This window comes from Paranoxybacillus vitaminiphilus, from assembly GCF_003259935.1.
Lineage (GTDB): Bacteria > Bacillota > Bacilli > Bacillales > Anoxybacillaceae > Paranoxybacillus > Paranoxybacillus vitaminiphilus.
Map to the genome: position 1 here is coordinate 229,610 of NZ_QLMH01000003.1, position 57,671 is coordinate 287,280.

General features: G+C 41.8%; 54 protein-coding genes, 1 tRNA gene, 1 riboswitch and 1 other annotated feature (2 of these 57 running past the window's edge). Of the genes, 53 read left to right on the forward strand and 2 right to left on the reverse strand.

What is annotated here, in order from left to right; genetic code table 11:
* Both B0I26_RS06000 and B0I26_RS06005 read left to right on the forward strand, forming a co-directional pair.
* Positions 1–1,443 carry the final stretch of an MMPL family transporter gene (locus B0I26_RS06000; protein ID WP_111644554.1) on the forward strand. Its footprint begins 1,680 nt before the window's first position, so only the last 1,443 of its 3,123 coding nucleotides appear in the window; its start codon lies beyond the left edge, outside the window; the stop codon is at positions 1,441–1,443.
* Positions 1,444–1,550: 107 nt separating this feature from the next.
* Positions 1,551–2,213 carry a type 1 glutamine amidotransferase domain-containing protein gene (locus B0I26_RS06005; protein ID WP_111644555.1) on the forward strand — a complete coding sequence of 221 codons (663 nt, stop codon included), beginning with the start codon at positions 1,551–1,553 and terminating at the stop codon, positions 2,211–2,213.
* Positions 2,214–2,262: 49 nt separating this feature from the next.
* On the opposite strand, the gene rnhC is transcribed toward B0I26_RS06005, so the two are convergent.
* Positions 2,263–3,168: a ribonuclease HIII gene (gene rnhC, locus B0I26_RS06010; RefSeq protein WP_111644556.1), complete on the reverse strand. Its 906-nt coding sequence runs from the start codon at positions 3,166–3,168 to the stop codon at positions 2,263–2,265.
* A gap of 121 nt (positions 3,169–3,289) precedes the next feature.
* Between rnhC and zapA the strand changes: the two genes are divergently transcribed.
* The 27 genes from zapA to B0I26_RS06145 all read left to right on the forward strand — a co-directional run bounded on the left by zapA (position 3,290) and on the right by B0I26_RS06145 (position 32,070).
* Positions 3,290–3,553: a cell division protein ZapA gene (gene zapA, locus B0I26_RS06015; protein WP_111644557.1), complete on the forward strand. Its 264-nt coding sequence runs from the start codon at positions 3,290–3,292 to the stop codon at positions 3,551–3,553.
* A gap of 4 nt (positions 3,554–3,557) precedes the next feature.
* Entirely contained in the window at positions 3,558–4,097 is a 540-nt protein-coding gene (locus tag B0I26_RS06020) for a CvpA family protein (RefSeq protein ID WP_111644558.1), read from the forward strand.
* A 97-nt stretch (positions 4,098–4,194) separates the two neighbouring features.
* On the forward strand, positions 4,195–5,913 hold the full coding sequence (gene polX / locus B0I26_RS06025; protein WP_111644559.1) for a DNA polymerase/3'-5' exonuclease PolX: 1,719 nt from the start codon (positions 4,195–4,197) through the stop codon (positions 5,911–5,913).
* Between the two features lie 52 nt (positions 5,914–5,965).
* Positions 5,966–8,323: an endonuclease MutS2 gene (locus B0I26_RS06030; RefSeq protein ID WP_111644560.1), complete on the forward strand. Its 2,358-nt coding sequence runs from the start codon at positions 5,966–5,968 to the stop codon at positions 8,321–8,323.
* Between the two features lie 16 nt (positions 8,324–8,339).
* Complete coding sequence (locus B0I26_RS06035; protein ID WP_111644561.1) at positions 8,340–8,747, forward strand: DUF350 domain-containing protein; 408 nt, start codon at positions 8,340–8,342, stop codon at positions 8,745–8,747.
* A 194-nt stretch (positions 8,748–8,941) separates the two neighbouring features.
* Positions 8,942–10,615, forward strand: coding sequence for a long-chain-fatty-acid--CoA ligase (locus B0I26_RS06040; protein WP_111644562.1), 1,674 nt, complete (start codon positions 8,942–8,944; stop codon positions 10,613–10,615).
* Positions 10,616–10,746: 131 nt separating this feature from the next.
* Positions 10,747–11,328, forward strand: a complete 582-nt coding sequence (locus B0I26_RS06045) for a TetR/AcrR family transcriptional regulator (RefSeq protein ID WP_111644563.1) — start codon at positions 10,747–10,749, stop codon at positions 11,326–11,328.
* 66 nt (positions 11,329–11,394) lie between these two features.
* On the forward strand, positions 11,395–12,168 hold the full coding sequence (locus B0I26_RS06050) for an enoyl-CoA hydratase (protein WP_111644564.1): 774 nt from the start codon (positions 11,395–11,397) through the stop codon (positions 12,166–12,168).
* Between the two features lie 78 nt (positions 12,169–12,246).
* Positions 12,247–13,020, forward strand: coding sequence for an electron transfer flavoprotein subunit beta/FixA family protein (locus B0I26_RS06055; RefSeq protein ID WP_111644565.1), 774 nt, complete (start codon positions 12,247–12,249; stop codon positions 13,018–13,020).
* 55 nt (positions 13,021–13,075) lie between these two features.
* A complete protein-coding gene (locus tag B0I26_RS06060; RefSeq protein ID WP_111644566.1) occupies positions 13,076–14,053 on the forward strand; it encodes an electron transfer flavoprotein subunit alpha/FixB family protein in 978 nt (325 codons plus the stop codon).
* 250 nt (positions 14,054–14,303) lie between these two features.
* Positions 14,304–14,618 carry a thioredoxin gene (gene trxA / locus B0I26_RS06065; RefSeq protein ID WP_111644567.1) on the forward strand — a complete coding sequence of 105 codons (315 nt, stop codon included), beginning with the start codon at positions 14,304–14,306 and terminating at the stop codon, positions 14,616–14,618.
* Positions 14,619–14,986: 368 nt separating this feature from the next.
* Positions 14,987–15,754 carry an ABC transporter ATP-binding protein gene (locus B0I26_RS06070; RefSeq protein WP_111644568.1) on the forward strand — a complete coding sequence of 256 codons (768 nt, stop codon included), beginning with the start codon at positions 14,987–14,989 and terminating at the stop codon, positions 15,752–15,754.
* Between the two features lie 19 nt (positions 15,755–15,773).
* Positions 15,774–16,784, forward strand: a complete 1,011-nt coding sequence (locus B0I26_RS06075) for an aliphatic sulfonate ABC transporter substrate-binding protein (protein WP_111644569.1) — start codon at positions 15,774–15,776, stop codon at positions 16,782–16,784.
* On the forward strand, positions 16,777–17,631 hold the full coding sequence (locus B0I26_RS06080) for an ABC transporter permease (protein ID WP_111644570.1): 855 nt from the start codon (positions 16,777–16,779) through the stop codon (positions 17,629–17,631). Before B0I26_RS06075 ends, B0I26_RS06080 begins: the two co-directional genes overlap by 8 nt.
* 60 nt (positions 17,632–17,691) lie before the next feature.
* Positions 17,692–18,240, forward strand: a complete 549-nt coding sequence (gene ssuE, locus B0I26_RS06085; RefSeq protein WP_111644571.1) for an NADPH-dependent FMN reductase — start codon at positions 17,692–17,694, stop codon at positions 18,238–18,240.
* 20 nt (positions 18,241–18,260) lie between these two features.
* Positions 18,261–19,388, forward strand: a complete 1,128-nt coding sequence (gene ssuD, locus B0I26_RS06090; protein ID WP_111644572.1) for an FMNH2-dependent alkanesulfonate monooxygenase — start codon at positions 18,261–18,263, stop codon at positions 19,386–19,388.
* Entirely contained in the window at positions 19,357–19,548 is a 192-nt protein-coding gene (locus B0I26_RS06095; protein WP_111644573.1) for a hypothetical protein, read from the forward strand. Before ssuD ends, B0I26_RS06095 begins: the two co-directional genes overlap by 32 nt.
* A gap of 24 nt (positions 19,549–19,572) precedes the next feature.
* Positions 19,573–20,760, forward strand: a complete 1,188-nt coding sequence (locus tag B0I26_RS06100) for a hypothetical protein (protein WP_111644574.1) — start codon at positions 19,573–19,575, stop codon at positions 20,758–20,760.
* Between the two features lie 173 nt (positions 20,761–20,933).
* Positions 20,934–21,881, forward strand: a complete 948-nt coding sequence (locus tag B0I26_RS06105) for an NAD-dependent epimerase/dehydratase family protein (RefSeq protein ID WP_181502740.1) — start codon at positions 20,934–20,936, stop codon at positions 21,879–21,881.
* Positions 21,871–22,815, forward strand: coding sequence for a lysylphosphatidylglycerol synthase transmembrane domain-containing protein (locus B0I26_RS06110; protein ID WP_111644575.1), 945 nt, complete (start codon positions 21,871–21,873; stop codon positions 22,813–22,815). Before B0I26_RS06105 ends, B0I26_RS06110 begins: the two co-directional genes overlap by 11 nt.
* A complete protein-coding gene (locus B0I26_RS06115) occupies positions 22,812–24,266 on the forward strand; it encodes an alkaline phosphatase family protein (protein WP_111644576.1) in 1,455 nt (484 codons plus the stop codon). Before B0I26_RS06110 ends, B0I26_RS06115 begins: the two co-directional genes overlap by 4 nt.
* Complete coding sequence (locus B0I26_RS06120) at positions 24,259–25,020, forward strand: glycosyltransferase family 2 protein (RefSeq protein ID WP_111644577.1); 762 nt, start codon at positions 24,259–24,261, stop codon at positions 25,018–25,020. The genes B0I26_RS06115 and B0I26_RS06120 overlap by 8 nt, the downstream gene beginning before the upstream one ends.
* 173 nt (positions 25,021–25,193) lie before the next feature.
* Positions 25,194–25,961 (forward strand): hypothetical protein, encoded by a 768-nt coding sequence (locus B0I26_RS06125; RefSeq protein WP_111644578.1) that lies wholly within the window; start codon positions 25,194–25,196, stop codon positions 25,959–25,961.
* A 30-nt stretch (positions 25,962–25,991) separates the two neighbouring features.
* Complete coding sequence (locus B0I26_RS06130) at positions 25,992–26,924, forward strand: FTR1 family iron permease (RefSeq protein WP_111644579.1); 933 nt, start codon at positions 25,992–25,994, stop codon at positions 26,922–26,924.
* A gap of 138 nt (positions 26,925–27,062) precedes the next feature.
* Positions 27,063–28,520 carry a nucleoporin-interacting protein gene (locus tag B0I26_RS06135; protein WP_111644580.1) on the forward strand — a complete coding sequence of 486 codons (1,458 nt, stop codon included), beginning with the start codon at positions 27,063–27,065 and terminating at the stop codon, positions 28,518–28,520.
* Between the two features lie 19 nt (positions 28,521–28,539).
* A complete protein-coding gene (gene uvrC, locus B0I26_RS06140; RefSeq protein ID WP_111644581.1) occupies positions 28,540–30,315 on the forward strand; it encodes an excinuclease ABC subunit UvrC in 1,776 nt (591 codons plus the stop codon).
* Between the two features lie 70 nt (positions 30,316–30,385).
* Positions 30,386–30,568, forward strand: a riboswitch (Lysine riboswitch).
* A 260-nt stretch (positions 30,569–30,828) separates the two neighbouring features.
* Positions 30,829–32,070 carry an aspartate kinase gene (locus B0I26_RS06145; RefSeq protein ID WP_111644582.1) on the forward strand — a complete coding sequence of 414 codons (1,242 nt, stop codon included), beginning with the start codon at positions 30,829–30,831 and terminating at the stop codon, positions 32,068–32,070.
* Positions 32,071–32,198: 128 nt separating this feature from the next.
* Here the strand turns inward: B0I26_RS06145 and B0I26_RS06150 are convergent, their stop codons facing one another.
* Complete coding sequence (locus B0I26_RS06150; RefSeq protein ID WP_181502752.1) at positions 32,199–32,645, reverse strand: YslB family protein; 447 nt, start codon at positions 32,643–32,645, stop codon at positions 32,199–32,201.
* 367 nt (positions 32,646–33,012) lie between these two features.
* On the opposite strand from B0I26_RS06150, the gene B0I26_RS06155 reads away from it, so the two are divergent.
* The 24 genes from B0I26_RS06155 to lonB all read left to right on the forward strand — a co-directional run.
* Positions 33,013–33,621: a succinate dehydrogenase cytochrome b558 subunit gene (locus B0I26_RS06155; protein WP_111644584.1), complete on the forward strand. Its 609-nt coding sequence runs from the start codon at positions 33,013–33,015 to the stop codon at positions 33,619–33,621.
* 35 nt (positions 33,622–33,656) lie between these two features.
* Positions 33,657–35,414: a succinate dehydrogenase flavoprotein subunit gene (sdhA, locus tag B0I26_RS06160; protein WP_111644585.1), complete on the forward strand. Its 1,758-nt coding sequence runs from the start codon at positions 33,657–33,659 to the stop codon at positions 35,412–35,414.
* Positions 35,414–36,175 carry a succinate dehydrogenase iron-sulfur subunit gene (gene sdhB, locus B0I26_RS06165; protein ID WP_111644657.1) on the forward strand — a complete coding sequence of 254 codons (762 nt, stop codon included), beginning with the start codon at positions 35,414–35,416 and terminating at the stop codon, positions 36,173–36,175. Before sdhA ends, sdhB begins: the two co-directional genes overlap by 1 nt.
* A 143-nt stretch (positions 36,176–36,318) precedes the next feature.
* Positions 36,319–36,783: an acyl-CoA thioesterase gene (locus tag B0I26_RS06170; RefSeq protein ID WP_111644586.1), complete on the forward strand. Its 465-nt coding sequence runs from the start codon at positions 36,319–36,321 to the stop codon at positions 36,781–36,783.
* Positions 36,784–36,911: 128 nt separating this feature from the next.
* Positions 36,912–37,136: a spore germination transcription factor GerE gene (gene gerE / locus B0I26_RS06175; protein WP_044894577.1), complete on the forward strand. Its 225-nt coding sequence runs from the start codon at positions 36,912–36,914 to the stop codon at positions 37,134–37,136.
* Between the two features lie 267 nt (positions 37,137–37,403).
* Positions 37,404–37,850, forward strand: a complete 447-nt coding sequence (locus B0I26_RS06180) for a MarR family winged helix-turn-helix transcriptional regulator (RefSeq protein ID WP_111644587.1) — start codon at positions 37,404–37,406, stop codon at positions 37,848–37,850.
* Positions 37,851–37,859: 9 nt separating this feature from the next.
* Entirely contained in the window at positions 37,860–38,669 is an 810-nt protein-coding gene (racE, locus tag B0I26_RS06185; protein ID WP_111644588.1) for a glutamate racemase, read from the forward strand.
* 81 nt (positions 38,670–38,750) lie between these two features.
* The gene (locus tag B0I26_RS06190; protein ID WP_111644589.1) at positions 38,751–39,833 is read left to right on the forward strand and encodes a GerMN domain-containing protein; all 1,083 of its coding nucleotides are present in this window, start codon (positions 38,751–38,753) and stop codon (positions 39,831–39,833) included.
* A 98-nt stretch (positions 39,834–39,931) separates the two neighbouring features.
* A complete protein-coding gene (gene rph / locus B0I26_RS06195; RefSeq protein ID WP_111644590.1) occupies positions 39,932–40,693 on the forward strand; it encodes a ribonuclease PH in 762 nt (253 codons plus the stop codon).
* The gene (locus tag B0I26_RS06200; RefSeq protein ID WP_111644591.1) at positions 40,690–41,304 is read left to right on the forward strand and encodes an XTP/dITP diphosphatase; all 615 of its coding nucleotides are present in this window, start codon (positions 40,690–40,692) and stop codon (positions 41,302–41,304) included. The genes rph and B0I26_RS06200 overlap by 4 nt, the downstream gene beginning before the upstream one ends.
* The gene (locus B0I26_RS06205) at positions 41,301–41,816 is read left to right on the forward strand and encodes a metallophosphoesterase family protein (RefSeq protein ID WP_111644592.1); all 516 of its coding nucleotides are present in this window, start codon (positions 41,301–41,303) and stop codon (positions 41,814–41,816) included. The genes B0I26_RS06200 and B0I26_RS06205 overlap by 4 nt, the downstream gene beginning before the upstream one ends.
* A gap of 647 nt (positions 41,817–42,463) precedes the next feature.
* A tRNA-Arg gene (locus tag B0I26_RS06210) sits at positions 42,464–42,537 on the forward strand.
* Positions 42,538–42,830: 293 nt separating this feature from the next.
* On the forward strand, positions 42,831–43,733 hold the full coding sequence (gene ilvE / locus B0I26_RS06220) for a branched-chain-amino-acid transaminase (RefSeq protein ID WP_111644594.1): 903 nt from the start codon (positions 42,831–42,833) through the stop codon (positions 43,731–43,733).
* Between the two features lie 12 nt (positions 43,734–43,745).
* Positions 43,746–44,067 (forward strand) — a binding site (T-box leader).
* A gap of 72 nt (positions 44,068–44,139) precedes the next feature.
* Positions 44,140–45,858 carry an acetolactate synthase large subunit gene (gene ilvB / locus B0I26_RS06230; RefSeq protein ID WP_111644596.1) on the forward strand — a complete coding sequence of 573 codons (1,719 nt, stop codon included), beginning with the start codon at positions 44,140–44,142 and terminating at the stop codon, positions 45,856–45,858.
* Complete coding sequence (gene ilvN / locus B0I26_RS06235; protein ID WP_111644597.1) at positions 45,855–46,373, forward strand: acetolactate synthase small subunit; 519 nt, start codon at positions 45,855–45,857, stop codon at positions 46,371–46,373. Before ilvB ends, ilvN begins: the two co-directional genes overlap by 4 nt.
* A gap of 28 nt (positions 46,374–46,401) precedes the next feature.
* Positions 46,402–47,427 (forward strand): ketol-acid reductoisomerase, encoded by a 1,026-nt coding sequence (gene ilvC / locus B0I26_RS06240; protein WP_111644598.1) that lies wholly within the window; start codon positions 46,402–46,404, stop codon positions 47,425–47,427.
* Positions 47,414–48,961 carry a 2-isopropylmalate synthase gene (locus B0I26_RS06245; protein ID WP_111644599.1) on the forward strand — a complete coding sequence of 516 codons (1,548 nt, stop codon included), beginning with the start codon at positions 47,414–47,416 and terminating at the stop codon, positions 48,959–48,961. The genes ilvC and B0I26_RS06245 overlap by 14 nt, the downstream gene beginning before the upstream one ends.
* A gap of 15 nt (positions 48,962–48,976) precedes the next feature.
* Positions 48,977–50,092 carry a 3-isopropylmalate dehydrogenase gene (leuB, locus tag B0I26_RS06250; RefSeq protein WP_111644600.1) on the forward strand — a complete coding sequence of 372 codons (1,116 nt, stop codon included), beginning with the start codon at positions 48,977–48,979 and terminating at the stop codon, positions 50,090–50,092.
* Between the two features lie 13 nt (positions 50,093–50,105).
* Positions 50,106–51,521: a 3-isopropylmalate dehydratase large subunit gene (gene leuC / locus B0I26_RS06255; RefSeq protein ID WP_111644601.1), complete on the forward strand. Its 1,416-nt coding sequence runs from the start codon at positions 50,106–50,108 to the stop codon at positions 51,519–51,521.
* Between the two features lie 12 nt (positions 51,522–51,533).
* Positions 51,534–52,130 carry a 3-isopropylmalate dehydratase small subunit gene (gene leuD / locus B0I26_RS06260; protein WP_111644602.1) on the forward strand — a complete coding sequence of 199 codons (597 nt, stop codon included), beginning with the start codon at positions 51,534–51,536 and terminating at the stop codon, positions 52,128–52,130.
* Between the two features lie 241 nt (positions 52,131–52,371).
* Complete coding sequence (locus B0I26_RS06265; protein ID WP_111644603.1) at positions 52,372–53,379, forward strand: tetratricopeptide repeat protein; 1,008 nt, start codon at positions 52,372–52,374, stop codon at positions 53,377–53,379.
* A 180-nt stretch (positions 53,380–53,559) separates the two neighbouring features.
* Complete coding sequence (gene tig / locus B0I26_RS06270; RefSeq protein WP_111644604.1) at positions 53,560–54,846, forward strand: trigger factor; 1,287 nt, start codon at positions 53,560–53,562, stop codon at positions 54,844–54,846.
* Positions 54,847–55,108: 262 nt separating this feature from the next.
* A complete protein-coding gene (gene clpX, locus B0I26_RS06275; protein WP_111644605.1) occupies positions 55,109–56,374 on the forward strand; it encodes an ATP-dependent protease ATP-binding subunit ClpX in 1,266 nt (421 codons plus the stop codon).
* Between the two features lie 181 nt (positions 56,375–56,555).
* A protein-coding gene (gene lonB, locus B0I26_RS06280; protein ID WP_111644606.1) for an ATP-dependent protease LonB crosses the window boundary here: on the forward strand, positions 56,556–57,671 show its 5' portion. The gene runs 546 nt beyond the window's last position; only the first 1,116 of its 1,662 coding nucleotides appear in the window; the start codon lies at positions 56,556–56,558; its stop codon lies off the right edge, out of view.

Here is a 57,671-nt window from a genome sequence, read left to right on the forward strand (position 1 = left end):
ACAATCAAGGATAATGCGAAAAAGTTAAAGCGAGGCGCTGAGCAGTTGCTGCAAGGATATGAAAAGGCGGGTGCCGGGCTCTCTTCGCTTATCAGCCAGTATGAACAACTGCAAGACGGCATGAACACCCTATCGGAGCAATTATCCTCGGTGAGCGCATCGTTGAATCATATAGAGCAAACACATCCAGAGCTGCAACAGGATCCAGAATATCAGCGAACAAAAATGATTGCGGCGGGATTAGCACAACGATCCCAGCAAATGACTGCAGGTTTTACGCAATTAAATACCGCACTCAAACAGGCAAGCGCTGGAGTCCGTCAAGCGAACGGCTCGTTTGCGCAGCTTATCAGCGGCCAAAAAGCGTTGGTTGATGGGATGACCAAACTGATCGCCGGGCTTGATGAACTGCAAAAAGGGATGGATAAAGCAGCAAATGGACAGCGTCAAGTAATCGGGCGTCTTCCGCAGCTGTCGAATGGATTAAGCGAAGTGAACGCTGGGCAAGAACAGCTGCTGCGAGGATTTTCCCAATTAGACGGGCAAATGAGTCAATTAATTACAGGGCTTGATCAAAGTGCCGACGGTCTTCGGAAAGTATCGAAAGGCCTAGGTTCCGCAGAAAGCTATTTATCCGAGCTTGCGTCTTCGCCAAACAAAGAAATGACAGGCTGGTATTTGCCGAAACAAGTGCTTGAAAGCAAAGAATTTGCCAAAGCGCAAGATGCGTATATGTCCAAAGACAAAAAAGTCGTGACGTTTGATGTGATTTTCGATGAAAACCCGTATTCCACATCGGTGTTGAACAAAATCGATGATATTAAACAAGCAGTTGAGCGTGCGGTGAAAGATACGAAACTCGAAAATGCAAAAGTTGCCGTTGGCGGAGTGACGAGCATTTATTCCGATTTGCACACGATTTCGTCGAATGACTACTCCCGCACCGTTGTGTTGATGCTTGCCGGCATTGCGCTTATTTTAATCGTTTTGCTTCGTTCGTTGATTATGCCGATGTATTTAATTTTATCGCTTATTTTGACGTACTACACATCGATGGCAGTAACCGAGCTTATTTTTGTCAATGGGCTTGGCTACGCCGGTTTGAACTGGGCGGTATCGTTTTTCGCGTTTGTCATCTTAATCGCGCTTGGCATCGACTACAGCATTTTCTTGATGGACCGCTTCAACGAATATCGTGACAAACCGGTGCAGGAAGCGATGCTGTTGGCGATGCGCAATATGGGAACGGTTATTATTTCGGCCGCTGTTATTTTAGGCGGGACGTTTGCGGCGATGTATCCGTCCGGCGTCTTGTCGCTCTTGCAAATCGCGACGATTGTGCTGACTGGATTAATTTTATACGCGCTTGTTGTACTGCCGCTGTTTGTGCCGGTGATGGTTAAAACATTTGGCAAGGCAAACTGGTGGCCGTTTATGAAGTAAAGTCGGGATCTGGCAAGGATCCCGATTTTTTTGAGCATATTTATTGGTGCTTTTGTGAAAGGTAATCTATGATAAAAGTACGAATTCGATAAAAGGAGGAATAACCAATGAGCAAGCGTGTGCTGATGGTGGTTACCAACCATACAACGATTACCGACGATCATAAAACGGGGCTTTGGCTTGAGGAATTCGCCGTTCCATATCTTGTCTTTAAAGAAAAAGGATATGACGTGAAAGTGGCAAGCATCCAAGGCGGGGAAGTGCCGCTTGATCCGCGCAGCATTGAAGAAAAAGACCCAGCTTGGGCAGAAGCTGAAAAAGAGTTGAAAAATACGGCTCGCTTGAGCAAAGACGACGCAACTGGTTTTGATGCGATTTTCCTTCCTGGCGGCCACGGGACGATGTTCGATTTTCCGGATAATGAAACATTGCAATACGTCCTGCAGCAATTCGCCGAAGATGGAAGAATCATTGGCGCCGTTTGCCATGGTCCATCTGGGCTTGTCAATGTGACATATAAGGACGGAACGCCGCTTGTCAAAGGAAAAACGGTAACGGCGTTTACGGATGAAGAAGAAAGAGAAGTGCAATTAGATGAATATATGCCGTTTTTGCTTGAGTCGACGTTGCGCTTAAGAGGCGCCAATTTTGTCCGCGGTGAAAAATGGACGGACTTTTCCGTGCGTGACGGCAATTTGATTACGGGACAAAACCCGCAATCAAGCCGAAGCACGGCGGAAAAAGTGGTGGAAGCGCTGGAAGAAAAATAAGGTATGTGGTGCTACCGCACAAAGGAAATTTCGTTTGTGCGGTAGTTTTTTATTGTTTCGCTAGCTGTGCCGCTTTTTTCGTATTGGCGAAATGAAGCTTCGCGCACGTTTCGAGAATCGCAGGCCCATGCATTTGGATAAGCTTTGCGGCGGCCTGGTCGACTTGCGCTCCCGCTCCTTTTGGTAATGTCATGCCGACTTCTTTGCTTAACCGCTCCATTTCCTGCAAAAATACGCAGCGGGCGATCATTGACGCAGCGGCCACCGCAATATGAACCGTTTCCGCCTTCGGGTAGCAATACACACGATCGCGAACGACATTTGTTTCGTTTTCGAGGTAGCGGAAATATAAGTCCCGTTCAATAAATTGGTCGATAATGATCTCTTCCGGCTCTATAGGGGAAAGCTGTTTCATCAGCTTTTCAATCGCTTCATTATGCAATAACGCCTTTATTTTTGTTTGCGGCATTCCACTCCGTTGCCAGTCATTATACATTGGATTGGATAGTATGACCGTTTGGTACGGGATCATGCTCATAAGAGCTGGGGCGAGCCGGCGGATGGCTTCATCTGTTAATAGTTTCGAATCTTTTACTCCCATTGCCGAGATCGCATCCATTTGGTCTTTGGCAATATACGCGGCGGCAACGACGACCGGTCCGAAATAATCTCCGGTTCCGACTTCATCGGAGCCGATTGCCGATGCAGCGGCCAAACGAGGTTGGGAGGCTGGCGCTTCCTTTTGCTCCGATTCTTTCATCCATTTTGCCGCTTCCTGTTCTGCCTCTTTTCCTTGAAACAGCACTTTTCCCGAACGGTAAGCGGTAATCGTGCATCCTGACCGTTTGGCAACGAACAAAGCGCCTGCGGGAAGATGTCCTGTTATATCGGAGGCGTAATGATTCCGCATCTTTTCAAGCATTGTTGCTGTTGCCGTGATGACGTGATTTGCCATGGCCATTCACTCCTAATCACCATCGTTTTTTCTTTTGCATATCATAGTAGTCGTATCTTTTCATTATATCAGCATTCATGGTATGATAAACAATAGGATTTTGAAGAATGGGGGAAATCATTTGGCGGAGCAACAAAAAACGCGGGTGACAGTCGATATATACGGGCAGCAATATACGATTGTTGGCACAGAAAGCTCAAGCCATATTCGTTTAGTGGCATCGATTGTCGACGATAAAATGCGGGAGATTAGCGAGAAAAACCCGACATTGGATATTAGCAAACTAGCGGTACTGACAGCGGTTAACGTTGTTCATGATTATATAAAATTAAAAGAGGAATATGATCGGCTTTTGCAAAAACTACATAAAGAAAAGGATGAGTAATAGAATGGTCGATCTTCTTTTACTTTTTATCCTTTTAATGGGATTTATGATTGGCCTAAAGCGAGGATTTATTTTGCAATTTATTCATATGACAGGTTTTATCATTGCGTTTGTCGTTGCGTACTATCATTATGAAAAATTAGTGCCGACGCTCCGATTATGGATTCCATATCCAACGTTTGGCGACCCGGAAACGGTGAAACTGTTATTTGAAAGCACACATTTAGACGACGCATATTATCGAGCGATCGCGTTTGCGATTTTATTTTTCGCTACGAAAATTGTGATGCAGATTATTGGGTCGATGCTGGATTTTGTGGCGCAATTGCCGCTTCTTCGCAGCATTAACCGCTGGGCTGGCGGAGCGTTAGGATTTGTCGAAGTATACTTAATCGTATTTTTAGTTTTATACGTTGGTTCGCTTATTCCGATCGAAAGCATACAAACGAAACTCCAACATTCTTTTATGGCGACAGTCATTGTGAAACATACTCCGTTTTTATCGGATATGCTGAAACAAATGTGGGTTCATTATATGGCGTAGTAACTTCTCTATATTCATAGGGAAGTTTTTTTGTACTTTTTCACAAAAACTTGTATTATGTTTCGTAGTGGGTTGTACGTATGGGTGGTGGATATAAATGAAAGGAAATAAAAAAGATGTTATTCGCCTGTTGGAGACGATTGCGCTATATATGGAAATAAAAGGGGAAAATCCATTTAAAATTGCGGCGTTTCGCAAAGCGGCAAGCGCGTTGGAAGCAGATGAGCGGAGCATCACGGAAATAGAAGATTTCACCGCGATTCCCGGCATCGGAAAGGGGACGTCAAGCGTCATTCATGAATTTTTAGAAACGGGCGCATCGAGCGTTCTCGAACAATTGAAACAGGAAATTCCGGAAAGCTTGCTTACGTTGCTGCGGCTTCCTGGGCTTGGCGGCAAGAAGATCGCAAAGCTGTATCAAGAGCTGGGCGTTGTTGATATTGCTTCATTGAAAGAAGCTTGCCTCGAACAGAAAGTCCGGCAGCTTCCTGGGTTCGGGAAGAAAACGGAAGAAAAGCTATTAGCTGCAATTGAAGAAATCGGCTCCCGCCCGGAACGGCTTCCGTTGGCCTTTGTGCTGCCGATTGCCGAGGAAATAGAACAACAGCTTGAAAGTATGAAGGGAGTCGTTCGTTTTTCTCGTGCCGGCAGCTTGCGGCGCATGAAAGAAACAGTGAAAGATTTAGATTTCATTATCGCAACGAACGATCCGCAGCTTGTGCGGGAACAGTTATTGAAATTAAGAAATGTTTCAGATGTCATTGCAAACGGTGATACAAAAGTGTCACTGCAGCTTCGCTATGAGTATGAAATCGCCGTTGATTTTCGGTTAGTGACGCCGGAACAGTTTGCTACGACGCTCCATCATTTTACAGGATCGAAAGAACATAATGTTCGCATGCGGCAGCTGGCGAAAGAACGCGGTGAAAAAATTAGTGAATATGGGGTGGAAAACGCAAAAACGGGAGAGGTGAAAACATTTCCTGATGAACAAGCGTTTTTTGCCCATTTTCACTTGCCGTACATTCCGCCAGAATTAAGGGAAGACGGAACCGAAATCGACCGCTATCGCGACGAGTATCCGCTTCTTTGCCTTTCCCACATTCAAGGAGATTTGCATATGCATTCCACTTGGAGCGATGGAGCATGTTCGATTGAGGAAATGGCGGAAGCATGCCGGAGAAAGGGCTATCGTTATATGGCGATTACTGACCATTCTCAATATTTAAAGGTCGCCAACGGGCTGACGGTCGAACGGTTAAAGCGGCAGCGCGAAGAAATTGAACGGCTAAATGCGAAATATGATGATTTTACGATTTTGGCTGGCGTAGAAATGGATATTTTGCCAGATGGGACGCTTGATTATGATGATGACATTCTTGAAGAACTTGACTTTGTCATTGCTGCGATCCATTCAAGTTTTTCCCAGCCGCGTGATGTAATTATGAAGCGGCTTGCTGCTGCGCTTCGCAATCGCCATGTTGATCTGATTGCCCATCCGACAGGGCGGTTAATCGGAAAGCGAGACGGATATGACGTAGATATAGACATGCTTATTGAGCTAGCGCGGGAAACGAATACAGCGCTTGAATTAAATGCGAATCCAAATCGGCTTGATTTATCGTATTCTTATTTAAAGAAAGCGCAAGATGCTGGAGTAAAAATCGCGATTAATACCGACGCCCACCATTTGGACATGCTTGACCATATGAAACTAGGAGTAATAACAGCGCGAAAAGGATGGATTCGTAAGGAAACGGTGATCAACGCATGGTCTCTTGAGGAGCTGCGCAGCTTTTTGCAGCGCAATCGGTAAACTTGTTAGGAATCGAATTTGCTGACAATTTTCAAATGGAGGTTTTTCATCCGTGCATACAAAAGTGCTTCAAGTATTAGAATTTGATAAAGTAAAAGAGCAGTTATTAGAACATGTATCTTCTTCATTAGGAAAAGAAAAGGTGGAAAAACTGTTTCCTTCTTCGAATTTTGCTGAGGTTGTGAATTGGCAAGAAGAAACAGACGAAGCGGCAGCTGCCCTTCGTCTGCGCGGGCATGTTCCGCTTGGCGGAATTTTTGACATTCGCGCAAGCGTCAAAAGAGCGAAAATCGGCGGAACGTTAAGTCCGCATGAATTGCTTGATATTGCAAGCACGATTTATGCAAGCAGGCAAATGAAAAAGTTTATTGAATCATTAAGCGATGAAAACGTGGAACTGCCGCATTTATCAGAGTACGTTGAACAAATGGTTGCTTTGCCGGAAGTGGAGCAGGCGATAAAAAATTGCATTGACGATTATGGAGAAGTATTCGATCATGCCAGTGACCGTCTGCGTTCGATTCGCCAGCAGCTGCGGAGCACAGAAGGAAGAATCCGCGAAAAACTGGAGAGCATGATCCGCTCTTCATCCGCACAAAAGATGTTATCGGATGCGATTATTACGATTCGCAATGAACGCTATGTGATTCCGGTAAAGCAAGAATATCGCAGCGCTTATGGTGGTATTGTGCATGACCAATCTTCATCAGGTGCCACGTTATTTATCGAGCCGCAGGCGGTTGTTGAGTTAAACAACCAGCTGCAGGAAGCGCGTGTGAAAGAAAAGCAAGAAATTGAACGGATTTTAATTGAGCTGACCGGAAAAGTGGCAGAACATGCTGATGCTCTTCTGATCAATGTTGAAGTTCTAGCGGAGCTTGATTTTATCTTTGCAAAAGCGAAATATGCCAAGAAAATCAAAGCAAGCAAACCGATAATGAACGACCGCGGCTATATTCGTCTGCTTAAAGCGCGCCATCCGCTCATTGACCCGGATGTTGTTGTGCCGAATGATATTGAGCTTGGCAAAGATTATACAACGATTGTCATTACCGGTCCGAACACAGGCGGTAAAACGGTTACGTTAAAGACGATTGGATTATTTACGTTAATGGCGCAGGCGGGGCTGCAAATTCCAGCGCTGGACGGTTCACAATTGGCTGTTTTTCATGCGGTTTACGCTGATATTGGCGATGAGCAGTCGATTGAACAAAGTTTAAGTACGTTCTCTTCTCATATGGTCAATATTGTGGATATTTTACGAAACGTCGATAATAACAGCTTAGTTCTCTTTGACGAGCTTGGAGCAGGGACGGATCCGCAAGAAGGGGCAGCTTTAGCGATAGCCATTCTTGACGAAGTGTATCAGCGGGGGGCGCGTGTCGTTGCAACGACACATTATCCGGAGCTGAAGGCATACGGATATAACCGAAAAGGGGTTATTAACGCAAGTGTTGAGTTTGACATCGAAACATTAAGTCCGACATACAAATTACTAATCGGTGTTCCGGGACGAAGCAACGCCTTTGAGATTTCCAAACGGCTCGGTTTGGATGAACGAATCATTGAACGGGCGAAAAACCATATAAGCTCGGAAAGCAATAAAGTCGAAAATATGATTGCTTCACTTGAATACAGTAAAAAGCGCGCTGAAGAAGAGTTGAAGGAAGCGGAAGATTTTCGAAAAGAAGCCGAGAAGCTTCATAAAGAACTGCAGCGGCAAATCATTGAATTCAATGAGAAACGTGACGAACTGATTGAAGAGGCGAAACGAAAAGCAGCGGAGATTGTCAAAGCTTCGCAGCACGAGGCGGAACAAATCATTCGCGAACTTCGCCAAATGCAAAAAGAAAAGCTTGCTGAAATTAAAGAGCACGAATTAATCGAGGCGAAAAAACGGTTGGAAGAAGCTGTTCCGAAGCTGGAGGAGAAGAAAAAAGCGAAGAAAGCAAAAGCCTCTCAACATCGATTCCAGCCCGGTGATGAAGTAAAAGTGGTGAACTTGAATCAAAAAGGTCATTTAATTGAAAAGGTTTCTGATGATGAGTGGCAAGTGCAAATCGGTATTTTAAAAATGAAAGTAAAAGAGGAAAATCTCGAGTATATCGGAACGCCAAAACCGGTAGAAACAAGACCGTTGGCGACGGTCAAAGGAAAAGACTATCACGTTAGTCCTGAGCTTGATTTGCGCGGAGAACGTTATGAAGATGCCATTGTCCGTGTGGAAAAATACATTGATGATGCGCTTTTGGCTGGATATCCACGCGTATCGATTATACACGGAAAGGGAACAGGAGCTCTGCGTAAAGGAGTTCAAGAATTTTTGAAAAAACACCGTTCTGTAAAAAATATTCGCTATGGCGAAGCGACAGAAGGCGGTACAGGTGTTACGATTGTTGAATTAAAATGATGAAGGAGAGAATGGGATGAACTCCTTTTGGGAAAATGAAATCGTGAAAGTAGCAGCCAATTTTAGCGTAGCCGTTTTATGTATCATCGTGTTTTTAGCCGTTTTTGAATTAGTGACGAAGTACAAAAACTGGGAAGAAATTCAAAATGGCAATGTGGCTGTAGCGATGGCGACAGGCGGGAAAATTTTTGGTATTGCTAATATTTTCCGTTACTCCATTGGCCAGCACGATTCGCTGCTTGCGATGATTGGCTGGGGAGTTTACGGTTTTGTCCTTTTATTGGCAGCATATTTTATTTACGAGTTTCTCACTCCAAAATTTAATATTGATCATGAAATTGAAAAAGATAACCGGGCGGTTGGATTTATTTCTATGGTCATTTCTGTCGGTTTATCATTTGTAATTGGCGAAGGAATCCAATAGAGGGTGAAAAGATGGAAACATTAGCAAAAGTGCTGTTTGTATTATGCGGGATATTTTTTGTCATTGGCGTTATCTACTTAATGTTTTTTGCATAAGGGTGTCAAAAAAAGACATCCTTTTTTATTTTAAAAATGAAAAGAATATAATAAAATAATAAATAATCAGAATTATCAAAATTAAAAGGAGGGAATATCATGAACAAACCGTGGCTAGCTCATTATCCGCCGCAAATTCCGCATACGATTGATTATCCAAACAAGACATTGCAGCAATTTTTGCGGGAGGCAGCTTCACAATTTCCAAACAAAATAGCGATTCATTTTTTAGGAAAGGAGTTAACATTTCAGGAAGTATATAAGCAAGCATTAAAACTGGCTAACTACCTTGTGAAGCTTGGATTAAAAAAAGGCGATCGTGTTTCGGTTATGTTGCCGAATTGTCCGCAGGCCGTCATAAGTTATTACGGAGTGTTGTTGGCAGGGGGAGTTGTTGTTCAAACGAATCCATTATATACAGAAAGAGAGCTGGAGCATCAGCTAAACGACAGCGGGGCAGAAATATTGATTACTTTAGATTTGCTTTATCCGAAAGCAGTCAAAATGAAAGCGGTAACAAACCTGAAGCATTTGATTATTACTAGTATTAAAGATTACTTGCCTTTTATAAAAAAGCTTTTTTATCCGCTCGTTCAAAAGAAACAGCAGCAAACCATCGTAAAAGTAAAAGAACAAGAGGACCAGCATTTGTTTTCGAATATCATTGCTTTTACGGAAGAAAAAGAAATAGAAGTGGATATGGATCCTATAGAAGACATCGCTCTATTGCAATATACTGGAGGAACGACAGGTTTTCCAAAGGCAGCAATGCTTACTCATCGTAACTTAATTGCCAATACGCTTATGTGTGCTCATTGGATGTACAAATGTGAAAAAGGAAACGAGTCGATTTTAGGTGTTTTACCTTTTTTCCATGTATATGGTATGACTGCAGTCATGAATTTGTCAATTATGGAAGGCTATAAAATGATCTTGCTGCCAAAATTTGATCCGGAAACAACGTTGAAAACCATTCAAAAGTTAAAACCGACATTATTTCCTGGCGCACCAACGATTTATATTGCTTTACTCAATCATCCGGATTTAAAAAACTATGATCTATCATCAATAAAAGTATGTATTAGCGGCTCTGCCCCTTTACCAGTGGAAGTGCAAGAAAAATTTGAGGCTATAACTGGCGGAAAGTTGATTGAGGGATATGGTTTAACAGAAGCTTCGCCAGTCACACATGCCAACTTTTTATGGGACGGTGAAAGGGTTCGGGGAAGCATCGGTGTTCCATGGCCGGATACGGAAGCAAAAATTATATCATTGGAAACAGGCGAGGAAGCAAAGGTAAATGAAATCGGTGAACTTGTCGTGCGCGGTCCACAAGTGATGAAGGGGTATTGGAATCAGCCGGTTGAGACGGAAGCCGTTTTGCGGGATGGTTGGCTGTACACGGGAGATTTAGGATATATGGATGAGAGAGGATATTTCTTTATTGTCGATCGGAAAAAGGATATGATTATTGCAGGCGGCTATAATATTTATCCGCGTGAAGTGGAAGAAGTGCTGTACGAACATCCGAAAGTTCAAGAAGCGGCCGTCGTCGGTGTCCCTGATGCGTATCGCGGGGAAACGGTTAAAGCGTTCATCGTATTAAAACAAGGGGAAGACTGCACAACGGAAGAATTGGATCAATTCGCAAGAAGCCGGTTAGCAGCATATAAAGTGCCGCGAATTTATGAATTTAGGAAAGAATTGCCGAAAACAGCAGTAGGAAAAATATTGCGGCGGGTATTAATAGAAGAAGTGAAAAAACGATCATGAAGAACCTGCTGTCTTTTCTTCATAGGTTCTTTCTTTATAACATATTTTCTATCTTGACAAGATAGAAAGGAAATTTTTAAAATAGAAATATGAATGATTGTTCATTCATATTTCGAAAGGGAGAATGTGTGTTGAAAAGGAATAAACCAAAATATAAGCAAATTATCGAAGCAGCAGTCATTGTCATTGCAGAAAACGGCTATCATCAAGCACAAGTTTCAAAGATTGCTAAACAGGCGGGGGTAGCCGACGGGACGATCTATCTTTATTTTAAAAACAAAGAAGATATTCTTATTTCTTTATTCCAAGAAAAAATGGGAAGTTTTATTGAGAAAATTCAAAAAGAGATAGGAGGAATCTCAAGCCCGACGGAGAAGTTATATGTGTTGATAGAAAAACATTTTCAATTGTTGGCAGCTGACCGTCACTTAGCCATTGTTACCCAGCTGGAATTGCGTCAATCGAATAAAGAGCTCCGTTTAAGAATTAACGAAGTGTTAAAAAGGTATTTGAAAGTCGTTGATGACATTTTAATTGAAGGAATTGAAAAAGGGGAGTTTCGCAAAGACTTGGATGTCCGGTTGGCGAGACAGATGATTTTTGGGACGATTGACGAAACGGTAACAACATGGGTAATGAATGAGCAAAAGTATGACTTGGTTGCACTAGCCAAGCCGGTTCATCAGTTGCTCACAAAGGGTTGTGCTGCCTAACGAATTTTTCCTGCGTTTGTCGATGCGCAGGAACGGTTGACAACATAGGGGAGGGAGAAGCGAAAGATGGAATTTTTAAAGGTCAATACGGAGGAGTTTGTTGCTACCATTTCCATTTCACGTCCTCCAGCTAATGCTTTATCATCGGGACTTTTGAAAGAGCTTACAACCGTTCTTGATCAGTTAGAAAGTGATGAGAGTGTTCGTGTGATTATTCTGCATGGGGAAGGCAGATTCTTTTCCGCGGGTGCGGATATTAAAGAATTTACGACAATCGAATCTGAAGAGAAAGCGGCAGAACTTGCCCTTGCCGGACAGAAAGTAATGGAGCGGATTGAACAGTTTCCTAAGCCGGTCATTGCAGCGATTCACGGTGCAGCGCTAGGCGGCGGCTTGGAGTTAGCAATGGGCTGCCATATTCGTCTCGTTACTGAAAATGCCAAATTAGGATTGCCTGAATTGCAGCTTGGGATCATTCCAGGTTTTGCAGGAACGCAGCGCTTAACCCGCTATGTCGGTTTAGCGAAAGCGGCAGAAATGATGTGGACAGCCGAACCGATTACCGGCAAAGAAGCGGTACAGTGGGGACTGGCCAACCATGTTGTTCCAGAAGAGCAGCTGTTGGAGGAAGCCAAAACATTGGCGAAAAAAATCGCGCAAAAAAGTCCGATTTCAGTAAGCGCTGTCATTGAATTGCTGAATGCTTCAAAAACGAAACCGTTCCATGAAGCGGTTCAACGGGAAGCGGATCTTTTCGGCAAAGTGTTTACATCCGAAGATGCAAAAGAAGGAATTCAAGCTTTCATTGAAAAACGGCCGGCTCAATTCAAAGGAAAGTAACCATATAAATTATTTTATTATAAATTAACAGAAAATTAAAAACTGAATAAATGTTCAACAAAAACTGGAGGGGATTCCATGAACATTTTCGTACTCATGAAACGCACATTTGATACGGAAGAAAAAATCGTCATTAACAATGGCCAAGTTAGCGAAGACGGCGCTGAATTTATTATTAACCCATACGACGAATATGCAATTGAAGAGGCTATTCAAGTGCGCGATAAGCATGGCGGCGAAATTACAGTCGTTACTGTCGGCAATGAGGATGCAGAAAAAGAATTGCGCACAGCGTTGGCAATGGGCTGCGATAAAGCGGTATTAATCAATGTAGAAGATGATGTGGAAGAAAGCGATCAATACACCACAGCAAAAATTCTTGCTGAATATTTAAAAGACAAAAATCCGGATTTAATTTTAGCTGGCAACGTGGCGATTGACGGCGGTTCAGGACAAGTCGGACCACGTGTTGCCGAATTGCTCGGCATCCCTTATGTGACAACGATTACGAAGCTGGATATTGATGGCGGTAAAGTAATGGTTGTTCGTGATGTTGAAGGGGACGAAGAGATTATTGAAACGTCGCTTCCTTTGTTGGTTACTGCTCAGCAAGGGTTAAATGAGCCGCGCTATCCGTCATTGCCAGGCATTATGAAGGCAAAGAAAAAGCCGCTTGAAGAGCTTGAGCTGGATGATTTAGACCTTGAAGAAGACGATGTCGAAGCAAAAACAAAAACCATTGAAATTTTCTTGCCGCCGAAAAAAGAATCAGGAAAAATTTTGCAAGGAGAATTGGCAGACCAAGTCAAAGAACTTGTCTCTCTCTTACACACAGAAGCAAAAGTAATATAAACCATAGGTGCAATTTGTTGAGGCGTCAACTCATTTCATACGGGGGGATAAAACAATGGCACGCAAAGTCCTTACACTAGCCGAAATTCGTGATGGTTCATTAAGAAACGTGTCTTTTGAGGCGATTGCTGCAGCAAAAACGATTGCTGACGGCGGAGAAGTCGTGGCGGCATTAGTTGGTGAAAGCGTTCAATCTTATGCTGATGAACTAATTTACCGCGGCGCTGATCGAGTAGTAGTTGTTGAAAACGAAAAGCTAAAGAATTACACACCTGACGGTTTTGGTCAAGCGTTAATGGCAGTCGTTGACGCGGAAAAACCGGAAGGAATTGTGTTCGGTCACACAGCATTAGGAAAAGACTTGTCACCGAAAATCGCAACAAAATTAAATTCAGGGCTTATTTCCGATGTAATTAGTGTTGAACAAACAGGCGGAAACTTCGTATTTACAAGACCGATTTATTCCGGGAAGGCGTTTGAAAAGAAAATTGCAACCGATGGACTCATTTTCGTGACGGTGCGTCCAAATAACATTCCTGCGCTAGAGCGTGATGAATCACGTACAGGAAATGTATCAAGCTTATCTGTTGATATTAAAGACTTGCGTACAATCGTAAAAGAAATCGTCCGCAAAACAGCTGAAGGCGTCGATTTATCAGAGGCGAAAGTGATCGTTGCCGGCGGCCGCGGCGTAAAGAGTGCAGAAGGTTTTGAGCCGCTGAAAGAGCTTGCCAATGTATTGGGCGGTGCAGTCGGAGCTTCTCGCGGCGCGTGCGATGCCGGCTATTGCGACTATTCATTGCAGATTGGACAAACGGGGAAAGTTGTCACTCCGGACCTTTATATTGCGTGCGGCATTTCCGGTGCAATTCAGCATTTAGCGGGCATGTCTAACTCTAAAGTGATTGTCGCCATTAACAAAGATCCGGAAGCAAATATTTTCAAAGTGGCGGATTACGGTATTGTCGGCGATTTATTTGAAGTTGTTCCGCTGTTAACAGAGGAATTCAAAAAATTAAAAGTTCATTCATAACGTTTTCTGTCTAAGAAGCGAGCAGAGTTTTTCATCACTCGGCTCGTTTTTTTTCGGCTGATTAGAAAAGTAAGGCTTTTACAAAAGGAGAAAGCGAAAGTTAGTCTGAACAGCTGGCAATCCACGAATTTCCTGTAGCATAATTATGATTTTGCAGGAAATATTAGTAGCGAAACAAAAAATTAGCGTCTTCAACAATTAAATGATATACTTTGCTTACACCAATTAGTCATGAATAGGAGGAATTATAATGGCAATTGTAAGTGCAACTGATCAAACATTTGCTGCTGAAACGAAAGAGGGTGTTGTATTAGTCGACTTCTGGGCTCCTTGGTGCGGACCGTGCCGAATGATCGCCCCTGTTCTAGAGGAAGTGGATCAAGAAATGGGAGATAAAGTAAAAGTAGTAAAGGTTAACGTTGACGAAAACCAAGAAACGGCGGCAAAATACGGCGTAATGAGCATTCCGACTTTATACGTTTTCAAAAACGGCGAAGTTGTAGATAAAGTAGTCGGCTACCAGCCAAAAGAAGCGCTCGTTCAATTGCTGCAAAAACATGTATAATGGCTGCCGGGAAACGGGGTTCAGACTCATCGTCTGAACCCCATTTTGTTTCATCAAAGTGTATAAAGGGATTAAGATAAAAAATAAATGTAAAAAATAGTTGACTGGTTAAAAAAAATCATTTATAGTAATATCTAACAAAACCGATAAGAAAAATAGGAATAAAGCTTAGCCGGCTGATCGGACATACCGAAGGTCTTTGATCACATGGAATCACCATGGATCAAGGACCTTTTTTAGTCCTATTAAACCAAGTTTTCATATCGAAATAATCTAAATATACTGCTCGGAACTGCTGAAAGCATTCGGAATGCAAGTTTTTTAGATGATTCAAACTCGGATTAAAGATGATAAAGGGGGAATAGCTTTTGACTGTACATATTCATGTAATGGATAAGTCTTTCAAAAAAGGTCAGACTGCGGTCCAGGTTCTCCGCGATATCCGCTTGGAACTGGAAGATGGGGAATTCATCACCATCATTGGTCCAAGCGGCTGCGGAAAAAGCACCTTGTTGAAAATCATTGCTGGACTCGACATGGATTACGAAGGGACTGTTGAAATCAACGGCCTTCCTGTCACAGGCCCGGGAACGGATCAGGGCTTTGTTTTCCAAGAGCACCGGCTGTTTCCGTGGTTGACGGTTGAGGAAAATATTGCTGCAAATCTGTCGCTGAAAGATCCGGAAACCCGCAAAAGGGTCGATGAACTGATTCACATTGTTCGATTGAAAGGGTTTGAAAAAGCTTATCCAAAGGAGCTGTCGGGGGGGATGTCGCAGAGAGTGGCGATTGCCAGGGCGCTGTTAAGAGAACCAAAAATATTATTATTGGATGAACCTTTTGGTGCACTAGACGCATTTACAAGAAAGCATCTGCAGGATGTTCTTTTGGAAATATGGAGAAAAAAACACATCACGATGGTTTTGGTGACCCATGATTTGGATGAATCTATTTATCTTGGCAATCAGGTCGTGATTATGAAGGCAAAACCAGGATCGATCGGCAGAATCATTCCGATCGAATTACCTTTTCCGCGGCAGAGAGCCCATCCGTTGTTCCAGGAAATGCGGCGAAAAGTTTTGAAAGAGTTTGAAACAGCGGATGAACTGCCACTTATCGAGGGTCTTGGAATCTAGCATAAGGGGGGAATTTTGGATGCGTAAAAGATTGGTCTTTATTATCTGGCTTATTTTACTTTTTTCCGGCTGCAGCAGCCAGGATGCCGGCGGCGGGACCAAAAAGGAAAATGTCACCATCCATATAGGAATTCAACAGAGCCTCGGGCCGCTTCTATTAGCGAAAGAAAAGGGATGGTTTGAAAAAGAATTCGAAAAAGAAGGTGTAAAAGTCAAATGGACCGAGTTTCAAAGCGGACCGCCTCATTTTGAAGCGATGGCCTCCAATAATCTCGATTTCGGGGTAGTGGGGAATTCTCCTGTTATTTCCGCTCAGGCCGCAGGCATTGCTTTTAAAGAAATCAGCAAAAGCTCCGACGGGGTAAAAGGAGATGCCATCCTCGTTCCAAAAGGAAGTAAAATCAAGGATTTAAAGGATTTAAAAGGGAAGAAAATTGCGGTGGCTAAAGGCAGCAGCGGTTTCAATTTTTTATATGAAGCACTTGAGCGTGCTGGATTGAAAGCGTCCGATGTGGAAATGATCCAGTTGCAGCCGGATGAAGCCCAAGCGGCTTTTGACACCCGCAAAGTGGATGCCTGGGCAATTTGGGAGCCGTATATTTCCTATGAAACGATTATAAACAAAGCAAAGGTGCTGGCAGACGGTGAAACGCTGAATGTTTATTCGCCTGGTTTTATCGTTGCACGTTCTAAATTTACGGAGGAGCATCCGGATTTAACCGTTCAATTTTTAAAGGTGTATGAAAAGGCGCGCCGCTGGCAGAATGAGAATTTTGACGAAGCAGTTTCTATTTATGCGAGAGCGAAAAAGCTGGATGAGAAAGTGGTCGCACGTTCGCTGCGCAACAACCCACCGTTAAATGAACCGATTACAGACGACATTATCAAGGCGCAGCAAAAAACCGCCGATTTTCAATATTCGCAAAAAGTGATCAAAACGAAAATTGATACAAGTAAAGTGGTCGATAACCAGTATATTAAAAAAGCATTACAGGAACTAAAGAAAGAGGGTGAAGACAAAAATGGCTAAAACAACGATGACAGCAGAGCAGCCAAACCTCCAAAAGGAATCGGTAAGAAGGACTGACGTTTTTAAGGATGCCGGATTTAAGGAAGGTTTGAAAAGAGGAGTATCAGGGCTTATCTTACCTTTCCTCCTATTTGCTGTCTGGCAGATCGTCGGGTCGCTCGGATTCGTTTCCAAAACAGTGTTGCCGACGCCGGTGGATATTGTGCTGGCCTTTAAGAATTTGATTGTTTCAGGAGAGCTGTTTACCCATTTAAAAATCAGCGTCCTCCGTGCAATAGCAGGATTTTTATTGGGAGCGGGCCTAGGGCTTGCAGCAGGCATAGCCGTTGGTTTTTCGACTAAAACGGAAGGTGTGCTGAACCCGAGCCTGCAGATGCTGCGGACCATTCCTCATCTGGCGGTTGCGCCGCTCTTTATCTTATGGTTTGGCTTTGGGGAAGTGTCCAAAACGTTATTAATCGCCAAAGGTGCGTTTTTTCCGATTTATGTGAATACGTTTCTTGGTATACGCGAAGTGGATGCAAAGCTGTTTGATGTAGCGCGCATTCTCGATTTTAGCAAATGGAAACAAATAAAGCTGCTCATCCTGCCTTCCGCTCTTCCGAATATCTTATTGGGCATCCGTTTATCTCTCGGAGCTGCGTGGCTGGCGCTGGTCGTTGCTGAACTGATGGGGGCGACAGAGGGAGTAGGCTATATGATGATGGATGCCAGACAGTTCAGCAACACCGATATTGTCTTTGTCGGGATTATCATTTTCGCAGTGGTCGGAAAACTGACAGATTCATTTGTTCGCTTATTGGAAACACGCTTGCTCAAATGGCAGGATACCTATAGTGGTAGATAACCCGAGTTCTAGTTGTTCTTTAAATCGGTTTTTTAATAAATAAAAAGGAGTAGGGTGAAAATGTCGAATATTGTGCTGATTTCCGGAAGTCCATCTCCGAATTCCAAAACGGCTTCGATTGCCAAAAGGCTGCAAAAGAAGCTAATTGAAAGAAATCATCGCGCCGATTGGATAGAGGTGCGTGAGCTGCCAGCGGAGGATTTGCTCTATGCCAATTTTCAAAGCCCATCCATTGCCAACGCTCATACATTGATTAAGGCTGCGGACGCGGTCATTGTTTTAAGCCCTGTTTACAAAGGAAGCTACACAGGGATTTTAAAGACTTTTCTTGATTTGCTGCCGGAAAAGATCTTTGTTGATAAGATTGTGGCTCCGGTTGTGACAGGAGGAACGATCGCTCATCTTCTATCTATCGAATACGCCTTTAAGCCGATTTTTTCATTGCTAGGAGCAAAAGAGATTCTACATGGGGTATTTATTTTAGATGCGAACGTTCAATGGAATGCAAAAGGTGAAGTTTTTTTAGCTAAAGAGGCGGAGGAAAGAATCCAGCGGAGCTTAGAGGATTTGTTGAAAGCAACAGAAAGAAAAGCATTTCCAACTATTTAATTAGAGAGGAGTATGAAAAAATGAAAATCTTGTGGTTTATTCCTTCACACGGTGACGGACGATACCTTGGAACAACAAAAGGAGGACGCTCAGCTGAATATAGCTATTTCCGTCAAATTGCGCAAGCTGCCGATCGTCTTGGGTATAAAGGGGTCTTAATTCCCACGGGAAAATCATGCGAAGATCCGTGGCTGCTAGCAGCATCATTGGCTGCGGAAACGGAGCAGTTACATTTCCTTGTTGCTGTGCGGCCGGGTTTAATGTCTCCTACACTTGCAGCAAGAATGGCTTCAACGCTCGACCGGATTTCTGGCGGGCGCCTGCTTATCAATGTGGTGGCTGGAGGTGATCCTGTCGAGCTTGCGGGTGACGGGCTGTTTTTGAACCATGATGAACGTTATGAAGCGACAGATGAATTTCTTACCATTTGGAAAAAATTGCTGAAAGGTGAAGAGGTCACATTTGAAGGCAGTCATTTAAAAGTGAAAGAAGGAAAGCTTCTATTCCCTTCTGTACAAAAGCCATATCCTCCAATTTATTTTGGTGGATCATCTCCGGCAGGACAGCTTGTGGCGGCGAAACATTCCGATGTATATTTAACCTGGGGGGAACCGCCAGAACAGGTGGAAAAGAAACTTTCAGAAGTGAGAAAGCTTGCCGAGAAGCAAGGAAGAACGGTTGAATTTGGCATACGGCTGCATGTCATTGTTCGGGAAACCGAAAAGGAAGCGTGGGAGTCTGCCGAACAATTAATACGATATGTGGATGAGAAAACGATTCAAGAAGCGCAGCGAGTATTTTCACGCTACGATTCTGTGGGGCAGCAGAGAATGAGACAGCTGCACAATGGAGACAGGGAGTCTTTGGAAATCAGCCCAAATTTATGGGCGGGTGTCGGCCTTGTGAGAGGAGGAGCTGGGACGGCTCTAGTGGGAGATCCGGAAACCGTGGCAAAACGTTTGCTGGAATATCAGCAATTGGGGATTGAGCACTTCATCTTATCCGGTTATCCACATCTAGAGGAGGCATACCGGGTTGCCGAACTATTATTCCCACTTCTGCCGCTAGATCATGGCAAGAAGAAAGAAGGATTCGTTCAGGGAGAAATCATCGGCAATGAATTTTTTCCTTCATTTATTAAGGTGTGAACAAAAGCAGAGCCTGCCGTTTGATGCGGCAGGCTCGCAGCTTGTAGACAAAGTCGATAAGCGGCGGTCTGCCAAGCCGTTTTTTGATAAAAAAATATTGACATTGATAATCGTTCTCTATTATAATCTACATGTGTTAATGAAAATCATTATCAACTAATAGAGGGATTCAGGGGGAATACATATGTCTGTGAAATTTAAACTTTTAGCCGCTTTAGCTGCGTTTGCAGTCGTCATGGGCGGTTGCTCTAAGAGCGAGGAAACAGCGGCAAATAAAACAGAAGAAAAAGAACAAGCAACAAACAAAAATGAAGAAAAGGGCGAGGAAGCGAAAGAAGCAGAAGAAGTTAACTATGGTGAAGCATTTAAAGAAGCGGTAACAGAGTTAGAAAAAGCGAAAGCAGGTCAAGAAGTTGATTTTGACAAAGTCATCAATATTTACGAAACAAAATTACAACCGCTTGTGCAAAAACGTGACGCAGAGTTCGAAGACACGATTGATCAGCATATTACGACAGCATTGACAGCTGGAAAAGATGGTTCCATGGATGCAGTCGTTGTAAAGCAAATATTCGATAAATTAATGCAAAAAGTATTCTATACAACAATTAAACATGAATTCACAGAAATTGAAGAAAATTGGGGAAATAAAGAGGAAGTAAAAGAAGAGATTGCAGAAGCAAAAGAATTTTATGCGATTTTACAATCGACTGTAGAAAAGCGTGATGCAGCTTATGGAACAACGTTAGTGGATACAATTGCCGGGGGTTTTGCAGAAATTGAAAGTGCAGTCGAAAAAGACGACCAATTAGCATTTGCTCTTGGCAAACAAGTCGTTGATAAAACATTAATGAAGACATTCTACTTTGCAACAGGCGCACTTCCTAACGGTTATGCGACAAAAGCGGCGAATGCGGCGAAAGAAGACGAAAAAGAGGCTAAAGTAGGACAAGCAGAAGGCTGGGCATTTTATCAATCAATTTATCCATATATGAAAAAACATGCAGCGGAAGAAGCCGATTACATTTTAAAACAATTTGATTTACAAACAGATGTAAAAACATTAGATCCGGCTGCCGTTAACAAAGCTTTCATCCGCGGTTTAGCAAAAGTGGCTTTACACGAGTATGAAGAAAGTGAAGAAAATTGGGGACAAGATAAATCAGTCATTACTGCTCTTGAAGGAGCGTTATTTATCGACATGATCGGCAATGACATTAAAGCATTATTAGGCGACCAAGCCTATACGACTCTTAACGATCAAGCACAAAAATATTTAGAAGCTGCGAAAGCGAAAAATAAAGAAGAAGGAGAAAAACTTCTCGCACAGCTTGAAGCAACTTTAAGCACGGTCATTGAAAAAGCAAAATAATATAATAATAGAAAAAGCAAAAAACCTTGTTGGCAAACAAGGTTTTTTGCATTTGTTATTTTCCAAGATGAATGTCGCACTATTTTATTGGATTTATGAACGAATGTTTGTATCAACAATTACCGGTTCATTATGATAAGATGCTAATGAGAATGGAAAACAACGAGGTGTAGATGTTGAAAATTTTAATCACCGGCGGAGCAGGATTTATCGGCAGTCATCTTACTGCTAAGCTGCTTTCGCTTAACTATGAAACGGTTATTATTGATAATCTTCATCCGTATTATCCGGCAGAGCGTAAAATGAAGCAGTTAAAAGCACTTGCGGGGAACAGTAACTTTTCATTTTATCGTATTAATTTGCTTGATTGGGAACGGACAGAGGAAGTTTTTAAAAAACACCAGCCTGACTGCGTATTTCATTTGGCGGCTTTGCCGGGGGTTCCTAATTCGCTGCTTCAACCGCTTGAGTATGTTGATTATGACATAAAGGCAACGATTAATGTGTTAAAGGCAGCCGGAGAGTGTGGAGCGCAACATGTATTGTTTGCTTCTTCGTCTTCCGTATATGGAAATCAAGGCAATGTGCCGCTTAAAGAAGAAATGGCAACCGGCAACGTGATTTCGCCATATGCTGCGGCAAAATACGGTGCAGAGTCATTTTGTCAGGCATATGCCAACTTGTTTGGATACAAACTGACCATTTTTCGCTATTTTACCGTGTACGGACCATGGGGAAGACCAGACATGGCGATCAGCAAGTTCGTTCGTCAATTGCTCAATAATGAAGAGATTGTTGTATATGGAACGGAAACAGCAAGAGATTATACGTTTATTGATGATATTGTTTCCGGAATGGTTGCAGCGCTGCATCGCACGGAAGGGAACGAAATCTTTAATTTAGGAGCCGGGCATCCTGTTACAATGGAGGAGTTGCTAGGATATTTAAAGGAACATTTTCCGAAAATGAAAGTACAACATGCTCCGGAAAGAGCAGGAGATGTGAAAGCAACATGGGCCGATATTACAAAAGCAAAAGAAATGTTGGGATATGAGCCGAAAATTCCTTTTAAAGAAGGATTAGCAAAGACGATTGCGTGGGCAAAAGCATATGAAAAATAAATATGTTACTTTTATTACACGTGCCATTGGCGGTATACTTGTTGTTTTATTTATTTTGTTAACCTATCGATATTTTGACGGAAATAGGTTGCTTCACCACTTCAGCTCTATGATGAAACAGCCTGACAAATTGTTGATGATGGCGGCTGTTTACGGAGCGTCTTTTTGGTTGAGGGCGCTTGCTTGGAAATGGTATGTACGGAGAAACATTCCTTTGGAAGTGTATATGAATGGCCTTTTTCTCAGTTTGTTTGTGAATCATCTCGCTCCGATAAAAATTGGTGATCTTGTCCGTGTCGGAGTGTTAGCTAAACAGCGGGAAGTATCTGTGGATGAAGCGATTCATTCCGTTGCCGTGCTGCGAATGCTTGATATGTTTGTTTTATTGTTGTTCTCGTTCATTGGAGTCTATTTTTATTTTGAAACATTTTCTTTCAAAAACTTTTTATTCATATTGCTCGGAGCGTGTGCAATAGGTATATGTTCTATTGTACTGCTTGTAAAATGGAAACCATCATTCGCGCAAAAACATCTCAACATGGCAAGACAAGTGTGGACAGGCGGGGCTGCTTATAAAATGATCGGTGCTGTTTTTCTTAGTTGGCTATGTGAAGCCATTGTTGTATTTGAAGTGGCAAAAATGGCTGGCTTGTCTTTGTCCGCATTTGAAGCGGTATGGGTGAACAGCCTTACCGTTGCGGGTCAACTGTTTCAAATTGCCCCCGGCGGTTTGGCAACGTATGAGGCGGTCATGGCTTTTGCGCTGACAACGATTCATCCGTCCTGGGACAAAGCATATACGATTGCCGTTCTTAGCCATGCATTTAAGTTTATGTTTTCTTATGCCGTCGGTATATTCGTATTGCTAAAACATCCCCGCGAAGTTTTACTTGTGCGTTCATTATTGAAAAAGAAAGAAGTGAGAGAAAGATGAAAAAGGCGTCAAAGTTTGAAAAGGTGGCTGCAAGATGCTGGAATTTATTAAATGAGGGGAAACCGTTCACACCGATTTTTGTCATTAGTACGATGCTGTTGTATCATTTCTCCGACTTGCTTAATATTGCTCAGTTAGAGCGGCTTTTTATCAGTTTTGTGCTTGTATTGCCGCTTTTAGCCATTTATTACGTGTATGATTATCCTTTATTTCTGCGCAATTATTTGTGGATACCTTATGTAGTGTTTTTAATCGTTTGGAAGTTTGCTGATCTTTCATTAATTTTTCTAGCTCTCGGTTTATATTTTTTCTTTACGGTATTTTTTTGGGGAACGCTTTATTATCATTTGCGAATCGGCATTACATGGTGGAATTTTACCCGGTTCTGGAAACTTGTATTAAAAAACAGCGACTCAACAAGCGGCAATGCCCAGGAGCAGCTGCCAAAATTTTTGCTTATTTTATCGTTGTGGCAATATTTATACGAGTCTGATTTCCAGCATATTCATTACGACAGACTTATCGTGTTTTATTGTTTTATTTTTCTATTTTCATTGATTTTACACAAAAATTTATTTGACTGGAAACCAAAGGTGATCGAGTCTTATACGAATAATGTGCCTGCTCCAGCTAAGGCAATCAATGATAAAGTGATTGTCATCGTCATTGACGGCATGCGTAAAGACCGCTTTGAACAAGCACATGCCCCGTTTTTAAAACAATTGCGCAAAAACGGAACCGATTTTACGCAAATGGAAACGGTTTATCCAGCGCGTACGGTTGTTTGTTTTACTTCGATGTTTACCGGAACGTATCCGTTTGAACACGGCATTAAATCAAACATGGTCTGGAAGCTGGGAATTAAGGTCGAAAGCATTTTTGACTCGCTCAGAAAGGTCGGAAAAACGGGAAGACTATTAGGGATTGCCCATCTTGTTGATTCAATGGGCGATGATGTAGAAACAGTCACAGCGGTGATGCATAATGATGTGGCAGACAGAAACATTATAGAACGGGCTAAACGGATTATGAAAGAGCAAGATCCCGATTTGCTTGTCGTACAGCTGATTGCGACGGACCAAACCGGCCATAGCCGCGGTGTATTGTACGATGAATATATTCAGAAAATCGAAGAAGCGGATGCGCTTATTAAAGAATATGTCGAATGGCTTGAAGAGCAAGGGAAACTTAAGAACGCCACATTAATTATTTGCGCTGATCATGGACAAGCAGACGGGATTGGCGGCCATGGACATCTTGATGAAGGAGAACGGTACGTACCGTTTTTTATGTACGGTCCAGCGATTGAGAAAGACAAGCGCATTGACGAAAAACATAGTATTGTTTCTTTGGCGCCGACCATTGCCTATTTATTAGGTGCACCGTATCCGAGCCATAGCCGCGGACCGGTGTTAATCGAAGCCGTTCGAAAGGAAGTCAGTGATGAATAAACAAAAAGTTATTGTATTTTTGCCAGCTTATAATGAAGAAAAAGCGATTGGTGAGGTGATAAAAAAAATTCCCCGTCATTTCCATCCGATGGTTGAGGTAAAAGTGCTGGTCATTGATGATGGCTCGACCGATCAAACCGTTGTCGTTGCCAAAGCGGCAGGAGCAGATTACGTTTATCAAATGGGGAAAAATCAAGGACTCGGTGCCGCTGTTCGCCAAGGATTGCAGGAGTGTGTCCGCCTTGGAGCGGATATCGGGGTAATGATTGATGCCGACAATGAATATCCGGCAGAACAAATCCCCGATTTGCTCGCCCCGATTTTTAGAGGAGAAGCTGATTATACGATGGGCTCGCGCTTCCTTGGAACCATTAACGGTATGAAGCTGCATCGCCGTTTAGGAAATTATTTCTTTACTTTTTTACAATCTCTTCTGCTGAGAAAATGGATTTATGACGGACAATCGGGAATGCGGGCCTTTTCGCGGCAGGCGATGGAAAACGCCGAAATTATTCATGACTACAACTATGCCCAAGTGCTTACGCTCAATTTAGTGCGGAAAGGATTTCGGGTAAAAGAGGTACCGATTCGCTATAACGTTCGGACAACAGGAGAGTCATTTATTAAATTTAAAGCATACATGACATCGGTTCTTCCGGCTATTTGGAAAGAAATGAAGCGTCCTGTGAACAAGTTGAAAATTGATGAACAGGCTCATGTGTTAATGGATGAAAATAAACAAAAATGTTCTTAGGGAAAATGCTGACCCGTAAGCGACTGACCTCATGGATCTTTAAATATATTTGGATGTAATTGTGGGGGTTGAGCCTTTTCTTTCGGGTCAGTCTTTTTTGTAAAAAGAGGTTATCCAATATTGACAAGGAAGATGATAATCATTATCATTGTCATTGTAGGAGGCGATCGGATATGAAACGGGTATTGTTATTTTTTTCTTTGGTATTGATATTCATTCTCAATACAACTCCGCTTAATGCATATGCATATTCATACGGTGATCCAAACGAAGAAAAAGTAGCAGAAGTGTATAAACAAATGAAAGAAAAGCTAAACGAAAATCCACCGAATTTTGATGAGGCGAAAACGATTTTTGAAACAGTGAAAGAAGAAATTGATATGCATATGGGTTCGGAGCCTTCGGAAGCTGTGTTGAAAGCGCTTGAGGAAAAAGAGAAAGAAACCGTCATCGAAGATATGGAAAAAATTCTTGTGTTAAATATTGCACGCCGCTTTGAAAATATCGAGAAAAATTTTAACGAATACGATACAAGTAAACGCCTTTTAGCGAAGGCATTTGCTACATATGAAGCGCTGTCGCCGGTTGTGCAGGCAAAAGACACAGCTGTTGACAAGCAAATGAAAGAGGAATTTGACCGCGCTTTGCAATCTTTAGGAAACCCTGGTCTGTTTGGAGTCGGTAAGAAAGAGTCGAACATTGACGAGTTTAAAAAGAGTAAAGAAGCAATCTTAACAACGTTGCAAAAACAATTTGAATTAAAAAGCTTAGAGGTGGGGCATTTTACGGAAAGTGCAACAGAAAGTGAAGCAAAGTTTGAGGCGGCAGCAAAGAAAGAATGGACAGATTTGTCGAAAATGAAAAACTGGATTCCGATTATTGTTCTTGTTCTTGTGATTGCTGGTGTTGTCGTTTACGCACTTGCTAAAAAGAAAAAATAATGCTTTGAAGTTGGGGAAGGAGAGGACCGCATGGAAGTTCAAGCACTGTTAATTACGTTTCGTGAAGCGTTGGAAGCTCTGCTTATTGTTGGGATTATTACATCTTATTTAAAACGAGTCAATCATCCACAATACACGAAATATGTTTGGCTCGGAGCGGGATTGGCGGTTTTGGCAAGCGTTGGGGTTGCGCTTCTGTTCCAAGTTGTTTTAACAGGGTTTGCTGCGATGGGAAGCGAAATGTATTTAAAAATTTCCATCATGTTTATTTCTGCTGCTTTGCTTACGCACATGGTGTTTTGGATGGCAGAGCATAGCCGGGATATGAAGAAGAACATGGAAGGGAAAATAGAGCATTATATTTCTACGGGAAATATGATCGGAATGGTAATTCACTCGTTTTTAGTTGTCCTTCGCGAAGGGGTCGAAACGGTATTTTTCTTTGCGGCCATTACAGGTGGAAACATCGGCGCGGCGATGCAAGGATGGGGAGCCATCACCGGTATTGTGCTTGCCGCTGTTGTCAGCTATTTATTTTTCAAAGGCACCATGCGTGTACCGCTTAAAACGTTTTTTAAAGTTACAGGAGCGTTCATTATTTTAATTGCTGCTGGTCTTTTAGTGCAAGGAATTTCGATGCTCCAGGATTTGAACATTATTGGCAGCGTCATGCCGCATGTGTATGATATCACTTGGTTTTTACCGGAGCATCCAATTGATTACGAGCATTATTTGCGTGATCACGGTGTTGCTCCTGTATTATCAGGAGATATCGGTATTTTCTTAAAGGCTCTATTTGGTTACTCATCGATGCCGTCACTTGAAGAAGTGATTGCATACGTTGGTTATTTCGTTGTTATTTATCTGCTCATTAATGCCCGTCATTCGAAAGAAGTAGAAAAAGCAGAGAAAAAAGCTGCAAACGTACAAGTGCTTGAACCAAAAACAAAAAATGTGATTTAAAGGGACTGACCGATAAGTGTTTAACCTTACGCGCAATCCATCGTGTATTGTGTCTGGTTGAGAGGGCTGACACTTTGTTTTTAGGTCGGCCCTTTTTTAGTTGACTTTTTTATGACTACTTGTAAAGGTGAAAAAATGATGAAACATTTTCTAGGAAATCATCGTTTTACGTCATATTTGCTCGGATTTGTCAGTGTTATTGTGTTTAGTGTATTGGTTTATATAGAAGTGAAGTATGCCAGCCCATATGCAGCAACATGGGATCAAGTTGATTTTGCGCTAGCATTGCATCGTTATGATTTATTGGTCATGCAGCCTCATTTTCCGGGATACCCTTATTTCATTCTCGGCGGGATGATTGTCAGCTCATTTATGGAAAATCCAGCAAAAGCGTTGTCTGTTTTTAATGTGGTAATGATGTTATCGGCAACGATACCGATTTTTTTGTTAGTAAAAAAATATTACAAAAGTGATGTAGCTTGGATGATTACATGTCTTATCCAGTCTTCGAGTTTTTTGATGCTTATCGTTACGCAGCCGATGTCAGAAGGCGCTGCCATCGCTGCTTTATGGTGGTATTTATGGGCGGTACAAACGGCGAAAGAACGTCTTACATTGCCCATGCATCTTCTGCCATTATTTTTTCTAGGTGTGCTATTAGGAATCCGGCTTTCTTATTTGCCTTTTGCCGCAGCACTCCTTTTTCTATGGTATGATGATTGGAAAACATATAAAAAGATTGGCAGGCTAATGATATGGTTTGTTGCCGCGTTGTTTTTTCAATTGATTTGGGTGGGGGCAGTTGCTTTAACAGAAGGAAGCATAACGGGATTTATCAAGCTTGCTTTAGCATTTACAAGCGGTCACTTTCAAGAATGGGGCGGTGCCGTAACAGCAGGGGATGATTCAATTGTTCAAAGGTTTTTCACGCTTATTTTTTACAACGTTTTTTGGACAGGGATTGCAAGCCAAAGTATATGGCTTTTGATCATCTATATCATCTTGATGCTCTTTATCGTCCGAAAAAATAAAGAAGCTGCTGGAATTCCAAACTGGCTGCTAATAACTGGGGTTTTCTACTTTCTTTGGGCGTGGCTTGCACAAAATATTGAAAAGCCGCGCCATATTGCACCATTAGTTACGATTATTCTCTTTTATATTTGGGGACGCTATTTTTCTGTTGGAAAGTCGATGTATAAAAAATGGTTCGCATTAACTGTATTCATCATTCAAGTCATTGTCGGCAGCATACATGTATATGGTCAAGCAACTCACTTGCCGGCAACTTATCAATTAACATATGATTTACAAAAAGTAGATGCTCCTTTTGTTGTTTATACATGGGAAGAGACGAGAGTGATGGAATATTTAGACGCCGATTTTATTCATAAACGGGTGCTTCATTTTGACGTTTTTTTACAGGATAAAGCAAACTATAAACATGCTACAATTTATTTGACAGATCATGTAGTCAAGGGATTTGCAACACAAGGGATTTCACTTGAGGGGCATTTGCGTAAGGTGAAAACTTATCAATCAAGTACGTTGGCAGACCCTGTTTACGGTGAAATTACCTTGTATGAATGGATAGATTAATGGTATTGGAGTGATTGTCATGCATGATCACTTAAAAGAAAAGCTAGCCGTTTTGCCTGAGCAGCCTGGCTGTTATTTAATGAAAGATAAAAACGGAACCGTCATTTACGTTGGCAAAGCAAAAGTGTTAAAAAACCGTGTGCGATCGTATTTTACAGGGACACATGACGGAAAAACACTTCGCCTTGTTAATGAAATTGCTGATTTTGAATATATTGTCACCTCTTCGAACCTTGAGGCGCTCATTTTGGAAATGAATTTAATTAAAAAGTACGATCCGAAATATAACGTCATGTTGAAAGACGACAAAAGCTATCCATTTATTAAAATTACCGCTGAAGAGCATCCGCGTCTCATCATTACAAGAAAAGTAAATAAAAAAGATAATGGAAAGTATTTCGGACCTTATCCGAACGTGCAGGCGGCGAATGAAACAAAAAAACTGCTCGACCGTATTTATCCGCTGCGAAAATGTTCGACTCTGCCAGATCGAGTATGTCTTTATTATCATATGGGGCAATGCCTTGCTCCGTGCGTCCATGATGTTTCACCAAAGCAAAACAAAGAGATCGTCGAGCAGATCGTCCGGTTTTTAAACGGGGGCTACCGTGAGATTAAAGAAGAGCTGACAGAAAAAATGTTAAAAGCGGCAGAAAATCTTGAGTTTGAAAGAGCGAAAGAATACCGCGATCAAATTGCCTATATTGAAGCAACGATGGAAAAACAAAAAATGACGATGAACGATTTTATTGACCGCGATGTTTTTGGTTATGCCTATGATAAAGGCTGGATGTGCGTGCAAGTTTTCTTTATCAGGCAAGGAAAATTAATTGAACGGGATGTTTCGATGTTTCCGATGTACCAAGACCCGGATGAGGAATTTTTAACATTTTTAGGGCAGTTTTATACAAAAGAGAATCATTTTAAACCAAAAGAAATCATTTTGCCTGAAGATGTGAATGGAGAATTGGCTGGGCAGCTCCTTCAAGTAACGGTTGTCCAGCCGAAAAAAGGAAAGAAAAAGGAACTTGTTGATTTGGCAAATAAAAATGCAGCCATTGCTCTTAAAGAGAAGTTTTATTTAATCGAGCGCGATGAAGAACGAACAATAAAAGCGGTGGAGAATTTAGGGGAAAAGCTTGGGATTCCGACACCGCATCGCATCGAAGCATTCGACAACTCCAATATTCATGGAACGGATCCGGTTTCAGCGATGATTGTATTTATTGACGGTAAACCGGAGAAGAAAGAGTATCGAAAATATAAAATCAAAACGGTGGAAGGTCCTGACGATTATGAGTCAATGAGAGAAGTTGTCCGGAGAAGATATATACGCGTGTTGAAGGAAAACTTGCCTCTTCCGGATTTGATTATCGTTGATGGCGGCAAAGGGCAATTGGCAGCCGTTCGCGATGTGCTCGAAAATGAGTTAGGGCTTGAAATTCCGGTCGCAGGACTTGTGAAAGACAATAAACACCGTACGTCGGAATTAATCATTGGTGATCCGCCGAAGACAGTCGATTTAGAGAGAAACAGTCAGGAATTTTATTTACTGCAGCGCATTCAAGATGAGGTGCACCGCTTTGCTGTTGAATTCCATCGCCAAGTGCGCGGCAAGACAATGTTTCAGTCTATATTAGATGAAATTCCGGGAGTAGGAGAAAAAAGAAAAAAAGCGCTGCTGAAACATTTTGGTTCTGTCAAAAATATGCGTGAAGCTACTGTTGAAGAATTGAAACAAGCAGGCATTCCGCATTCTGTTGCGGAAAAAATTTATGAGAAATTACGCGAATAATTATTGTTATTTATACAGAAATTTGGTACAATTGCTTCAAAATGAATATTTATACACTTCTACACACTGAAGTGAAGATAGAGGTGCGAACTTCAAGAGTAGGCATTCTGAGGAAAATGAGTTCCGATGATGAATGTTGAAAGGGGAGCGTCGCCGAAGTGGAAAAAGTCTCATTGCTTTTTCTGCTGGTCCTGCGTTTAAGAAATGTAGGACTGTCAAGATGAACAAATCATCTTGGAGAGCTATCTCACTGCGTGGAGCGAATTTATTTTTTTCGTTATTCACAGCAATGAGATTTCTCTCATTGCTGTTTTTTATTTGCGCGCAACATCACTTTTCTATCTATATCGATATAGATAAAGTGAAACTTCATTAGTGGGGGGTTCATCCCCCACAGATGTTAGTTGAACTTATCGCACTTCTAGCGTCCGTTATTTCCTATCTGTAGAGGTGGAAGTCTTACGGACGATTAGAATGGGATAAAGCAAAACTATTATTAAAGGATGAGTGATCGTGGAAATTATTGTGCAAAAATTTGGTGGAACATCTGTTGGTTCAATTGAACGTATTCAAAATGTAGCTAACCGGGTTATTGAAGAAGCAAATAATGGAAACAAGGTAGTCGTTGTTGTTTCTGCAATGGGAAAAACGACGGATGAACTTGTCAATCTCGCCAAGCAAATTTCGAAAAATCCGAGCAAACGCGAGATGGATATGCTTTTAACAACCGGCGAGCAAGTAAGTATTGCTCTATTGACAATGGCGCTGAAAGAGAAAGGTTATGACGCTGTCTCTTTAACCGGCTGGCAGGCGGGAATTGAAACAGAAGCCGTACACGGGAACGCAAGAATTATGAACATCGACACGGCAAGAATACACGAACATTTGAATGAAGGAAAAATCGTCGTTGTTGCCGGATTCCAAGGAATAACGAAAGATCAAGAGATTACGACGCTCGGCCGCGGCGGTTCTGATACGACGGCTGTTGCATTGGCGGCAGCATTAAATGCTAAAAAATGCGACATTTATACGGATGTTACCGGAGTGTTTACAACAGACCCGCGCTATGTAAAAAAAGCTCGAAAGCTGCAATCGATCTCATATGATGAAATGTTGGAGTTAGCCAATTTAGGGGCTGGCGTTTTACATCCGCGGGCTGTGGAATTTGCGAAGAACTATCAAGTACAGTTGGAAGTGCGCTCAAGTATGGAACGCGAACGCGGCACAGTTGTTGAGGAGGAAGCTTCAATGGAACAAAACTTAATTGTCAGAGGAATTGCTTTTGAAGACCAAGTAACGAGAGTGACGGTTCAAGGGCTGCCAAACGGGCTGCATACGTTATCGACGATTTTTACTACATTGGCGGATCACGGGATTAATGTAGATATTATTATTCAAAGCACAACAAATGAAGATACGACATCGCTCTCTTTTTCGATTCGCACGGAAGATTTGGAAGAAACGTTAAACGTTTTACAGTCTCATAAAGAAATTTTGCAATATGCAACGGTTGAACATGAAAGCGGATTGGCAAAAGTATCAATTGTCGGTTCAGGAATGATTTCCAATCCCGGTGTTGCTGCGGAAATGTTTAAAGTGCTTGCTGAGCATGGGATTGAAGTGAAAATGGTGAGCACATCGGAAATTAAAGTATCAACCGTAGTTCAACAAAGCAAAATGGTCGCTGCCGTTGAAGCGTTGCATGAAGCGTTTCAGCTAGCTGAAGAAGCAGCTGATGCACCTGTTGTTTCATAGTAGACGATAGAGAAAGAGGCTGACCCAGGCAAAGTGTTAGCCCTCACAACACAATACATAGCACATTAATAGAATTATATATTGTGAATGTGTGGCAGGTCAGACACTGATGGGTCAGCTCCGCTTCATTATTCAGCAATCATATCTTTTTTATCCCATTTCACAGTAAAAACGACTTTTTTCGCTCGTTTTTTCTGTTGTTCATAGGCTTCGGTGACTCGTTTTTTCTGCTGTTCGATTTGCTGGGCGAGGAAACCGGCTTCAAGCTGAAAAGTGCAGTCTTCTTTATGGGAGAGCCGGGCGGCAATAAGCGGGCTTGTTAATTCAAATTCAAGTTCATCCTTGCCTTCGGAAACGATTGTTAGCGTTCCCCAACCAGCCTTTTCAAAAAACGAAATCATTTCTTCTAACGTTTCCAAAGGATATTTACGGGCAAGGCTCTTTCCGGCCCAATATAAAATGCTCGCATTTTCTTTTCCAAGCAATTCAGGCAGAAGAGTTTCACGAATTAACTCATATCCGAAGCCGGAAATTTGTATATTTTCTAGCAGTGCATATTGTTCCTGAAATGTCATATCTTTCACGCAATTCCCCTCTTTCTAGAATCATTATAGATTATAGCTGAAATTGAAAGAGAAAACATTAATTTTTCTAAAATGTGAAATGATTGATGCTCTTTCCGATAAGAGTTTAGCATTTCTTTATGAGAGGTATGTCAAGAAAAATATTATTTAAATTTTCAAATGATTGAGCAATTTGTGAACACGTTTTCTTGACGCTCATACATCTTGGGAGTACAATGTATGTGACAAATTTATTAATGGAAATGGAAGCAATTACATTTCCGTTAATAAAAATCTAGTAAATGTGGATGGGGAGTGTATAAGAAATTTTTTGCGAACATCTTTTATGTTGATTGTCACAATTTAAGGGGGGTTACATATGGCAGGAAATCGCGAATTTTTTTATCGCCGACTTCATTCATTGTTAGGAGTTATTCCGGTAGGCCTCTTTTTAGTCCAGCATTTAGTGGTGAACCACTTTGCCACGAGAGGACCTGAAGCTTTTAACCGTGCGGCACACTTTATGGAAAATTTACCGTTTCGTTATTTTTTAGAAATATTTGTCATTTTTCTTCCGTTATTGTTCCATGCCATTTACGGATTGTATATCGCTTTTACGGCGAAGAACAATGTGAGCCGGTATAACTACTTCCGTAACTGGATGTTTATGTTGCAACGTTTATCGGGCATTATCACTCTTATTTTTGTAACATGGCATGTATGGGAAACGCGTGTACAAGCTGCATTCGGTGCGGAAGTAAACTATGAAATGATGGCGAACATTGTTGATAATCCAATTATGCTAGGATTCTATATTTTGGGTGTTATTTCGACGGTATTCCACTTTTCTAACGGGTTATGGTCTTTCTTTGTAAGTTGGGGAATTACTGTTACTCCTCGTTCGCAACAAATTTCAACATACGTGACAATGGCGATTTTCGTAGCGCTTTCCATTGTTGGTATCCGTGCCATCTTAGCATTCGCTTAATCCACAACTAGCAATCTTTTAAGGAGTGAGTAACGATGAGTAAAGGAAAAATCATAGTAGTTGGCGGCGGCTTAGCCGGCTTAATGGCAACCATAAAAATTGCGGAAGCAGGTGTACCTGTAGAGCTGTTTTCTCTCGTACCTGTAAAACGATCTCACTCTGTTTGTGCTCAAGGTGGGATTAACGGTGCAGTCAATACAAAAGGTGAAGGTGACTCTCCATGGGAGCACTTTGATGATACAGTATATGGTGGTGACTTCTTGGCGAACCAGCCACCAGTTAAGGCAATGTGTGAAGCAGCGCCAGGAATTATTCACTTACTAGATCGCATGGGTGTCATGTTTAACCGCACGCCTGAAGGATTGTTAGACTTCCGACGCTTTGGTGGTACACAGCATCACCGTACGGCATATGCGGGGGCAACGACGGGACAACAGTTGCTTTATGCGTTAGATGAGCAAGTGCGTCGTCACGAAGTAGCAGGTCTTGTGACAAAGTATGAAGGATGGGAGTTTTTAGCGGCTGTTTTAGATGATGAACAAATCTGCCGCGGTATTGTAGCACAAAACTTAACAACAATGGAAATTAAAGCGTTCCCAGCTGACGCTGTCATTATGGCGACAGGCGGACCGGGAATTATTTTCGGTAAGTCAACGAACTCCATCATTAATACGGGCTCAGCCGCTTCTATTGTTTATCAGCAAGGTGCATATTATGCTAACGGTGAGTTTATCCAAATTCACCCAACAGCGATTCCAGGCGATGACAAACTGCGCTTAATGAGTGAATCTGCCCGCGGTGAAGGTGGACGAGTATGGACATATAAAGATGGTAAACCATGGTATTTCTTGGAAGAAAAATATCCTGCTTACGGAAACCTTGTGCCACGTGATATTGCAACGCGCGAAATTTTCCACGTTTGCGTGGACTTAAAGCTTGGCATTAACGGCGAAAACATGGTTTATTTAGACCTTTCTCATAAGGATCCGAAAGAGTTGGATATTAAGCTTGGCGGTATTATCGAAATTTATGAAAAATTCATGGGTGAAGACCCGCGTAAAGTTCCAATGAAAATTTTCCCTGCTGTTCACTACTCAATGGGCGGCTTATGGGTTGATTACGATCAAATGACAAATATCAAAGGATTGTTCGCTGCTGGTGAGTGCGACTATTCGATGCACGGAGCAAACCGTCTAGGTGCTAACTCGTTATTATCAGCCATTTATGGCGGTATGGTCGCTGGACCAAAAGCGGTTGAGTATATTAAAGGTTTAGAGAAGTCAGCCGATGCAATGCCGTCTTCATTATATGACCGCTATCTCAAACAAGAAGAGCAAAAATGGGATAAGATCATGTCAATGGACGGTACGGAAAACGCTTATGTCATTCATAAAGAGCTTGGTGAATGGATGACAGACAATGTAACGGTTGTCCGCTATAATGACAAGCTATTAAAAACAGATGAAAAGATTCAAGAGCTTCTTGAACGTTATGAAAATATTAATATTAACGATACAGCGAAGTGGAGCAACCAAGGTGCATCATTCACTCGTCAATTATATAATATGCTTCAATTGGCGCGTGTTATTACACTAGGTGCTTACAACCGTAATGAAAGCCGCGGTGCTCACTATAAGCCTGAATTCCCTGAGCGTAACGATGAAGAGTGGCTCAAAACAACAATGGCGAGATTTACGCCAGATGGACCAGCGTTCCACTATGAAGATGTTGATACTTCATTAATTAAACCTCGTAAACGTGACTATACGAAAAAGAAAGGGGAAGTGAAATGATGAGTGAGAAAAAAACAGTTCGCTTCATTATAACGCGACAAGATCGTCCAGATTCCCCGCCTTATGAAGAGGAATTTGAAATTCCTTATCGTCCGAATATGAACATCATTTCTGCATTAATGGAAATCCGCAGAAATCCTGTTAACGCTAAAGGAGAAAAAACGACTCCTGTTGTTTGGGAAATGAACTGTCTTGAAGAAGTATGCGGAGCTTGTTCGATGGTCATTAATGGAAAGCCGCGCCAATCCTGTACGGCACTTATCGACCATTTAGAACAACCAATCCGTTTAGAGCCAATGAGTACGTTCCCGGTTGTTCGCGACTTGCAAGTTGACCGCAGTCGCATGTTTGATTCGTTAAAGAAAGTAAAAGCATGGATTCCGATTGATGGAACATACGATTTAGGACCTGGTCCTCGCATGCCTGAACGTAAGCGTCAGTGGGCATATGAACTTTCAAAATGCATGACATGCGGCGTTTGCTTAGAAGCTTGTCCAAATGTAAACAGCAAATCGAATTTTATCGGTCCTGCTCCGCTTTCACAAGTTCGTTTATTTAACGCCCACCCAACCGGGGCCATGCATAAGGCGGAACGTTTGGAAGCGATTATGGGAGACGGCGGACTTGCAAACTGTGGTAATTCACAAAACTGCGTACAGTCTTGTCCGAAAGGAATTCCGTTGACAACATCGATTGCTGCGTTGAACCGCGAGGTAACGATTCAAGCATTCCGTAACTTCTTCGGAAGTGACGAAATATAAATATACGATTAATGAGGCTGTCCGATCATTGTCTGACTCCCACACAAGTTGTACATACTAAGCTGAATGTACGATTGTGGCCGCGGGGGCTGACATTTGATGTTTGAGGCAGCCTTTTTTTGTTAATAAGGGGGAGAACAAATATGAAACAAATTAGTTATATTCATGACTTTGAGGAGTGGGAAAGAACATTTATTTTTTCGCATCAAATAAAAGTTCGTTTTTCAGAAACAGACATGTTCGGGCATTTAAATAACACGGTTCCATTTGTTTATTTTGAAGAAGCGAGAATAGAATTTTTTAAAAACATCGGTTTTATGCAAAAGTGGACAGATAGGTTATCTGAAGAAATTCCAGTTGTTGCCGATTTGCAGTGTGACTTTCTCCACCAAGTGTTTTTTGGAGAACAATTAAGCCTGTATGTAAAAGTACATCATGTAGGAAACTCATCAGTTGACTTGCATTATATGGCGAAAAAAGATAACGGTACAGTCGCTTTTGTTGGAAGAGGAAGAATGGTGCAAATCTCCAAAAAAACCGGAAAGAGCGTTCCTTGGAATGACGAAATGAGGCAGACGCTCATTCGATTGCAATCGTCGACAACTTGAACACCTATTTTTCATCATCTGTAATTAATTTCCGTCACCGTAATCCTCCAATTCACATACTATATGGTGAATAAATATATACCCATCCGGTCGTTCAGGTCTGGCTAAAGCAAGGAGGGTTACAATACTTGAAAGAGAAACCATTTCAACCAAAGCCATTGCTTACAAAAAGAGAAAGAGAAGTGTTTGAATTATTAGTTCAAGATAAAACAACGAAAGAAATTGCAAGCGAGTTGTTTATAAGTGAAAAAACAGTTCGCAATCATATTTCAAACGCCATGCAAAAGCTTGGAGTTAAGGGGCGCTCTCAAGCTGTAGTTGAATTGTTGCGAATGGGCGAACTTGAACTATAATAAATAGAGGCTGACCTAAAATCAAAGTGTCACCCCGCATAACTCAATATATAGATCACAGCATTGGATAAATGAACTATATATTGTGAAGTGTGCGTGAGGTCCGACACTTATGGGTCAGCCTCTTTATTATTTTCATTGATTATGCAGGAAAGTGTAGTAAAATGAAAGTTGTGGCACTTTTGCTTCTATGCTTCTCGCTTGCAATTTGCATAAAAAAGTGTAAAAAATAGTAGAGTAAAAACGCGTTTTTACGGGAGAGATTTTATGACATCTCATTTTGAACAAAATGATGTCGTTGTCGAGTTGGAAAAGTCGTTGCGTTATGTAGCCGCTATTTTAAAACAAAAGGGAAGGGAAATTTTAACTCAATATCCGATTACACCTCCCCAGTTCGTTGCGTTGCAATGGCTCTTGGAAGAAGGGGATATGACAATTGGAGAGCTCTCTAATAAAATGTATTTAGCATTCAGTACGACGACGGATCTAGTCGATCGTATGGAGAAAAATCGTTTAGTGGCAAGAGTGAAGGACCAAAATGATCGAAGAGTTGTTCGTATTCATTTATTGCCTGAAGGCGAACGAATTATTGAAGAAGTAATCAAGAAACGTCAACAATATTTGTTGGAGGTTCTTAGAAACTTTTCAGAAGAAGAAATTATCTTTTTAGAAAAAAGCTTAAAAAAACTACATCAAGAAATGAAGAAAGAATGAGGCGATCACTTGGATAGACCAATTGGTGTTATCGATTCAGGAGTAGGTGGGCTAACTGTTGCGAAAGAAATTATGCGACAGTTGCCGAAAGAGCAGATTGTTTATTTAGGAGATACAGCAAGATGTCCTTATGGTCCGCGTCCAAAAGAAGAGATTCGTCAGTTTACTTGGGAGATGACGAATTATTTGTTGCGTTATGATATAAAGATGCTTGTTATTGCTTGTAATACTGCTACAGCTGTTGTTTTAGAGGAAATTCGTGAAAAACTTAACATTCCTGTGTTAGGCGTTGTTCATCCCGGTGCGAGGACAGCGTTAAAAATTACGAAAAATTATCATATCGGCGTCATCGGAACGATTGGCACGGTAAAAAGCGGTGCATATGAAAAAGCGTTAAAATCAATTAATAACAAGGTTCAGGTCCAAAGTTTAGCGTGCCCTAAATTCGTTCCGCTCGTTGAAAGCGGAAATTTTGAAGGGGAGGAAGCAAAAAAAATTGTCGCACAGTCGCTTGAACCATTGAAGTACAGCGATATTGATACGTTAATTTTAGGCTGCACCCACTATCCGCTCTTGAGTCCGTTGATTCATGAGTATATGGGGAAAAAGGTAAAACTCATCTGCTCAGGAGATGAGACGGCGAGAGAAGTAAGCACCATTTTACATCATAGCGGACTGCTTAACACAGGAGAGCTAGTAAAAGAACATCTCTTTTTAACAACGGGACCAAAGGAACTATTTCAAAAAATTGCATCAAAATGGTTTGAACATCCTATCGAAAACATTCAAACAATTGAACTAAAAACTCCTTCGGCTTAAAGTCGAAGGAGTTTTTTATGTTCTAATTTTTTTAAAGGCTCGTATACATAGTAGTACAAATTGTCAATAGGAGGGAAAGCTATGTTGAATTGCCGTGCACGCAAGTTTGCTGCTTCAGTCATTGTCTTAACAATGTTACTTAGCGGTTGCGGTCTGTTCGGAAAAGACGAAGCAGTCAAAGAAATCGACCCACCGCAGGACGTTACGTACTTAGAAGACGGAGAAGCCATACAATCTAGTAAAGAAGGAGAAAAGCAAACGAGTGAAAAAGAAGAGCAAAAAGCAACAGAAACCGTAAAGAGAGAGTTGTATTTAATTGATAAAAACGGTTTTGTTGTTCCGCAAACACTTGAATTGCCAAAAACGGACGCTGTAGCAAAACAAGCTTTAGAATATTTAGTAGAAGGTGGGCCGGTATCAGAAATATTGCCAAACGGCTTCCGTGCTGTATTGCCTGCAGATACGCGCGTGCTCGGAGTGAAACTTGAAAACGATGGAACGATCATTGCTGACTTTTCTCGGGAGTTTTCAAATTATCGGAAGGAAGATGAAAAGAGGATTTTACAAGCGATTACGTGGACATTGACACAATTTGATAAAGTCAAAAAAGTAAAAATTCGCATTAATGGTCATGACCAAACAGTAATGCCGGTCAATGGAACGCCGATTCAAGACGGAGTAAGCCGTGAAGATGGCATTAATATCGATACAAGCGGTGTGGTCGATATTACAAATACACAGCCTGTAACCGTGTATTTTTTAGCTCAAGAAGATGGGCAGCCTTACTATGTTCCGGTTACACGCCGGGTTTCTAATAAAGAGGAAGATCGTGTTGTTGCTATCGTCAATGAATTAATTAAAGGCCCTAGCTATACAAGCGGACTGTTAAGCGATTTTCAAGCAGACGTGAAGCTGTTGGATCAACCAAAATATGAAAATGGCAAAGTGACGTTGAACTTTAATGATGGCATTTACGGAAGTAAAGAGAAAAATGTCATTTCTGAGCATGTCCTAAATTCGCTTGTTCTTTCATTAACAGAACAAGAAGGAATTGAAAGTGTAGCGGTGACCGTAAATGGAAAAGCGAATCTTGTGAAAGAAGATGGAAAATCACTAGCTGAGCCGGTAACAAGGCCAGAAAATGTGAACATAGGTAGTTTTTAAAAAACTTTTTTTGCTATACTATATAAAGGGTAATAAGAGGTAGGCAATGAAGCCGCCTCTTTCTGTTTATTCAGAGCGCTAAGGAGGTTTGCTTTTTAATGAGAGTAGATGGAAGAGAAAAACGTCAGATGCGACCAGTACATATTGAAACAAATTACATAAAACATGCAGAAGGTTCGGTTCTTATTTCTATAGGAGATACGAAAGTGATTTGTACAGCCAGCATTGATGATAAAGTTCCGCCGTTCATGCGCGGTGAAGGAAAAGGATGGATTACTGCTGAATATGCGATGCTGCCGCGGGCAACAGAGCAGCGCAATCCTCGTGAATCAAGCAAGGGAAAAGTTTCCGGACGTACGATGGAAATTCAGCGTCTCATCGGCCGTGCTTTACGCTCCGTTGTTGATTTGCAAAAACTTGGCGAAAAGACGATTTGGATTGACTGTGACGTCATTCAGGCGGATGGCGGAACACGCACGGCATCGATTACAGGAGCGTTTGTAGCAATGGTGTTAGCATTAGCTAAGCTCGTAGAAGAAGAAAAACTTGCGGAATTACCGATTACCGATTTTCTTGCTGCGACTTCAGTTGGCATTGATTCGGAACACGGGGTCATTTTAGATTTAAATTATGCGGAAGACTCTAAAGCGGAAGTCGATATGAATGTCGTGATGACAGGAGAAGGGAATTTTGTTGAAATTCAGGGGACAGGAGAGGAGTCCACTTTTTCCCGCGAGCAATTAAACGAATTATTAGAAACAGCAGAAATAGGAATTCGTGAACTGATCGAGATTCAAAAACAAGTACTAGGAGATCTGGTCGAGAAAATACCATGTTCGGAAAGAGTGGGAGAACAGTGAAAGAAGTTATTATCGCTACGAAAAATGCTGGGAAAGTAAAAGAATTTCAAACGCTATTTGCTGAAAAAGGAGTTGAAGTAAAATCGCTTTTAGACTTTGAAAACGCTCCTGATGTTGAAGAAACGGGGGAAACGTTTGCCGAAAATGCGATTTTAAAAGCGGAAACAATCGCCAACTATTTGAATAAAGTGGTGATTGCCGATGATTCCGGGTTGGCGGTTGATGCATTAGACGGCAGACCAGGTGTCTACTCTGCCCGTTATGCCGGTGAGCATAAAAATGACAAGGAAAATATCGCTAAAGTACTTGAGGAATTAAAAGGGGTTCCTTTTGAAAAACGAACAGCCCGCTTTCATTGCGCTTTGGCAGTTGCCGTTCCTCGTCAGCGCACCGTTGTAGTCGAAGGAACATGTGAAGGATATATTGCAGAAACACAAACGGGAACGAACGGTTTTGGCTACGATCCGATTTTTTATGTACCAGAGAAACAAAAAACGATGGCAGAACTGTCAAAAGAAGAAAAAAATAAAATTAGCCACCGGGCGAATGCATTAAAAAAATTAGAAAAAATATGGGACGAGATTTTTGATACTGAGGAGCAAGTGAAATGAAAGTATTAATTGTTAGTGACAGTCACGGATTAACAAAAGAGCTTGAGGAAATAAAAAATCGCCATTTTGGGAAAGTAGATGCTTTTATTCATTGTGGTGATTCCGAATTATCGTATGGCAGCTCTGAACTGCAAGATTTTTTGTATGTTCGTGGCAACTGTGATTTTGCAAAGGAATTTCCGGAAGAACGAACGGAAGACATTCAAGGTGTTCGCTTTTTTATCACTCATGGTCATCGCTATAATGTAAAGATGACATTAATGAATCTTTATTATCGCGCCCAAGAAACAGGGGCAAACGTCGTATGTTTTGGTCATTCCCACATTGCCGGAGCGGAAAACATCAACGGCATTTTGTTTATTAACCCAGGAAGTATATATTTGCCGCGCATGAGAAAAGAAAAAACATATGTCATACTTGAGATCGATGAAGAAAAAGCAACGGTATATTTTTATGATATTCATGGCGATAAAATCCCATCTTTATCACAAACATTTTCACGATTAGGCTGACCTGAAAATGTCTGGCCTCACGCTAAACCATCATATATAGTGTTCCCATCTAATTATGCACTATATATGATGGCTGTGAGGCGAGTCAGCCTCTCCGTTTATAATTGTATTGACTTTATGACATTAGTTGTTTATAATAATAACTGTCTTTGAAATTGAATATCATTGTGTCCCAGTAGCTCAGCAACGAGCGATACATCGATGAGTTGGCTGCGAGTTGTCCCGACGCATCCATCATCCTCGAATAAACGAGGAGAGGAAGGGGCAGGATAGAGCACGATCGAATTTGCATCATTGAAGTAACATCAGCGCACCACTCGAGCCGCTTCTTGAATAAGCTTACTGAGAGTGGGGCGGCGGTAAAAACTGAGAAAGTAGCAATAAAATCAAATATAATTTTAATACTGTGTCCCAGTAGCTCAGCAACGAGCGATACATCGATGAGTTGGCTGCGAGTTGTCCCGACGCATCCATCATCCTCGAATAAACGAGGAGAGGAAGGGACAGGATAGAGCACGATCGAATTTGCATCATTGAAGTAACATCAGCGCACCACTCGAGCCGCTTCTTGAATAAGCTTACTGAGAGTGGGGCGGCGGTAAAAACTGAGAAAGTAGCAATAAAATCAAATATAATTTTAATACTGTGTCCCAGTAGCTCAGCAGGATAGAGCAGCGGCCTTCTAAGCCGTCGGTCGGGAGTTCGAATCTCTCCTGGGACGTGTGAAAACCTCTCTTTCCGGATTTGGAAAGAGAGGTTTTTGTTTGTCTTAAAAATGTATTTCTTAAACCAGGATAATGAACGAAGTAAAAATTTTTTAAATCTTAAAATCCTTGATTTCACCGCAATGAAAGCGCATACAAATATTCTAATAAATCTAAATATTACAAAAATGGTATTGACTCTTCTTAGGATTGGTCGTATGATAATTTTCAAACAAGTCAAACAAGTTCGATAAATAAATGGAAGTGCAGCTAAGGAAAGTGCTACTTGCAAGGGAAGAGGGGAATAACAGTGAATGAACAATGGATTTTTTTAAACGATGAATTTGTTACGAAAGAAAACGCGAAAATTTCTGTTTATGATCACGGTTTTTTATACGGAGATGGAGTGTTTGAAGGAATTCGCGTCTACAGCGGAAACGTGTTTCGCTTGAAAGAACATATTGATCGGCTTTATAGATCGGCAAAGTCTATTTTGCTTAATATCCCTTACACAAAAGAAGAACTAACAGACATTATTATTCAGACAATACAAAAAAATGGGTATCAGGATGCTTACATTCGCGTCGTTGTTTCCCGCGGCGTTGGCGATTTGGGGCTTGATCCTTACAAGTGTAAAAAACCGCAAGTTGTCGTTATTGTCGAACCGTTAGCGATTTTTCCGAAACATTTGTATGAAACAGGAATTGAGGTTATTACAGTTCCAACGCGACGGAATCGTCCGGATGTTCTCAGCCCAAAAGTGAAATCTCTTAACTATTTGAATAACGTTTTAGTAAGAATTGAAGCCCACTTAGCCAATGTCAGCGAAGCGATCATGTTAAATGATCAAGGATATGTCGCTGAAGGATCGGCCGATAACGTATTTATCGTGAAAAACGGCGTGCTTTATACACCGCCTGGATATGTCGGCGCCCTTGAAGGAATTACGCGTGATGCAATTATTGAAATTGCCCAAGAACTTGGCTATGTCGTCAAAGAAGAACCGTTTACTCGCCATGATGTCTACACGGCTGACGAAGTATTTTTAACCGGAACAGCAGCCGAAGTGATTGCTGTTGTTAAAGTTGATGGCCGCGTTATTGGCGATGGAGTGCCGGGAGAACATACAAAACGACTGCTTGATGCTTTCAGACAGCGGGTTGTTACTGAAGGTGTAAAAGTATATCAAGGCTCTAATGCGAATGTAGGATAATTTTTTAATAAAGTAAAAGCGTTGAAGAGGATAAGTAGTCAGCGGGGAAGGCATCTACAGAGAGCCGGGGAAGCTGGAAACCGGCGATGCCGCCGCTTGATGAACTCCCCTCTGAGCGCCAGCCTGAACGTGACCGACTAGTAGGGTTGGCCGGGTGGAAAATTTCCACTCGTTATTAAAATGAGTGTGTTCCAAAAGCAAATGTCAGATCCCCATACCATTGGAAATAAGCGATTATGGGAGGATGGACACTTGCGGGAATGCACTCGTGAGGTGGTCGTGATGACCACGAAGAAGGGTGGTACCGCGGAAAGTGAACCTTTTCGCCCCTTTGACTTTCGAGGAGAAGGTCTGTATGGGGTGAAGAGGTTTTTTTAGTTCAATAATTTTTTAGGGGGAAGGATGGATGACGACAAAGATGAAAGTGGAAGAAAAAAGGCTGCAAAAGACAAAAATCAGCGGGGCATCGATGTTGGTTGAAGCATTAAAAGCAGAAAAGGTTGAAGTGATTTTTGGTTATCCAGGCGGCGCGGTGTTGCCGATTTATGACAAGTTGTATGATTCAGGTGTATTTCATGTATTGACGCGGCATGAACAAGGAGCCATTCATGCAGCAGAAGGATATGCACGAATTTCCGGAAAGCCGGGAGTTGTCATTGCTACATCAGGCCCTGGAGCTACTAATATCGTAACAGGTTTGACAGATGCGCTGATTGACTCGATTCCGCTTGTTGTATTTACAGGACAGGTTGCTACACATGTCATTGGATCTGACGCATTTCAGGAAGCTGATGTTGTTGGAATTACAATGCCAATTACAAAACATAATTATCAAGTTCGCGACATTAATGAACTGCCAAGAATTATTAAGGAAGCATTCCATATTGCTACAACGGGCCGTCCCGGTCCTGTATTAATTGATATTCCTAAAGATATTACGACGCTTGAAGCGGAATTTGATTATGAGCAAGAGGTGAAGCTGCCGGGGTATCAGCCAACTATCCGCCCGAATCATTTACAAATTCGCAAGCTAGTTGAAGCGGTAAGCCAAGCGAAAAAACCGGTGATTTTAGCTGGTGCTGGCGTGCTTCATGCCAACGCTGCAGATGAGCTTAAACAATATGCAGAGCAGCAGAATATTCCAGTTGTCCATACACTATTAGGCTTAGGTGGATTCCCGGCAGATCATCCTCTGTTTTTAGGAATGGCTGGTATGCATGGCACGTACACAGCGAACATGGCGTTATACGAATGTGATTTATTGATCAATATTGGAGCGCGTTTTGATGATCGGGTGACAGGAAATTTAAAATATTTTGCGCCAAAAGCAACCGTTGCACATATCGATATTGACCCAGCGGAGATTGGGAAAAACGTTCCGACACAAATTCCGGTTGTCGGCGATGCAAAAGAAGCGTTGAAAGAGCTGATTCATCAGGAAGGGAAGCCGGGAGATACTGCGGCATGGCACGAACAGCTGAGAAAATGGAAACAAGAGTACCCGCTTATGTATAAAAACGATGCCAACACAATAAAACCGCAAAAGTTAATTGAGCTTATTTATGAGCTGACAGGCGGAGAAGCTATCGTTACAACGGACGTTGGACAGCATCAAATGTGGACTGCACAATATTACAAATTTACGAAACCGCATCGCTGGGTCACTTCGGGAGGACTTGGGACAATGGGGTTCGGACTTCCGGCTGCCATTGGTGCGCAGCTGGCTGAGCCAAAAGCGACTGTTGTTTCGATTGTCGGCGATGCTGGATTTCAAATGACGCTGCAAGAGCTATCTGTGATTCACGAGCTCAATCTTCCAATTAAGATAGTCATTGTGAATAACCAGTCTCTCGGAATGGTTCGGCAATGGCAAGAAATTTTTTACGAAAAACGTTATTCACATTCTTTAATTCCTAATCAACCAGACTTTGTAAAATTAGCTGAAGCTTATAAAATTAAAGGCTTTCGGGCGAAAAATGAGGAAGAAGCTGTAAGAGTTTTAAAAGAAGCGTTCTCGACAAATGAGCCGGTGTTGCTTGATTTTCATGTGACTGCTGATGAAAATGTATATCCAATGGTCGCACCTGGCAAAGGGTTGCATGAAATGGTGGGGGTGAAACTGTGAAACGAATTATTACAATGACGGTCAACAATCGTCCAGGTGTTTTGAATCGAATTACCGGGTTGTTTACAAAACGTCATTACAATATTGAGAGCATTACCGTTGGACATACAGAGACAGAAGGCGTGTCGCGAATGACATTCGTCGTCAATGTTGAAGATGAACGCATTGCAGAACAGATTACAAAGCAGTTAAACAAACAAATTGACGTGCTCAAAGTAACGGATATTACCGATCAAGCCATTGTTGCCCGTGAATTAGCACTTATTAAAGTAGCTGTCAGTCCTGCTATGCGTAATGAAGTATACACATTGATTGAACCATTCCGCGCTTCGATTGTTGATGTAAGCCGAGAAAGCCTTGTTGTTCAAGTTACAGGAGAATCAGACAAAGTCGAAGCGCTCATCGACTTGCTTAGACCTTATGGAATTAAAGAAATCGCCAGAACTGGAACAACAGCGTTTACACGCGGCTCGCAAAAAAGTGCCGCTGCCAATAAAACAGCATTTATTATTTAAAAAATATCGAAAAGGGAGAGAAAACAATATGGCAAAAGTTTACTATAACGGAGATGCAAAGGAAGCTTATTTACAAAATAAAACGGTGGCAATCATCGGATACGGTTCTCAAGGACACGCACATGCGTTAAACTTGCGGGAAAGCGGTGTGAACGTTATCGTTGGTCTTCGACCAGGAAAGTCATGGGATCAGGCGGAAAAAGATGGCTTTGCCGTTCGTACCGTTCGTGAAGCAGCAAGAGAAGCTGATGTAGTTATGGTGCTGCTTCCGGATGAACATCAGCCAAAAGTATACAAAGAAGAAATTGAGCCTGAGCTGAAGGCTGGAAACGCATTAGTATTTGCTCATGGATTTAACATTCATTTTAATCAAATCGTTCCGCCAAAAGATGTCGATGTATTTCTTGTTGCGCCAAAAGGGCCGGGACATTTAGTGCGGCGCACATATACAGAAGGAGCAGGAGTTCCTGCGCTGATCGCCGTTTATCAAGATGTGACAGGAGAAGCAAAAGAAACAGCGCTTGCTTATGCAAAAGCGATCGGTGCTACAAGAGCAGGAGTATTAGAAACGACGTTTAAAGAAGAAACAGAAACCGATTTATTCGGTGAGCAAGCGGTATTGTGCGGCGGATTAACTTCGCTTGTAAAAGCAGGATTTGAAACATTAGTGGAGGCAGGATATCAGCCTGAAGTAGCTTATTTTGAGTGCTTACATGAACTCAAGCTGATCGTTGACCTCATGTATGAAGGAGGTCTTGCAGGAATGCGCTATTCGATCTCCGATACAGCGCAGTGGGGCGATTTCATTTCTGGTCCGCGCGTCATTAACGCTGCTGTAAAAGAAGAAATGAAAAAAGTACTTGAAGATATTCAATCTGGTACATTTGCTAAAGGGTGGATTTTAGAAAACCAAGCTAATCGCCCTGTATTTAATGCCATTAACAAACGGGAAAATGAACATCTCATTGAAGAGGTTGGCCGCAAATTGCGGGAAATGATGCCATTTGTTAAACAAAAACAGAAAGAAGCGGTGGTTACCAGTGCGAAAAATTAACATTTTCGATACAACGTTGCGCGATGGAGAACAATCAGCTGGTGTGAACTTGAATTTAAATGAAAAACTAGAAATTGCTCGACAGCTAGAACGTTTAGGCGTCGATATTATTGAAGCTGGCTTTCCTGCCGCTTCTAAAGGAGATTTCCAAGCCGTCAAACAAATTGCGGAGACAATCAGAAACTGTTCTGTCACCGGGCTTTCACGCTCGGTGCAGAGCGATATCGACGCGGCATGGGAGGCGTTAAAAGGTGGAGCAGAACCTCGTCTTCACCTTTTTATCGCTACCTCTCCCATTCATATGCAGTATAAGCTGCGAATGAAGCCGGAAGAAGTGATAGAAACAGCTGTTTCCGCTGTGAAGTACGCCAAAAAATATTTTCCGATTATCCAATGGTCAGCGGAAGATGCTTGTCGCAGTGATTTACCATTTTTGGCCACGATTATTACCGAAGTGATTAAAGCAGGAGCAAATGTCATTAATATACCAGATACAGTCGGATATATTACTCCAAAAGAATACGGGGAAATTTTCACTTATTTAATGAAAAATGTTCAGAATATTGAAAAAGTATCACTTTCCGCTCATTGCCATGATGATTTAGGAATGGCGGTAGCAAACTCGTTAGCCGCTGTTGAGCATGGAGCAACACAAATTGAAGGAACGATTAACGGCATCGGCGAGCGTGCCGGAAATGCTGCTTTAGAGGAAGTCGCTGTTGCCCTTTATATTCGCAAAGATTACTATCAAGCAACAACGCGCTTAAATCTTCAGGAAATTAAGAGAACAAGCAATTTAGTGAGCAAGTTGACCGGCATGGTTGTACCGCCAAATAAAGCGGTTGTCGGCAAAAATGCTTTTGCCCACGAATCAGGCATTCATCAAGATGGGGTGCTGAAAGAAAAAACGACATACGAAATCATATCACCAGAGCTTGTCGGCGTCCAATCCAATTCAATGGTGCTAGGAAAGCACTCAGGGCGTCATGCCTTGCGAAACCGCGTTACGGAGCTTGGTTACACGTTGACAGAAGAAGAAATTAATAAACTATTTGTTCGCTTTAAAGAATTAGCGGATAAGAAAAAAGATATTACCGATGATGATTTAGTGGCATTGATTTTTGAAGAGAAATTTGACCAGTTTAAAGACTTTTATCAGCTTTCTTCGATTCAAGTTCAATACGGCACAAATCAAATTCCAACAGCTGTCGTTGTATTAACAGATGGAAAAGGAAACGAAATTCAAGAAGCAGCAACAGGGGCAGGAAGTGTTGAAGCATTGTATAACACGTTGGAGCGGTGCTTCCAAACAACAGTAAAACTATTAGACTATCGGATTGAATCAGTCAGCGGCGGAAGAGATGCACTTGCGCAAGTATTTGTCAAAGTGCGGGTGAATGATATAGAAACAAGCGGAAGAGGAACGGCGCAAGATGTGCTGGAAGCGTCAGCAAAAGCCTATATTAATGCAGTAAATCGCGTCTTTGTGATTGAAAAAATGCGTGATGAAAATCAAAAAGTAGCTATCAACTAATGAAGGAGGATGAACATGGGAAAATATCGCATCGCTGTATTGCCGGGAGATGGAATCGGAAAGGAAGTGGCAAAAGGCGCGGTTGAAGTTTTAAAGGCGATCGGTACGCGTTTTGACCATCATTTTGAGTTTGTTTATGGATTAATTGGCGGGGAGGCAATTGATCGCGAAGGAACACCGCTTCCAGATGAGACGCTGCAGATGTGTAATGAAAGCGATGCTGTGTTGCTCGGAGCGGTTGGCGGTCCGAAATGGGACCACAATCCTCCGCATTTGCGTCCCGAAAGAGGATTGTTAAAGATTCGCAAAGAGATGAATTTATTTGCGAACTTACGACCTGTTAAATTTTATGATAGCTTAGCAGACTCTTCTCCGCTGAAGGCAGAAGTAGTGAAAGATGCTGATTTGTTGATTGTTCGGGAGTTAACAGGCGGTCTATATTTTGGAAAACCGAGCGAACGCCGCATCGAAAGCGGTGAAGAAGTAGTTGTTGATACGCTCTATTATAAGCGTGAAGAAATGAAAAGAATCATTAAGACGGCTTTTGAACTAGCCCAAAAGCGAAATAGGAAAGTAACGTCTGTCGATAAAGCGAATGTATTAGAATCAAGCCGAATGTGGCGGGAGATTGCTGAAGAAGTAGCAAAGGAATTTCCGGATGTTGAACTTGAACATATGTTAGTTGATAATGCGGCAATGCAGCTGATTCGCAATCCGAAGCAGTTCGATGTTCTCGTCACTGAAAATATGTTTGGTGATATTTTAAGTGATGAAGCTTCCGTATTAACCGGTTCGCTCGGAATGCTCCCATCAGCGAGTTTATCAATATCAGGTCCAAGTTTGTATGAGCCGATTCATGGTTCAGCCCCAGATATTGCCGGTCAAAATAAAGCAAATCCGCTTGCGATGATTTTATCAAGTGCGATGATGCTTCGTTTGTCGTTTGGGCTTCATCAGGAAGCCGATGCGATTGAGAAAGCAGTCCAGCAAGTGTTGGCGGCTGGATATCGCACAGCGGATGTTGCTAAAAATGGAAAGCATGTTGTTTCAACAACACAAATGGTGGAAGAAATTAAAGCGCGCATTCTTGATGATTCAGCAATCTTAAGCATTATGGCTGTTTATGCGTAATGAGGTGATAATGTTGAAGCCGAGAACGATCATTGAAAAAATTTGGGAAAATCATGTTGTTTACCGTGAAGAAGGAAAGCCGGATTTATTATATATTGACTTACATTTAATCCACGAAGTCACTTCTCCGCAAGCTTTTGAGGGACTGCGGCAAAAAGGACGGAAAGTGCGCCGCCCTGATTTAACATTTGCGACGATGGATCATAACGTTCCGACCATCAATCGCTTTGAAATTCATGATGAGGTGGCAAAAAACCAAATTACTGCTCTTGAACGAAACTGTCGTGAGTTTTCGATTCCGCTTGCGGATTTATATAGCTCTGAACAAGGAATTGTTCATGTCATTGGCCCGGAGCTTGGTTTAACGCAGCCGGGAAAAACGATTGTTTGCGGTGACAGCCACACATCTACACACGGTGCTTTCGGGGCGCTGGCATTTGGAATTGGCACAAGTGAAGTAGAACATGTATTGGCTACACAGACGCTATGGCAGCATCGTCCAAAGACATTGCAGGTTCATGTTTCCGGAAAACTATCTCCAGGTGTAACGGCAAAAGACGTGATTTTAGCGATTATTCGCAAATATGGCGTTGATTTTGGAACGGGGCATATTATCGAATTTACTGGTGAAGCGATTCGCAACATGTCAATGGAAGAACGAATGACGATTTGCAATATGTCGATTGAAGCTGGAGCACGTGCCGGATTAGTAAGCCCAGATGAAGTGACTTTTGAGTATTTAAGAGGAAGAAAATATGCTCCAAAAGGCGAGGAATTTGAAAAAGCCGTTGAGCGTTGGCGCAAGCTCGCCACAGATGAAGGGGCAACATATGATAAAACGGTGGAAATTGACGCATCGGAAATTGCGCCGATGGTTACGTGGGGCACAACACCGGGAATGAGCGTATCGATTGAGGAAACGATTCCTTATCCAGAGGATTTTGCTACCGAAACAGAAAGAAAAGCAGCCAAACTGGCCTTGCAATATATGGGGCTAACCCCGGGAACGCCAATAAGTGATGTGAAGATTCAGCACGTATTTATCGGTTCTTGTACGAATTCCCGATTAAGTGATTTGCGTGCGGCTGCGGAAGTAGTGAAAGGCAAGAAAGTCGCACCGGGCGTGCGGGCACTTGTTGTCCCTGGCTCCCAACAAGTGAAGCGGAAAGCGGAAGAAGAAGGGTTGGCGCAAATTTTTATCGATGCTGGATTTGAATGGCGTGATTCCGGCTGCAGCATGTGTCTCGGAATGAATCCGGACACGGTGCCGGAAGGAGAACATTGCGCTTCTACATCCAACCGCAATTTTGAAGGAAGACAAGGAAAAGGGGCTCGAACACATTTAGTAAGTCCGAAAATGGCAGCCGCAGCCGCGATTTACGGCCGGTTTGTTGATGTGAGAAAACTCGAAAAAGAAGCGGTTCGATAGGAGGAAGAAGACATGCAGCCATTTACGATCCATAAAGGAAAAGTCGCCGGACTTGACCGGGCCAATATCGATACAGACCAAATTATCCCAAAACAATTTTTAAAGCGGATTGAACGGACAGGGTTTGGCAAGTTTTTATTTTACGATTGGCGTTATCTTGACGGCGGAAAACCCAATCCCGATTTCGAACTGAATCGTCCGGAAAATCAGGGGGCGACCATTCTTGTTGCCAATGAAAACTTCGGTTGCGGCTCATCGCGCGAACATGCGCCATGGGCTTTGCAAGATTACGGGTTTAAGGCGATTATCGCTCCTTCTTTTGCCGATATTTTTTACAATAACTGCTTGAAAAATGGATTATTGCCGATAAAACTAAGCAAAGAAGACGTCAACTATTTATTAAAAGAATCGCTAAGCGCGGATTATGAATTAACCATTTCGCTAGAGGAGCAAGTTGTCTACGACGAAAAAGGATTTCGTGCCTCATTTTATATTGATCCTTATCGTAAACAATTAATGCTCAAAGGCTGGGACGAAATCGATTTAACATTTGTTTATGAGAAGCATATTGCTGCATATGAGGAAAAAAATAATCCTATTCGTTGTTAAATCAATAACTAAGGGCTGATTTTGAGGCTGGCCAAAATGCAAAGTGTCAGACCTGCAACACAATATATAGGACGTAACATTGGATAAATGAACTATATATTGTAAAATGTACGTGAGGTCAGACGCTTATAGGCAGCCCAAAGTCTGGCCCTTTTTCTATCCATGCAAATGACATGCCTGCTTGTGTTTCCGGAAAAACATTGGTAAACTGTTAAACAAATTTGGTTAAAGGCGGATTGAAATGGACAAACAAAAAGGAAAAATTATTTATTTTCCTAAACTAAAAGAACGCCTCGTAGAAAAGGGATTAGAACGATTGCAGGCCAAAAAATATAAAGAAGCGCTTTCGTTTCTGCAAGAAGCTTATGAATTAGATTCCACTGATGCAGACGTGGAGCTTGGCATTGTTCTTTGTTTATTGGAACTTGGAGAGATGGTACAGGCGAAGGAACGTTGTTACAAAATACTGCAAGAAGGGAAAGGCGACTATTTTCAAATTTTGCAAATTTATTTGTCGATTCTTATCCATTTACAGCAGTATGATGAGGTTATGATGACGATTCGAGCCGTTCTTGAAGAGAGCGATAACATCGCTCCGGCGTTTCGGCAAAATTTAATCAATTTACTTCATTTCAGTACAAAAATGAGTGAACAGCCGTCTATTGATCTAAAAAGAGAAGAAACAACACAATTAACGCAATTAGCACAGCTATTGCTGCAATCCGATCATCCAACGGAGCATATAAAGATTATTAAGCAGCTCGAAAAAGAAGACATTCATTCCGTTCTTCCGATTCTTAAGCAATATTTAGCTGATGAAAAGAACAATCCACTCACAAAAACAATGATATTACAGCTGCTGACTTCAAAACGAATCGCTGAGCGCATTGTCGTCAAAAAATTTGGTGACGCATTAACTGTTATTCCAAGCGAACTGAACGAAAATAGACAATCTGATTTGGCAAGTGAAGTGTTATACATATTAGAAAAACAACTTAGTATGGAAAGTCCAAGTTTATACCAGTTGGCAGAAAGTATTTGGCTCCGTTATTTATATATACTTTATCCGTTTATTCCAGAAAGTCAGGAAAGCAGACAATGGGCTGCCGTCTTGCATATAACAGCGTGCGAGTATCAAGGCTTGAAAATCAATAAGAAAAATATCGCAAAGCTTTATGGTGTATCGTATGAACAAATCCAGCCTCTTTATCAATCGATTTGGGAAATAGAAGAAATTTCTTTATTTTGAATACGTGATTTCTGTTGAAAGCAACTCATTGTATGTTATAATATAATGGTTGTATTGCGCATATCTTTTATATTTCAGCAAGCCTACATACATTGCAATCGTTGAATCGGGTAATGAAATGTATGTTGGACAAGCTTTTCATTATCTTAGCTATAATTAATAGGTGTTGGAGGGAAAAGTATGTCTGCAAAATGGGAAAAGCTCGAAGGGAACCAAGGCGTTCTTACAGTTGAAGTAGATGCAGAAAAAGTGAATGAAGGCTTAGATGCGGCATTTAAAAAAGTAGTGAAACAAGTTAATGTTCCAGGATTCCGTAAAGGAAAAATTCCACGCGCTCTCTTTGAGAAGCGTTTTGGTGTGGAAGTACTTTACCAGGACGCTTTGGATATTTTATTGCCTGAAGCATATGCAAAAGCAATCGAAGAGACAGGAATCGAGCCAGTTGACCGCCCTGAGATTGACATCGAGCAAATGGAAAAAGGAAAAAGCTTAATTTTCACAGCAAAAGTAACAGTAAAACCTGAAGTAAAATTAGGTGAATACAAAGGTCTTGAAGTTGAAAAAATCGATACAACGGTCACAGATGAAGATGTAGAAAATGAACTTAAACGTCTTCAAGAACGTCATGCTGAATTGGTTGTAAAAGAAGGCGGCAAAATTGAAAACGGCGACACAGCTGTGATCGACTTCGAAGGTTTTGTGAACGGTGAAGCATTCGAAGGCGGAAAAGGCGAAAACTATTCTTTAGAAATCGGCTCAGGCACGTTTATTCCGGGATTCGAGGAGCAACTAGTAGGCTTGGAAGCTGGTGCTGAAAAAGAAATCGAAGTAACATTCCCGGAAGAGTATCATGCAAAAGAATTGGCAGGAAAACCGGCTACATTCAAAATTAAAGTTCACGAAATTAAAACGAAACAGCTTCCAGCGCTCGATGATGAGTTCGCAAAAGACGTAGATGAAGAAGTAGAAACGCTTGATGAATTAAAAGCAAAAATTAAACAAAGATTAGAAGAAACGAAAAAGAACGAAGCTGAAACAACGCTTCGCAACACGGTAGTAGAAAAAGCAGCAGAAAACGCAGAAATTGATATTCCTGAAGTGATGGTGAAAAATGAAACAGACCGCATGTTAAGAGAATTTGAACAACGTCTGCAAATGCAAGGCTTAAATCTTGAGTTATATTATCAATTCTCCGGTCAGGATGAAGCAGCATTGCGCGAACAAATGAAAGAAGATGCTGAAAAGCGCGTGCGTGTTTCCTTGACGCTAGAAGCAATTGCAAAAGCAGAAAATATTGAAGTGACAGAAGATGATGTCAATAAAGAATTAGAAGAAATGTCTAAAATGTACGGCATCGAAGTCGAAAGCTTAAAGAACATGTTAGGAAGCCTTGAAGGCATTAAAGAAGATTTAAAATTAAGAAAAGCGATTGATTTTCTTGTTGAAAACAGCAAAATTGTTGCATAATAATTAAGTAAAAAACAAGGCGCGAGATGATCGTGCCTTGTTCTTTAATAAAGGAATGAGCTGTTATAATAATATAATAAGGAGGATAAGTTTAAATTTTCTAACTTTTCGAATGCGTTTGTATTTTTTATTAGCGTTTTGATAGTCATTTATGATACAATGACCATTACATAACGTTTTTCGTTACTGTTTTGTGGAGAGTGGAAAAAGTACATATTAATAACCGTTATCTTTTCATTTTTATATAACAAGGGGTGAAACGATGTTTAAGTTCAATGATGAGAAAGGGCAGCTAAAATGTTCTTTCTGTGGAAAAACACAGGACCAAGTTCGCAAATTAGTCGCTGGTCCAGGCGTATACATATGCGATGAGTGCATTGAGCTATGCACGGAGATTGTAGAAGAAGAATTAGGCAACGAGGAAGAAGTGGAGTTTAAAGACGTTCCGAAACCAAAGGAAATTCGTGAAATTTTAGATGAGTATGTCATCGGACAAGACGCCGCGAAAAAATCGCTTGCGGTAGCGGTTTATAACCATTATAAACGAATTAACTCCAACAGCAAAATTGATGATGTAGAATTATCAAAAAGCAACATTTTAATGATTGGACCGACAGGAAGCGGAAAAACGCTTCTTGCTCAGACGCTTGCCCGTATTTTAAATGTACCGTTTGCGATTGCCGATGCGACATCTTTAACAGAAGCTGGTTATGTTGGTGAAGACGTCGAAAATATTCTTTTGAAATTAATTCAAGCCGCTGATTATGATGTAGAAAAGGCAGAAAAAGGGATTATTTATATTGATGAAATTGATAAGATTGCCCGCAAATCAGAAAATCCGTCGATTACGCGCGATGTATCAGGAGAAGGTGTGCAGCAGGCGCTTCTAAAAATTTTAGAAGGAACGATTGCAAGCGTACCTCCACAAGGCGGCCGCAAGCATCCGCATCAAGAGTTTATTCAAATCGATACGACAAACATCCTTTTTATTTGCGGTGGTGCGTTTGACGGCATTGAACCGATCATTAAGCGCCGCCTTGGCAAGAAAGTCATCGGTTTTGGTGCCGAGGTGAATCAAGAGGAGCTTGACGACAAAACGTTATTATCTAAAGTGCTTCCAGAAGATTTGCTGAAATTCGGCTTAATCCCGGAATTTATCGGACGACTGCCGGTCATTACAACCCTTGAACAATTAGATGAGGAAGCGCTTATTGATATTTTGACAAAGCCAAAAAATGCGCTTGTGAAGCAATATCAAAAGATGCTGGAGTTAGATGATGTGGAACTTGAGTTTGAAGAGGAAGCGTTAAAAGAAATCGCGAAAAAAGCGATTGAGCGTAAAACAGGTGCGCGTGGTCTTCGCTCCATTATTGAAGGAATTATGCTCGATGTAATGTTTGAGCTTCCTTCGCGGGAAGACGTAAAAAAATGTATCATTACTGCAGAGACCGTCCGCGGAAACATGCCGCCAAAATTGATTCGCCACGACGGAACCGTTATAGAGGAAGGCAAGAAAACGTCCGCATAACTTAGATTAGACTGATTCCATATGGGGCTGCTCCTTTCCGATTCATAACCATCAAACGGAAAAGGCAGTCCCTTTACTTTTCCCTGCTTGATTATTTCGTCTTTTTTTTTCGTTTATTCCACCTCCTGCAAGGAGATACTATACATACTAAAAATATCGAAATGCAGGAGGATATTTGACGATGAATTGGACGAACCTCGCCTTATTCGTACAATTATTTTTTGGAGTGATTATCGGGCTGTACTTTTTAAATTTGCTAAGAAATCAAAGAACACAAAAAATTTCCATTGATAAAGAATCGCGAAAAGAAATGGAACAGCTGCGGAAATTGCGCTCCGTTTCATTGACAGAGCCATTGGCAGAAAAAGTAAGACCGAAAAGCTTTGAAGACATTGTCGGGCAAGAAGATGGAATTAAAGCATTAAAAGCGGCATTATGCGGCCCTAACCCACAACATGTCATCATTTACGGACCGCCGGGAGTCGGGAAGACAGCTGCTGCTCGTCTTGTGCTGGAGGAAGCGAAAAAAAATCCGCTTTCTCCTTTTAAAAAGAACGCTGTGTTTATCGAATTAGATGCAACAACAGCGCGGTTTGATGAACGCGGCATTGCCGATCCGCTTATTGGCTCCGTTCACGATCCGATTTATCAAGGAGCAGGAGCGATGGGACAAGCGGGAATTCCGCAGCCAAAGCAGGGAGCTGTAACCGATGCGCATGGCGGAGTATTATTTATTGACGAGATTGGAGAGCTTCATCCGATTCAAATGAATAAATTATTAAAAGTGCTTGAAGACCGAAAAGTATTTTTCGATAGCGCTTATTACAGTGAAGAAAATCCACAGATTCCAAACCATATTCACGATATTTTTCAAAATGGTCTGCCTGCTGATTTTCGCCTTGTTGGTGCAACGACAAGGACGCCAAACGAAATACCGCCTGCGATTCGCTCACGTTGTTTAGAAGTGTTTTTCCGTGAACTTGACCAAGAAGAAATCACGCTTATTGCCCGCAAAGCTGCAGAAAAGGTATGCTTAAAGGTTTCGGAGAACGGTATTCGTACCCTTGCCGCATATGCCCGCAACGGCCGCGAAGCAGTAAATGTGATGCAAATTGCCGCTAGTCTTGCCATTTCTGAAAAACGTGAAACAATATTAGAAAGAGATATTGAGTGGGTGATTGACTCCAGTCAGTTATCGCCAAGATACGAAAAGAAAATTGCCGAGAAATCAACAGTCGGATTAGTGAACGGTTTAGCGGTATATGGTCCCAACATGGGGGCGCTGCTAGAAATTGAG

What these genes read in the sequence shown, in the direction of transcription:
- B0I26_RS06005 (WP_111644555.1), top strand. Translation starts at nt 1,551, where the DNA reads ATGAGCAAGCGTGTGCTGATGGTGGTTACCAACCATACAACGATTACC.
- rnhC (WP_111644556.1), bottom strand. Translation starts at nt 3,168, where the DNA reads ATGGCAAATCACGTCATCACGGCAACAGCAACAATGCTTGAAAAGATG.
- B0I26_RS06020 (WP_111644558.1), top strand. Translation starts at nt 3,558, where the DNA reads ATGGTCGATCTTCTTTTACTTTTTATCCTTTTAATGGGATTTATGATT.
- polX (WP_111644559.1), top strand. Translation starts at nt 4,195, where the DNA reads ATGAAAGGAAATAAAAAAGATGTTATTCGCCTGTTGGAGACGATTGCG.
- B0I26_RS06035 (WP_111644561.1), top strand. Translation starts at nt 8,340, where the DNA reads ATGAACTCCTTTTGGGAAAATGAAATCGTGAAAGTAGCAGCCAATTTT.
- B0I26_RS06040 (WP_111644562.1), top strand. Translation starts at nt 8,942, where the DNA reads ATGAACAAACCGTGGCTAGCTCATTATCCGCCGCAAATTCCGCATACG.
- B0I26_RS06050 (WP_111644564.1), top strand. Translation starts at nt 11,395, where the DNA reads ATGGAATTTTTAAAGGTCAATACGGAGGAGTTTGTTGCTACCATTTCC.
- B0I26_RS06055 (WP_111644565.1), top strand. Translation starts at nt 12,247, where the DNA reads ATGAACATTTTCGTACTCATGAAACGCACATTTGATACGGAAGAAAAA.
- B0I26_RS06060 (WP_111644566.1), top strand. Translation starts at nt 13,076, where the DNA reads ATGGCACGCAAAGTCCTTACACTAGCCGAAATTCGTGATGGTTCATTA.
- trxA (WP_111644567.1), top strand. Translation starts at nt 14,304, where the DNA reads ATGGCAATTGTAAGTGCAACTGATCAAACATTTGCTGCTGAAACGAAA.
- B0I26_RS06075 (WP_111644569.1), top strand. Translation starts at nt 15,774, where the DNA reads ATGCGTAAAAGATTGGTCTTTATTATCTGGCTTATTTTACTTTTTTCC.
- B0I26_RS06080 (WP_111644570.1), top strand. Translation starts at nt 16,777, where the DNA reads ATGGCTAAAACAACGATGACAGCAGAGCAGCCAAACCTCCAAAAGGAA.
- ssuE (WP_111644571.1), top strand. Translation starts at nt 17,692, where the DNA reads ATGTCGAATATTGTGCTGATTTCCGGAAGTCCATCTCCGAATTCCAAA.
- ssuD (WP_111644572.1), top strand. Translation starts at nt 18,261, where the DNA reads ATGAAAATCTTGTGGTTTATTCCTTCACACGGTGACGGACGATACCTT.
- B0I26_RS06095 (WP_111644573.1), top strand. Translation starts at nt 19,357, where the DNA reads ATGAATTTTTTCCTTCATTTATTAAGGTGTGAACAAAAGCAGAGCCTG.
- B0I26_RS06100 (WP_111644574.1), top strand. Translation starts at nt 19,573, where the DNA reads ATGTCTGTGAAATTTAAACTTTTAGCCGCTTTAGCTGCGTTTGCAGTC.
- B0I26_RS06105 (WP_181502740.1), top strand. Translation starts at nt 20,934, where the DNA reads ATGTTGAAAATTTTAATCACCGGCGGAGCAGGATTTATCGGCAGTCAT.
- B0I26_RS06110 (WP_111644575.1), top strand. Translation starts at nt 21,871, where the DNA reads ATGAAAAATAAATATGTTACTTTTATTACACGTGCCATTGGCGGTATA.
- B0I26_RS06115 (WP_111644576.1), top strand. Translation starts at nt 22,812, where the DNA reads ATGAAAAAGGCGTCAAAGTTTGAAAAGGTGGCTGCAAGATGCTGGAAT.
- B0I26_RS06120 (WP_111644577.1), top strand. Translation starts at nt 24,259, where the DNA reads ATGAATAAACAAAAAGTTATTGTATTTTTGCCAGCTTATAATGAAGAA.
- B0I26_RS06125 (WP_111644578.1), top strand. Translation starts at nt 25,194, where the DNA reads ATGAAACGGGTATTGTTATTTTTTTCTTTGGTATTGATATTCATTCTC.
- B0I26_RS06130 (WP_111644579.1), top strand. Translation starts at nt 25,992, where the DNA reads ATGGAAGTTCAAGCACTGTTAATTACGTTTCGTGAAGCGTTGGAAGCT.
- B0I26_RS06135 (WP_111644580.1), top strand. Translation starts at nt 27,063, where the DNA reads ATGAAACATTTTCTAGGAAATCATCGTTTTACGTCATATTTGCTCGGA.
- uvrC (WP_111644581.1), top strand. Translation starts at nt 28,540, where the DNA reads ATGCATGATCACTTAAAAGAAAAGCTAGCCGTTTTGCCTGAGCAGCCT.
- B0I26_RS06150 (WP_181502752.1), bottom strand. Translation starts at nt 32,645, where the DNA reads ATGACATTTCAGGAACAATATGCACTGCTAGAAAATATACAAATTTCC.
- B0I26_RS06155 (WP_111644584.1), top strand. Translation starts at nt 33,013, where the DNA reads ATGGCAGGAAATCGCGAATTTTTTTATCGCCGACTTCATTCATTGTTA.
- sdhA (WP_111644585.1), top strand. Translation starts at nt 33,657, where the DNA reads ATGAGTAAAGGAAAAATCATAGTAGTTGGCGGCGGCTTAGCCGGCTTA.
- sdhB (WP_111644657.1), top strand. Translation starts at nt 35,414, where the DNA reads ATGAGTGAGAAAAAAACAGTTCGCTTCATTATAACGCGACAAGATCGT.
- B0I26_RS06170 (WP_111644586.1), top strand. Translation starts at nt 36,319, where the DNA reads ATGAAACAAATTAGTTATATTCATGACTTTGAGGAGTGGGAAAGAACA.
- B0I26_RS06180 (WP_111644587.1), top strand. Translation starts at nt 37,404, where the DNA reads ATGACATCTCATTTTGAACAAAATGATGTCGTTGTCGAGTTGGAAAAG.
- B0I26_RS06190 (WP_111644589.1), top strand. Translation starts at nt 38,751, where the DNA reads ATGTTGAATTGCCGTGCACGCAAGTTTGCTGCTTCAGTCATTGTCTTA.
- rph (WP_111644590.1), top strand. Translation starts at nt 39,932, where the DNA reads ATGAGAGTAGATGGAAGAGAAAAACGTCAGATGCGACCAGTACATATT.
- B0I26_RS06205 (WP_111644592.1), top strand. Translation starts at nt 41,301, where the DNA reads ATGAAAGTATTAATTGTTAGTGACAGTCACGGATTAACAAAAGAGCTT.
- ilvB (WP_111644596.1), top strand. Translation starts at nt 44,140, where the DNA reads ATGACGACAAAGATGAAAGTGGAAGAAAAAAGGCTGCAAAAGACAAAA.
- ilvC (WP_111644598.1), top strand. Translation starts at nt 46,402, where the DNA reads ATGGCAAAAGTTTACTATAACGGAGATGCAAAGGAAGCTTATTTACAA.
- leuB (WP_111644600.1), top strand. Translation starts at nt 48,977, where the DNA reads ATGGGAAAATATCGCATCGCTGTATTGCCGGGAGATGGAATCGGAAAG.
- leuD (WP_111644602.1), top strand. Translation starts at nt 51,534, where the DNA reads ATGCAGCCATTTACGATCCATAAAGGAAAAGTCGCCGGACTTGACCGG.
- B0I26_RS06265 (WP_111644603.1), top strand. Translation starts at nt 52,372, where the DNA reads ATGGACAAACAAAAAGGAAAAATTATTTATTTTCCTAAACTAAAAGAA.
- tig (WP_111644604.1), top strand. Translation starts at nt 53,560, where the DNA reads ATGTCTGCAAAATGGGAAAAGCTCGAAGGGAACCAAGGCGTTCTTACA.
- clpX (WP_111644605.1), top strand. Translation starts at nt 55,109, where the DNA reads ATGTTTAAGTTCAATGATGAGAAAGGGCAGCTAAAATGTTCTTTCTGT.